The sequence below is a fragment of the Enterococcus sp. RIT-PI-f genome (assembly GCF_001297065.1).
In the GTDB taxonomy this organism is placed as follows: domain Bacteria; phylum Bacillota; class Bacilli; order Lactobacillales; family Enterococcaceae; genus Enterococcus_D.
The window spans coordinates 173,015-230,685 of sequence record NZ_LHOX01000018.1 but is presented as its reverse complement, the minus strand read 5'-3'; the positions used below and the strand labels follow the sequence as shown (position 1 = coordinate 230,685).

Annotated in this window: 46 protein-coding genes, 2 pseudogenes and 1 riboswitch (2 of these 49 running past the window's edge); of the genes and pseudogenes, 10 read left to right on the top strand and 38 right to left on the bottom strand. The window is 42.8% G+C overall.

Going from position 1 to position 57,671, the window contains the following annotated elements:
* Both AEQ18_RS12225 and AEQ18_RS12220 read right to left on the bottom strand, forming a co-directional pair.
* On the bottom strand, positions 1 to 798 hold the 5' portion of the coding sequence (locus AEQ18_RS12225) for an NAD kinase (RefSeq protein ID WP_054116614.1). It extends 9 nt beyond the left edge of the window; 798 of the gene's 807 nt are visible here — the first part of the coding sequence; it begins with the start codon at positions 796 to 798; the stop codon falls past the left edge of the window.
* On the bottom strand, positions 795 to 1,463 hold the full coding sequence (locus tag AEQ18_RS12220; protein ID WP_054116613.1) for a GTP pyrophosphokinase: 669 nt from the start codon (positions 1,461 to 1,463) through the stop codon (positions 795 to 797). Before AEQ18_RS12220 ends, AEQ18_RS12225 begins: the two co-directional genes overlap by 4 nt.
* 200 nt (positions 1,464 to 1,663) lie before the next feature.
* On the opposite strand from AEQ18_RS12220, the gene AEQ18_RS12215 reads away from it, so the two are divergent.
* Both AEQ18_RS12215 and AEQ18_RS12210 read left to right on the top strand, forming a co-directional pair.
* Positions 1,664 to 2,245, top strand: a complete 582-nt coding sequence (locus AEQ18_RS12215) for a CYTH domain-containing protein (protein WP_054116612.1) — start codon at positions 1,664 to 1,666, stop codon at positions 2,243 to 2,245.
* Positions 2,246 to 2,340: 95 nt separating this feature from the next.
* Complete coding sequence (locus AEQ18_RS12210) at positions 2,341 to 2,997, top strand: DsbA family protein (RefSeq protein ID WP_054116611.1); 657 nt, start codon at positions 2,341 to 2,343, stop codon at positions 2,995 to 2,997.
* A 61-nt stretch (positions 2,998 to 3,058) separates the two neighbouring features.
* Here the strand turns inward: AEQ18_RS12210 and pepF are convergent, their stop codons facing one another.
* The 5 genes from pepF to AEQ18_RS12185 form a co-directional block, all read right to left on the bottom strand.
* On the bottom strand, positions 3,059 to 4,876 hold the full coding sequence (gene pepF / locus AEQ18_RS12205; protein ID WP_054116610.1) for an oligoendopeptidase F: 1,818 nt from the start codon (positions 4,874 to 4,876) through the stop codon (positions 3,059 to 3,061).
* 60 nt (positions 4,877 to 4,936) lie between these two features.
* Positions 4,937 to 5,935: a competence protein CoiA gene (locus tag AEQ18_RS12200; protein ID WP_054116609.1), complete on the bottom strand. Its 999-nt coding sequence runs from the start codon at positions 5,933 to 5,935 to the stop codon at positions 4,937 to 4,939.
* Positions 5,936 to 6,015: 80 nt separating this feature from the next.
* Positions 6,016 to 6,666: an adaptor protein MecA gene (locus AEQ18_RS12195; RefSeq protein ID WP_054116608.1), complete on the bottom strand. Its 651-nt coding sequence runs from the start codon at positions 6,664 to 6,666 to the stop codon at positions 6,016 to 6,018.
* Between the two features lie 149 nt (positions 6,667 to 6,815).
* Positions 6,816 to 7,214: a transcriptional regulator SpxA gene (gene spxA, locus AEQ18_RS12190; protein ID WP_054116607.1), complete on the bottom strand. Its 399-nt coding sequence runs from the start codon at positions 7,212 to 7,214 to the stop codon at positions 6,816 to 6,818.
* A 699-nt stretch (positions 7,215 to 7,913) separates the two neighbouring features.
* Entirely contained in the window at positions 7,914 to 9,632 is a 1,719-nt protein-coding gene (locus AEQ18_RS12185; protein ID WP_054116606.1) for an ABC transporter ATP-binding protein, read from the bottom strand.
* 244 nt (positions 9,633 to 9,876) lie between these two features.
* Between AEQ18_RS12185 and AEQ18_RS12180 the strand changes: the two genes are divergently transcribed.
* On the top strand, positions 9,877 to 10,611 hold the full coding sequence (locus tag AEQ18_RS12180; RefSeq protein WP_054116841.1) for an HAD family hydrolase: 735 nt from the start codon (positions 9,877 to 9,879) through the stop codon (positions 10,609 to 10,611).
* A 38-nt stretch (positions 10,612 to 10,649) separates the two neighbouring features.
* Here AEQ18_RS12180 and AEQ18_RS12175 read toward each other — a convergent pair whose 3' ends face one another.
* From AEQ18_RS12175 to AEQ18_RS12165, 4 genes and pseudogenes are all read right to left on the bottom strand, one after another.
* Complete coding sequence (locus tag AEQ18_RS12175; protein WP_054116605.1) at positions 10,650 to 13,820, bottom strand: DEAD/DEAH box helicase; 3,171 nt, start codon at positions 13,818 to 13,820, stop codon at positions 10,650 to 10,652.
* 15 nt (positions 13,821 to 13,835) lie between these two features.
* Positions 13,836 to 14,612, bottom strand: a pseudogene (locus tag AEQ18_RS16100) (SbcC/MukB-like Walker B domain-containing protein); the annotation flags it as partial.
* A gap of 771 nt (positions 14,613 to 15,383) precedes the next feature.
* A pseudogene (locus tag AEQ18_RS16095) lies at positions 15,384 to 16,958 on the bottom strand (AAA family ATPase); the annotation flags it as partial.
* Positions 16,955 to 18,082: an exonuclease SbcCD subunit D gene (locus tag AEQ18_RS12165; RefSeq protein ID WP_054116603.1), complete on the bottom strand. Its 1,128-nt coding sequence runs from the start codon at positions 18,080 to 18,082 to the stop codon at positions 16,955 to 16,957. The gene AEQ18_RS12165 and the pseudogene AEQ18_RS16095, both read right to left, overlap by 4 nt.
* Positions 18,083 to 18,342: 260 nt before the next feature.
* Between AEQ18_RS12165 and anmK the strand changes: the two genes are divergently transcribed.
* Positions 18,343 to 19,503: an anhydro-N-acetylmuramic acid kinase AnmK gene (gene anmK, locus AEQ18_RS12160; protein ID WP_054116602.1), complete on the top strand. Its 1,161-nt coding sequence runs from the start codon at positions 18,343 to 18,345 to the stop codon at positions 19,501 to 19,503.
* 27 nt (positions 19,504 to 19,530) lie between these two features.
* A complete protein-coding gene (locus AEQ18_RS12155) occupies positions 19,531 to 20,832 on the top strand; it encodes a PTS sugar transporter subunit IIC (protein ID WP_054116601.1) in 1,302 nt (433 codons plus the stop codon).
* 73 nt (positions 20,833 to 20,905) lie between these two features.
* Here AEQ18_RS12155 and AEQ18_RS12150 read toward each other — a convergent pair whose 3' ends face one another.
* Positions 20,906 to 21,541 (bottom strand): lysophospholipid acyltransferase family protein, encoded by a 636-nt coding sequence (locus tag AEQ18_RS12150; RefSeq protein ID WP_054116840.1) that lies wholly within the window; start codon positions 21,539 to 21,541, stop codon positions 20,906 to 20,908.
* A gap of 236 nt (positions 21,542 to 21,777) precedes the next feature.
* On the opposite strand from AEQ18_RS12150, the gene AEQ18_RS12145 reads away from it, so the two are divergent.
* From AEQ18_RS12145 to AEQ18_RS12135, 3 genes are read left to right on the top strand one after another with little or no spacing between them, the layout of a single operon-like run.
* Positions 21,778 to 22,512: a tRNA1(Val) (adenine(37)-N6)-methyltransferase gene (locus tag AEQ18_RS12145; protein ID WP_054116600.1), complete on the top strand. Its 735-nt coding sequence runs from the start codon at positions 21,778 to 21,780 to the stop codon at positions 22,510 to 22,512.
* Complete coding sequence (locus tag AEQ18_RS12140; protein ID WP_054116599.1) at positions 22,502 to 22,795, top strand: GIY-YIG nuclease family protein; 294 nt, start codon at positions 22,502 to 22,504, stop codon at positions 22,793 to 22,795. The genes AEQ18_RS12145 and AEQ18_RS12140 overlap by 11 nt, the downstream gene beginning before the upstream one ends.
* A gap of 25 nt (positions 22,796 to 22,820) precedes the next feature.
* Positions 22,821 to 25,016, top strand: a complete 2,196-nt coding sequence (locus tag AEQ18_RS12135) for a serine hydrolase (RefSeq protein WP_054116598.1) — start codon at positions 22,821 to 22,823, stop codon at positions 25,014 to 25,016.
* A 43-nt stretch (positions 25,017 to 25,059) separates the two neighbouring features.
* Here the strand turns inward: AEQ18_RS12135 and AEQ18_RS12130 are convergent, their stop codons facing one another.
* Complete coding sequence (locus AEQ18_RS12130) at positions 25,060 to 25,749, bottom strand: hypothetical protein (RefSeq protein ID WP_054116597.1); 690 nt, start codon at positions 25,747 to 25,749, stop codon at positions 25,060 to 25,062.
* Positions 25,750 to 25,884: 135 nt separating this feature from the next.
* A riboswitch (Fluoride riboswitch) is annotated at positions 25,885 to 25,957 on the top strand.
* A gap of 81 nt (positions 25,958 to 26,038) precedes the next feature.
* On the opposite strand from AEQ18_RS12130, the gene AEQ18_RS12125 reads away from it, so the two are divergent.
* Positions 26,039 to 27,262 (top strand): chloride channel protein, encoded by a 1,224-nt coding sequence (locus AEQ18_RS12125; RefSeq protein WP_054116596.1) that lies wholly within the window; start codon positions 26,039 to 26,041, stop codon positions 27,260 to 27,262.
* A 64-nt stretch (positions 27,263 to 27,326) separates the two neighbouring features.
* On the opposite strand, the gene efp is transcribed toward AEQ18_RS12125, so the two are convergent.
* The 17 genes from efp to parE form a co-directional block, all read right to left on the bottom strand.
* Positions 27,327 to 27,887, bottom strand: coding sequence for an elongation factor P (efp, locus tag AEQ18_RS12120; RefSeq protein ID WP_054116595.1), 561 nt, complete (start codon positions 27,885 to 27,887; stop codon positions 27,327 to 27,329).
* Positions 27,888 to 27,960: 73 nt separating this feature from the next.
* Entirely contained in the window at positions 27,961 to 28,920 is a 960-nt protein-coding gene (locus tag AEQ18_RS12115) for a cation diffusion facilitator family transporter (RefSeq protein ID WP_054116594.1), read from the bottom strand.
* Positions 28,921 to 28,998: 78 nt separating this feature from the next.
* On the bottom strand, positions 28,999 to 29,565 hold the full coding sequence (locus tag AEQ18_RS12110) for a DUF2179 domain-containing protein (protein WP_054116593.1): 567 nt from the start codon (positions 29,563 to 29,565) through the stop codon (positions 28,999 to 29,001).
* Positions 29,566 to 29,705: 140 nt separating this feature from the next.
* On the bottom strand, positions 29,706 to 30,458 hold the full coding sequence (locus AEQ18_RS12105; RefSeq protein ID WP_054116592.1) for a hypothetical protein: 753 nt from the start codon (positions 30,456 to 30,458) through the stop codon (positions 29,706 to 29,708).
* A gap of 80 nt (positions 30,459 to 30,538) precedes the next feature.
* Complete coding sequence (locus tag AEQ18_RS12100; protein WP_054116591.1) at positions 30,539 to 32,974, bottom strand: glycogen/starch/alpha-glucan phosphorylase; 2,436 nt, start codon at positions 32,972 to 32,974, stop codon at positions 30,539 to 30,541.
* Between the two features lie 115 nt (positions 32,975 to 33,089).
* Positions 33,090 to 34,523, bottom strand: a complete 1,434-nt coding sequence (gene glgA, locus AEQ18_RS12095) for a glycogen synthase GlgA (RefSeq protein ID WP_054116590.1) — start codon at positions 34,521 to 34,523, stop codon at positions 33,090 to 33,092.
* A complete protein-coding gene (gene glgD, locus AEQ18_RS12090) occupies positions 34,520 to 35,671 on the bottom strand; it encodes a glucose-1-phosphate adenylyltransferase subunit GlgD (RefSeq protein ID WP_054116589.1) in 1,152 nt (383 codons plus the stop codon). Before glgD ends, glgA begins: the two co-directional genes overlap by 4 nt.
* Positions 35,661 to 36,803 (bottom strand): glucose-1-phosphate adenylyltransferase, encoded by a 1,143-nt coding sequence (locus tag AEQ18_RS12085; protein WP_054116839.1) that lies wholly within the window; start codon positions 36,801 to 36,803, stop codon positions 35,661 to 35,663. The genes glgD and AEQ18_RS12085 overlap by 11 nt, the downstream gene beginning before the upstream one ends.
* Before the next feature lie 13 nt (positions 36,804 to 36,816).
* The gene (gene glgB / locus AEQ18_RS12080) at positions 36,817 to 38,751 is read right to left on the bottom strand and encodes a 1,4-alpha-glucan branching protein GlgB (protein WP_054116588.1); all 1,935 of its coding nucleotides are present in this window, start codon (positions 38,749 to 38,751) and stop codon (positions 36,817 to 36,819) included.
* 179 nt (positions 38,752 to 38,930) lie between these two features.
* The gene (locus AEQ18_RS12075) at positions 38,931 to 39,338 is read right to left on the bottom strand and encodes a hypothetical protein (protein ID WP_152911920.1); all 408 of its coding nucleotides are present in this window, start codon (positions 39,336 to 39,338) and stop codon (positions 38,931 to 38,933) included.
* Positions 39,339 to 39,413: 75 nt separating this feature from the next.
* The gene (locus AEQ18_RS12070) at positions 39,414 to 39,857 is read right to left on the bottom strand and encodes a hypothetical protein (RefSeq protein ID WP_054116587.1); all 444 of its coding nucleotides are present in this window, start codon (positions 39,855 to 39,857) and stop codon (positions 39,414 to 39,416) included.
* A gap of 204 nt (positions 39,858 to 40,061) precedes the next feature.
* Positions 40,062 to 40,871: a DUF1803 domain-containing protein gene (locus AEQ18_RS12065; protein WP_054116586.1), complete on the bottom strand. Its 810-nt coding sequence runs from the start codon at positions 40,869 to 40,871 to the stop codon at positions 40,062 to 40,064.
* Between the two features lie 84 nt (positions 40,872 to 40,955).
* Positions 40,956 to 41,885 (bottom strand): manganese-dependent inorganic pyrophosphatase, encoded by a 930-nt coding sequence (locus AEQ18_RS12060; RefSeq protein ID WP_054116585.1) that lies wholly within the window; start codon positions 41,883 to 41,885, stop codon positions 40,956 to 40,958.
* 154 nt (positions 41,886 to 42,039) lie between these two features.
* Positions 42,040 to 42,795: a pyruvate formate-lyase-activating protein gene (gene pflA, locus AEQ18_RS12055; RefSeq protein ID WP_054116584.1), complete on the bottom strand. Its 756-nt coding sequence runs from the start codon at positions 42,793 to 42,795 to the stop codon at positions 42,040 to 42,042.
* Between the two features lie 96 nt (positions 42,796 to 42,891).
* On the bottom strand, positions 42,892 to 45,120 hold the full coding sequence (pflB, locus tag AEQ18_RS12050; protein ID WP_054116583.1) for a formate C-acetyltransferase: 2,229 nt from the start codon (positions 45,118 to 45,120) through the stop codon (positions 42,892 to 42,894).
* Positions 45,121 to 45,388: 268 nt separating this feature from the next.
* Entirely contained in the window at positions 45,389 to 47,851 is a 2,463-nt protein-coding gene (gene parC, locus AEQ18_RS12045; protein WP_054116582.1) for a DNA topoisomerase IV subunit A, read from the bottom strand.
* Between the two features lie 11 nt (positions 47,852 to 47,862).
* Complete coding sequence (parE, locus tag AEQ18_RS12040) at positions 47,863 to 49,890, bottom strand: DNA topoisomerase IV subunit B (protein WP_054116581.1); 2,028 nt, start codon at positions 49,888 to 49,890, stop codon at positions 47,863 to 47,865.
* Positions 49,891 to 50,140: 250 nt separating this feature from the next.
* Here parE and plsY point away from each other — a divergent pair, with 250 nt between their 5' ends.
* On the top strand, positions 50,141 to 50,767 hold the full coding sequence (gene plsY, locus AEQ18_RS12035; RefSeq protein WP_054116580.1) for a glycerol-3-phosphate 1-O-acyltransferase PlsY: 627 nt from the start codon (positions 50,141 to 50,143) through the stop codon (positions 50,765 to 50,767).
* Between the two features lie 45 nt (positions 50,768 to 50,812).
* On the opposite strand, the gene AEQ18_RS12030 is transcribed toward plsY, so the two are convergent.
* The 8 genes from AEQ18_RS12030 to trmFO all read right to left on the bottom strand — a co-directional run.
* Positions 50,813 to 51,688, bottom strand: a complete 876-nt coding sequence (locus AEQ18_RS12030; protein WP_054116579.1) for an aldose 1-epimerase family protein — start codon at positions 51,686 to 51,688, stop codon at positions 50,813 to 50,815.
* An 11-nt stretch (positions 51,689 to 51,699) separates the two neighbouring features.
* A complete protein-coding gene (gene codY, locus AEQ18_RS12025) occupies positions 51,700 to 52,491 on the bottom strand; it encodes a GTP-sensing pleiotropic transcriptional regulator CodY (RefSeq protein ID WP_054116578.1) in 792 nt (263 codons plus the stop codon).
* A 13-nt stretch (positions 52,492 to 52,504) separates the two neighbouring features.
* Positions 52,505 to 53,902 (bottom strand): ATP-dependent protease ATPase subunit HslU, encoded by a 1,398-nt coding sequence (gene hslU, locus AEQ18_RS12020; RefSeq protein WP_054116577.1) that lies wholly within the window; start codon positions 53,900 to 53,902, stop codon positions 52,505 to 52,507.
* 13 nt (positions 53,903 to 53,915) lie between these two features.
* Complete coding sequence (gene hslV, locus AEQ18_RS12015; RefSeq protein WP_054116576.1) at positions 53,916 to 54,458, bottom strand: HslVU peptidase proteolytic subunit; 543 nt, start codon at positions 54,456 to 54,458, stop codon at positions 53,916 to 53,918.
* Positions 54,459 to 54,479: 21 nt separating this feature from the next.
* Complete coding sequence (gene xerC / locus AEQ18_RS12010; RefSeq protein WP_054116575.1) at positions 54,480 to 55,379, bottom strand: tyrosine recombinase XerC; 900 nt, start codon at positions 55,377 to 55,379, stop codon at positions 54,480 to 54,482.
* A gap of 216 nt (positions 55,380 to 55,595) precedes the next feature.
* Complete coding sequence (locus tag AEQ18_RS12005; protein ID WP_054116574.1) at positions 55,596 to 57,029, bottom strand: flotillin family protein; 1,434 nt, start codon at positions 57,027 to 57,029, stop codon at positions 55,596 to 55,598.
* Between the two features lie 13 nt (positions 57,030 to 57,042).
* Positions 57,043 to 57,444: an NfeD family protein gene (locus AEQ18_RS12000; RefSeq protein ID WP_054116837.1), complete on the bottom strand. Its 402-nt coding sequence runs from the start codon at positions 57,442 to 57,444 to the stop codon at positions 57,043 to 57,045.
* Between the two features lie 135 nt (positions 57,445 to 57,579).
* Positions 57,580 to 57,671, bottom strand: partial view of an FADH(2)-oxidizing methylenetetrahydrofolate--tRNA-(uracil(54)-C(5))-methyltransferase TrmFO gene (gene trmFO, locus AEQ18_RS11995; RefSeq protein ID WP_054116573.1) — the 3' portion only. The gene runs 1,213 nt beyond the window's last position; only the last 92 of its 1,305 coding nucleotides appear in the window; its start codon lies off the right edge, out of view — the gene reads right to left on this strand; the stop codon is at positions 57,580 to 57,582.

The following is a 57,671-nucleotide window of genomic DNA, read 5'->3' as shown; positions in this document are numbered from 1 at the left end:
TCCAATAAAGGAATCTTTCACTCGATTCCAAAAATGCATATGCCGATAAGACGCGAAATGAATCCGTTCATCGGCAATTCGGTAATAGATCGCATCGATTTCTTCTTGTTCGATCGTAAATTGATCGATCGTCACCAAATAATCGGTACTTTGTTGCAATTGGACTTTGACCCATTCGTGATGACCGACCACGATCGGTGAACCCAATGTCCTGAAGACACGATTGTTCAAAGAAGCAATCTCAGCCAATTGAAACGCATTGATACTCGGGTGCAGCACTGCCCCGCCGACGCTTTTGTTGTAAGCGGTGGAACCAGTTGGTGTCGAGATCGACAGGCCATCGCCGCGGAATTTTTCAAACAAATCTTCTTTGATCGATATATCTGCGACCATCGTGCGGTTGCCTCGTTTGATCGTTGACTCATTCAACGCCAAAAAATGTTTGTCTGATTTGCCATTGGCGTAAGTGATCCGTACGTCTAACAAAGGATAACTGACCGTCTTTTGCCGATCGTTGCATAAAGATGCCACCATTTCTGCTAGTTCATAATCCCGCCAATCGGTATAAAACCCCAAATGACCGGTATGGACACCTAGAAACTGGACTTGATCCAACTTATGATTGAATAAGTGAAAGGCTGAAAGCAGTGTGCCATCGCCCCCCACTGAGATCACAAGTTCTGGATTGTCTTGGTCGATCGTATTTTCAGAAAGCTCTAGCAGCTCCACCAAACGTTTGGTGACACGCAACGATTTTTCTTCTTGATTGTTGATGATTGCTACTCGGATACCCTTCATTTCTGATCCTCCTCGAGGGATTGCGGTTGGTCCCGTTTCGAACGCTGGCCTTTCCCATGGGAAAATAGTCGTTGCGCTTCCTGGATCTCTTCTCGAATATTGGACATCTCTTCATCTAACTGATAGGCGGCTTCCGCTGATCTGCGCAACCGTTCACTGATTTCAACAGGAAATTCACCTTGGTATTTGTAATTTAATGAATGTTCGATCGTTGCCCAAAAATTCATTGCCAAGGTACGGATTTGAATCTCCGCGAGAATAATTTTCTCGCCATCGATCAATTGGACGGGATACTCGATCACTAGATGATAGGAACGATAGCCGCTGGCTTTTTTGTTGGTGATATAATCCCGCTCGATGATCACTTTCATGTCTTTGCGGGTGCGCAGCAAATCAACCACTTGATGGATATCTTCCACAAACTGGCACATGATCCGCAAACCAGCAATATCCGACATTTCGTCCTCAAGACGCGCTAAATCAATTCCCCGTAATTTGCTTTTGGTCAATATACTATCGATTGGCTTGACCCGTCCGGTCACGAATTCAATCGGTACATGTTTGCTTTGCTCGCGATACTGCTTACGTATCCCTCTTAATTTCACTTTTAATTCAGAAACCGCTTGTTCATACGGTGCCAAAAAATCTTCCCAATCTCGAATCATATTCATACCTCGATTCTTTTCATCACATACTCTCTTATTCTACCATACCTTACAGCCAAATCTGAACCACATAGGCAGCAACAGCAAGAATTTTTTTTGCACATCCGCTTGAAGATTGCTTCATATTAAAAAGGCGTTTTGTTTGACACAGTTTTATCCGAATTGTAAAATTGGATAGCTGATGAAAGCGAGTGGCCTGAATGACAGAACAAATCGAAATTGAATATAAAACATTACTTTCAAAAAACCAATATACGCAATTGATTGCCCATTATCAGTTAACAGCGCAAGCCTTTAAGACGCAGGTCAATCACTATTTTGATACACCTGACCAGCAACTACGCAGTTTAGGATTTGGACTTCGTGTGCGGACGACCGCCGTTTATGATGAACTGACCCTTAAAACCCCGGTTGAAAATGGCTTGTTGGAAACAACGGACCAGTTGACCAAAGCAGAGACCGCTGAGATTTTGCACTCAGGGAACATCTTACGCACCGGTGCTGTTGTCAAACGTTTGTTGGCTGCATCGATTGAGCCAATGGCTATTGTTCCCCTTGCGACCCTAACCACTAAACGGGCTGAATTTTCGATTCCTGAAGGTTTGCTTGCCATCGATCACAGCTGGTATGGAGAAAAGGAAGATTTCGAACTTGAGTTAGAAGTTTCTGATCCAATCGAAGGGAAACGAGCCTTTCTGACCCTTTTAGATACCTTCAACATCCATTATCAACCAGCCAAAAATAAAATCGAACGGGCAATGTCAGAAAAATCACATATTTAAGAAGGTTTACTTACTTTTTTCGCTAACATTTGTTATATTTATTAAAATGTACGATTGTTTAACATAAAAAGAATCTTATTTGGGGAGAGATTCAAATGATTGAAATATTTTTATTTGTCAACCCCATTGGTCCGATTTGCTATCAAGTTGAAAAGGAACTATTGGAGAATTTGACAAAGTACCGCAAAAAAATCCATTTGCAAATATTGCCATTGGTCAATTTAACATCTGTCGGTGTATCTATGGAATACTTGTCCATGGATAAAACTGATTTGCTTTTGCGCAACGATCAAACAAAACTGATTTATACAGCTTCGCTTGATTATAAAGCCGCTCAATTACAAGGCAAAAAAATCGCTAGAGATTTCTTGTTGAAATTGCAGCAGCACGTCGGCGTGGATAAGAAAGACTATAGCGAGCAATTGGTGCAAGAATTATTTTCAGAAACCCGAGGTGATCTGTCTATGTTCTTAGAAGATCGCCAATCTGAATTGGTCAAAAAGAATTTTTTGACTGATCAGACAGTGGCAAAAGACATGGGGATCACCATCACCCCTTCTGCTGTCGTATATAACTTCGCATGCGAACGTGAATATGGCGTACTTTTAGAAGGGGCAAAGGCCTTAGCCAGTCTGCCGGCACTGTGTGAAACGTCCGATGATCAATTCGCGTTCCTTGAACGAAAAAATGCGCTAAAAAAGCCAACCCTCTCTACATTACAAGGCGTTGACCATAAACTAATCTTATTATGATCGATTCAATCAAAGAAACCGCCCGATCGGGCGGTTTCTTTTTGATTGAACTGCAATGGATTTACGCTTCTAGCTCACTGACCAGCGCTTCAAGTTCATCCAAACGCTGCGCAAAAACTTTCATTGCATCTTTGATATAATCTGCCTGTGTCATATCGACACCAGCTTTCTTCATCACTTCGATCGGATAATCAGAACGACCGGCTTTCAAATAATTCAAGTAATTGGTCAATGCATCCGGTTCCCCTGCCAAGATTTTCTTCGCCAAAGCAGATGCAGCTGAGAACCCTGTTGCATATTGATAGACATAGTAGTTGTAATAAAAATGCGGGATCCGTGACCATTCTAAACGAATCTCTGGATCTTCAGCCACTGCAGGGCCGTAATATTTGGCGTTTAATTGGGCATAATTTTCACTTAGATACTCGCTCGTCAATGGTGTACCCTTGGCGTCTTCTACGTGCATAAAGTGTTCAAACTCTGCAAACTGTGTTTGGCGGAAAATCGTTCCTTTAAAGCCGTCCAAGTAATGATTCAAGACATACGCTTTGACTCTAGGATCGCTTTCCGTTTGCAACATATATTCAGTCAAAATATTTTCGTTCGTAGTCGAAGCGATCTCGGCCAAGAAGATCGAATAATCGCCATAGGCATAAGGCTGATTGCTGCGGGTAAAGTAACTATGCACACTGTGCCCCATTTCATGGACTAAGGTGAACAATTGATCCAAACGATCATTCCAGTTCATCAAAATATACGGCAATGTATCATATGCACCAGATGAATACGCACCGCTGCGTTTTCCTTTGTTTTCAACGACATCGATCCACCGGTTGTCAAAAGCTTCTTCTACAACTGCTAAGTATTCTTCACCCAAAGGCTGCAACGCTTCTTTGGCTTTGGCAACCGCTTCATCATAGCTGTATCGAATGGGTGCTTCTCCAAGGATCGGCGTATAGACATCGTACATATGCATGGTATCCACTGCCAACAAACGTTTTCTCAAAGCCATATAGCGATGCAGCAATGGCAAATGCTCATTGACCACATTTACTAAGGTATCGTAGACACTTTCAGGGATATGGTTGGCACTTAATGCCGCTTGTCGGGCGGAGTCAAAATGACGGGCTTTCGCTTTGAAATTGTGGCTTTTGATGTTGGTACTCAATGTCTGTGCAAAGGTGTTGCGGAATTGCTCATACACGCCATATAAGCCTTTAAAAGCTGCTTCTCGTACAGAACGGTCCGTACTTTCCAACAATTCGCCATACACGCCATGTGAAAGTTGGACTTTCTCTCCGTTTTCATCATCAACGATTGGGAAAGTCAAATCAGCATTGTTCAATACAGAGAAAATGTTGCCAGGTGCACCGAATATTTCTCCTGCGCCGGCAAGCAATGCCTCTTGTTCCGCTGGCAGGACATGAGGTCGCTCATTGATGGTTTTTTCGATCATGTGGCGATAGACCGCTAATTTCGGTTCCTGATCGAAGTAACCCCATATGGTCTCATCTGACATCGTCAACAACTCAGGATCAAACCAGGCAATCGCTTCGCTGACTTGTGCCAACAAGCTGCTTGCTTTTGCATACAAGCCTTGGTACGTGGTATTCGCTGTATCTTGGTCGTTTTTCAAATGGCTGTAGACGTACAATTTCTCTAATTTGCGCGATAAATCTAAGACATATTCCAACGCTTTCAAAAAAGCCTCAGGTCCTTCAGTAAGCGTACCTTGGTAGTTCTTGGCGGCTTGGGCCTCTGCGGTGATGTCTTGATAAGCGGCTTCAAAAGCTGCATCATCGGCATAGATTTTGGTCAAATCCCACGTTTTCTCTTCCGGGATCGTTTCACGAGCAGGTAATTGTTTTGGTTCTGACATATCGTTCACTCCTTTGATATTCTCTAGAAATATCTTACCATATTTTGAGTGGGAACCAAATCATTCGTTTTGAAAATGAAATCTAGCCTCTAATTGTTGACATTCCTCAAAAAAGGCGCATAAGATCGTTGACTGATCGATGAGGGGATAAGGCCATGACCAGTCGATCATCCGTAATTTGTACAGCCACTGTGCAAAAGATTGCTGCGGATCGAGGTCAAAGCAAACCCGCATCACCAGCACCCAATGTTCAAATAAAAAACCAAAGCGACTGTCTTGGTAACACCAAAAAGGCAATTGGGCAATGTGCCTGTTAAGGGAATACACCAATGCCTGAACCTGCATGATTCGGGGTGTTTTTTTGATCAGTTGCTGCAAGAGCCAAAATTGATAGGCATTGGGCTGCCAAAGTCTTCTGACAGTATGCGGCTTTGTTTGCGCAGTATTGATTGGTCTTAACGTTCCTTTATCAAAGGAACAGCTTTCAGAAAACCACGTACATTGATAGCCCACGCCATATTGATAATGCCAATCGATCGCCGTATAATGGATCAAACACTGACGCCCCACATCGATTCCCCATAGATTAAACCCTTGATCATCATACATGCAACTTGCTTTAGCAATTGTGTGCCAAATTTTCTTTGGCTGCAGTCGTAACCCTAAGATCCACCATGGCTGATAGCCAGCTTTCAGATAACCGGCAGTGCGGACAGAAAAATCCGTCAATGAAATTGGCGAACATTGGACCTCGATCACCAGTTGCTGATACTTTAGATCTGGCCGTTGCGTCAATTCTGGCAAAAAACATTCGATTTTGACTGGCAAAGGATCAAACCAATCATATAAGTACGCTTTGGCCGCTAAATGTTCTTCTGTTTCTCCCTCACTGAAGGTGCTACATTCGGCATTCTTGCGGTGGGCAAAATGGGCTCGCCGTTTTGGACCGCGCTTCCATGTCACTTGTTCTTGACAACCAGGACAATGAAACTTGTTGTCTTTCATTTCAACGGTATCCGCACTGCGCAATTGCTTCTCCTGATCATAGGCATACAGCATCTCTTCACCACCTCAAAGATAAGTACGCAAAAAAACCGTCTACATCAAAAAGATGTGACGGTCATTTCATGATACAGCAATTATTCAGTTTTGAAGTAGTACCGTGTCAAAGCCAACGCATCATTTTCCATGATCAATTGACCATATTCAGAAAGCACTTCAGGAGTGACACTTGTCCGTTGGGCAAACTCCATAAGATAAGACAGTGCATTCTCTACTTCGATATCTGTGACTTCAGGATCTGTAAAACGCAATTCAATGAAGTATTGGGTGCCCATTTGATAGAGATTTGACGCAACACCGTCTAAGTAGACTTCTGAAGCCAATTGGATCATATCTTCGAAATGGGCGAGTTCAAAAACAAACCGAGTCCCGATCTCTTCAACTTGATCCGCTTCTTGCAATTGAGCCGCCACATGTTTCTTCAACATATCGGTAATATCTTCATTTTCATTGTCTGCCATTTCGTCAAAGCCTTCCATTGCTTCTGGCGGAAGGTTCTTGCTGATAAACAGTTCTAATCCATCACCTTTTGGCAAAACTTGGAATGTGACTGCTTCACTTCCTTTAAATTCTTCATCGATATCGACTTCTTCTAAAATACTATAAAAGAAGTTTTCAATTTCATTATGGTTGCCTAGAAGGTCAAGAAAAGTGATACCTCTCGCAGCTAAGTCTTCACTTTTGATCAATACACGTATGGTGTTCTCATTGATATGTTCCATTTCCATATTAGCTACACCTCACTTTTGCTAATTCTTATAGGTTCATTGTAGCGAAACCAGTCAAAAAGTAAAGCGAAAACGAATATTCGCTTAAGAAAAGCGTAAATCTCTACAAAAAAACCCGTTCGGCTTAAGAACGGGTCAACGATATTGTTTTATAAGCCTGCCATTAACTGTGCATGACGAAGTTCCAATTGACGAACATCTCTAGGCAAGAATCGGCGAATTTCATCTTCATTGAAACCTACTTGCAGTCGTTTCTCATCGATCATGATCGGACGACGCAATAATCCTGGATTCTCTTGGACAAGTGTCAATAAATCTTTCAGGGGCAGGTCATCTAGATCCATGTTCAATTTTTGAAAAACTTTGGATCTGGTAGAAATAATTTCTTCTGTACCGTCTTCTGTCATCTGTAAGATTGCTTTCAATTCAGAAATATTCAATGGTTCTGAAAAAATATTTCTTTCAACAAAAGGAATCTCATGCTCTTGTAACCACGCACGAGCTTTGCGACAAGACGTGCAACTTGGGGAAGTGTATAGTGTCAACAACGTGCATCTCTCCTTTTTAAATAAGTGGATCGCAAGTCCTGTTCCCTTGCTTGATTCTAATTATACAGAAGAACCTAGAAAAAATCTAGTCTATATCTCATATTTTTTAATAAAACTCGAAAGTTATATTAAAAGAGAAACCTTAAAAACAAAAGGTTTCTCTGGAAATCGAATCCTTTAAATGAGAGAATTCAAATTTATTTTTAATATTACTGCTTTTATACAACAGTGTATCATTGGTGTATCAGATGGATGACACTTTGTTAAATAATCACGCATAAATATAGATACGTTTTTTAATTTTTTGCAAATGATTTACAACTGTAATTTCTTTATCAGCGATATAACGCACTTATTTCAAGCTTTTATTTTTAAGGTAAAAATCACAAAAAATCGTCCTTAAATAACAAAATACGCAGGCATAAAAAATTTTTGTTATTTTTAAAACGCTGGTCTTTCTCCTTCCAATGTAACAGAGGGAGTTTTTTTGTGCAACCCGCTTTCTCATCAAATCGCCCCTTGCACATACCTTTCCTCTGCTTTCTACACACCATTCACTATATTAAATAACAGCATTAAAAGAGAAGAAAATAAAAAAAAACAGCTTATCTCAACGGATAAGCTGCAAGTTGGTGGCTTAAAATGGGTGATTTACCTATAAAAACAGATAATCCCTTTTTTGATTCGGCCTTGCCAGTTTTATTTTTTGGCGAATTGGGCATCATGCAAGCGGCGATAATGGCCATTCAATGCCATCAGATCATCATGACTGCCCTCTTCTAAAATACCTTGGTCACTGACAACAATGATCCTTGTGGCATGCTTGATCGTCGCTAAACGATGGGCGATGATCAAGGTCGTTCTGCCATCAGCTAACGCATTCAATGATTCTTGGATCACTTGCTCAGTTTCAGTATCTAAAGCTGAAGTCGCTTCATCCAAGATGAGGATCGGCGGATTCTTCAAGAACATTCTGGCAATCGCTACCCGTTGTTTTTGGCCACCAGAAAGTTTGACCCCTCTTTCGCCAATCACCGTATCCAATCCGTCACTCATTTGATCGATCACTTGCTCTAAATGTGCCAACTTTGCTGCTTGAAGGATTTCAGCCTCTGATGCCTGCAATTTTCCATAAGCAATATTTTCGCGAATGGTACCTGGAAAGAGAAAGACATCTTGTTGTACGGTACCGATCTGCCCTCTTAAAGAAGCCAACGTCATATCTTGAATATTGATGCCGTCAATCGTGATCTCACCTTCTGACACCTCGTAAAATCTCGGTAACAAGTTGCACAATGTAGTCTTCCCTGAGCCGCTCTGCCCCACAAAAGCGACAGTTTCACCAGACTTGATCTCAAGGTCAATGTGATTCAAGACTTTCGTGGCATCTGCATACGCAAATGATACATTTTGATACGAGATATCGCCCTTCAAGTTTTTGACAATGACGGCATCTGGTTTGTCCTGGATAGCTGGTTGTTTATCCAGTTCTTCTGTCAAGCGTCGAAAGCCCGCGATCCCTTTTGGATAACTTTCAATCATCGTATTGACTTTTTCGATAGGTCTGACAAAGACATTGGATAGCAAGATAAAGCCGACAAACTGCCCATTGGTCAATTCTCCTTGAATGACATAATATGCCCCGAAAATCAGCGCAAACAAATTGATCAAACGAATCAAGAAGTAATTATAAGCAGAACTGATCGCCATGATTTTATAAAAAGTGATTTTCGAGCGGCGATACAATTGACTCAAGCCGTCAAACCGCTTGTGTTCGAATGTTTCATTGGCAAATGACTGTGTCACCCGAATGCCACTGACGGAAGCTTCGACACCGGCGTTGAATTCACCCAAATTATCATAGATCTCTGTGTTGACTTTGGTCATTTTTTTGTTGAAAAAAACCAGTGCGACAGTGATCAGTGGAATCAACGCAAATGTCGCGATAGCCAACTGAACATGCATATTCAACATCAAAATAAATGAACCGATCAGGGTCATGATCGTGATAAATACATCTTCTGGTCCGTGATGTGCCACTTCCGATATTTCAAATAAATCAGTAGTCAGCCGACTGATCAATTTCCCAGTCTTCTGATTGTCGTAATATTCGAAAGGCTGCGTTTGCAAATGACGAAACAATTCTTGCCGCATGTCCGTTTCAATATTGACCCCCAGTTTGTGTCCATAAAAGACCACTACATATTGCAAAACGGTATTGATGATATAAAAAAAGAGTAAACCTAAACAAGCCAACATAATCAAACGGAAATTGTTTTGCGGCATAATTTGGTCGATCACACGATTGACTGCTACTGGAAACACCAATTCCAGCAATCCGGCAAAAACAGCACAAGTAAAATCTAAGATAAACAGTGACCGATAGGGTCGATAATAACTAAAAAACCTTTTTAACACTTTTACCCCTCCTCCAATTCTTTCATTATAAAGAACAATCCATGAAAAGGCAAAATGAGAATCGTCTGAAAATGAGTAAAATTCACCATTATTATGAAAGGTTATTACTCCGCCGTTTGTCTAAAATAGTAAAATAAACCTTTATTTAACAGTCTTTTACATCTTTTTTTCTTCAAAAAAATCATCTATGATATAAACGAAAAACAAATGAAAGTTTTCATTAATTTTGAAAGGCGTGTCTTTTTTGATTTCTAGTATACTTTTTGATGTCGACGATACTCTTTACGACCAGCAACAACCATTTCGCCAAGCGATCATGACTTATTTTCCAGAAGTCCCTTATCCACAGCTCACTTCACTTTATCTGCAATTTCGGTTGCATAGCGATGAACAATTTGGCAAGGTATTGTCCAAAGAATGGTCATTGGATCATTTTCGCCATTACCGCCTCAGCACGTCATTGACTGATATCGGCTGCCAACCTATCTCATTGGCAGAAAGCCAACAGTTTCAAGCCCTCTATGAACAACAGCTTGACCAGATCACCTTACACCCTGCTGTCAAAGATACATTGGATTTTCTCGCTTCGCTGCCAGTCAAAATCGGTATCATCACAAATGGGCCGACCACGCACCAACAAAAGAAATTAGATCAATTGCAGCTGACCAATTGGATCAAACCAGAACACATGATGATCTCGCAAACTACTGGGTTTCAAAAACCTGAGTTGGACATTTTCCGCCTAGCAGAATGTTCCTTTGGCTTGGATCCAGACCAGACTTTATATGTCGGTGATAACTTTGACAATGACGTGATTGGCGCCAAACGTGCCGGTTGGCAAGCCTTATGGTTGAATCATCGGAATCGCACAGCGCCAGTTGGACGTGCATCGCTGCCAGATAAAACCATCGATTGTTTTGATGATTTATCAGAAGCAATCAGCACGCTCTTAGCCATACCAGAAATGCAATATGCCTAAAAAAGCAGGATGCCAGATGGCATCCTGCGTTTACATGTTTATCCATAGGTTTCTTCGCCAATACTTAAGATCAGACGAATATCTTCTTCAGTCATTTGCTGCAACTGTGTTTCATTGCCTTGGATCACTTTTTGGAATAGTTCACGTTTTTCTTGCTGCAAAGCGTCCATTCGTTCTTCGATGGTGCCTTCAGCAATCATCCGCCACACTTCTACCACCCGTTGCTGGCCGATACGATGGGCCCGACCGGCTGCTTGTTCTTCTACGGCTGGGTTCCACCAAAGGTCATACAAGATCACGGTATCAGCACCCGTCAAGTTCAATCCGGTACCTCCTGCTTTCAAGGAAATCAAGAAGACATCTTTCTCTCCGCTGTTAAAAGCATCCACCATCGCCAAACGTTCTTGCGGCGGTGTGCTGCCTCGTAGATAAAATGTGTTGAATCCTTCTTGCGCCAGCTCCGTTTCAATCAACGATAGCATACTCGTAAACTGAGAAAACAGCAACACTCGGCGGCCGTTTTCTTTGGCTGCGGCCAAGAGGTCTTTGACTTGTTCCAACTTGCCAGAAGATCCTTGATAATCCTCTACGAATAATCTCGGATCACAACAAATTTGGCGCAAGCGTGTCAACCCGGCTAAGATACTGATTCGATTCTTTCTAAAGGAAGCTGAATCCATTTGGGCAATTTCTTCACGCATTTGGCGCAGATACGCCAGATAGATTTTCTTTTGTTCTTCTGTTAAGACACTATAATAGTTGGTTTCCAGTTTTTCCGGCAGGTCATGCAACACCGATTTTTTATCTCGACGCAGAATAAAGGGTTTGATCATTTTGGCGATCTCTTGGGTATCTAAAGCTTTGAACCCTTGTTTGCTAGGAAAAAATCCTGGCATGATCATTTGGAACAATGACCACAATTCTTCTAAATTGTTTTCGATTGGGGTACCACTTAATGCAAAGCGTTGCGGTACTTGTAATGAACGCAATGCTTGCGCCGTTTTTGTGGCACTGTTTTTGACCATTTGTGCTTCATCTAGGATCAAACAGGTCAAATTCAATTCTTGATAGCTATCGATATCTTGCCGCAAACTGGCATAGGAGGTGATCCGGATATCCGCTGTTTGCTGCAATTGCACTTCCCGTTCTTCTTTGCTACCGCTGATGACACAGGCAGTCAAGCTTGGGGCAAATCGCGTTAATTCTTGCTGCCAGTTATACGTCAAGCTGGCAGGTGCAACGATCAAGGCCGACAGCTGTTGCTTTTCTTCTTTTTCAGATAATAAGTAACTGATGGTTTGCACTGTTTTCCCTAAGCCCATTTCATCTGCCAAAATCCCGCCAAAATGATAATGGCTCAACATTTTCAACCATCGGAAACCTGTTTCTTGATAATGTCGCAACTCCGCATTCAGTGCTTGAGGTAGTGAGACATGAAAACCTTCTGGGTGAATCAAGTCTTCTGTCATTTGTTTGAAGCCTTCACTAAAGTCAGCCTGTGCCGTAAATTGTTCTTGCAGCATCAGCCCTTGATTCAACGGCACTTGGATGGCACCGTTCTTGACTGACATGGCCATCCGCAATTGCTGCAACGCGGCACTGGCTTCTTGGAAGGCTTCAGATTCCAACGAAAGGACTTGCCCATTCTCAGTAGTATAAAATTTAGCTGATTGCAATAAGCTGCGCAAGACCGCATCGATCTCAGTTTCTGCGATCCCACTGATATCAAACTTGATATCCAGCCATGAGCCATTTTCTTCGATGGCGATCTGTGGACGATGGTGCTGGGCATCAAGATAAAGTTCCCGTAATTTCTTACCGATTCGGACCGTGCCTAATTGGCGCAAGATTGGCACTTCTTTGGTAAAAAAGGCATATAGATGTTCCCCTAACGGCAACTCTTTTTGACGATTTTTGCTGCTCGCTTGATAGCCTAATGTGTCCAGAACTTGTTCGATACGTGCCTCTTGCTTAAAGTCCCGCAGAATCTCTGGATGATCTGCTGGTGTGTGCTGATATTTGGGATCACTTGAAAAGACCACGTCACCATAAGTGAAATCAACTTGCAGATCGATTTGTCCTTTGATTTTACGCAATGAAAAAACGACTTGCAGTGCAGCTTCTTCGATTTCATTTCCCACAGCATCCCCTATCACAACTGTGCCGATTTTCCGCAAATGCGGCAAAACTTTCATGAATAGCGTGGCCAGTTCATCTTTGGGATAGTCAATGATTGGTTCTTCGAAACGCTTGAATAGCTGTTGCATGGTAAGATAAATCTCTTTTTGTTCTGACGTCAATTCAAAAAACTGACCCTCGATCAAGCCCCAATTATAATGATTCAACAAGTAATCAAAATCAGTCAGCATACGCAGGACAAATCGGTCTTCCACTTTTTGGACATCAAATTGTAGTGGATTGCCTGTTGCAAATACGGCTTCTTTGAGTTTGTGGTCGCCGATGGTGATCCGTCCAAAAACAGTATTCATCTGTGCCAATAACTCTTTGCCGTATTCGACAGGCAGCAGCAAATACTTTTTGTCCAACTTGCCATTGACCTGGATCCCTGCTTGACCAATCAATTGCTGTGTCTGGGCTATCCCTGCCAAGCGCTGTAACAGCGCTTGATTTGGCGCATCAAACGCATCGTCGGTCAACAAAAAGTCAAACTGTTTGTTAGCGGTATAACTTTTTTTCTCTTGATACATTTGCAAAAACTTGTAAATGTTTTTGACTACATAATTTCTAGTTGTCCCGCGATAACCGATTTTTAAAGAAATACCCAATAAATCTAGTTCTTGATGATAAGGATTGGTGGGAATCGTATCCACATGATACTCGATTTGAAGCGGGACAGTTTCATTGGCCGCAGCGGTTAATCTGGCAAACCCATTCGAGAACATTTCTGATGGGGAAAACTGTTTTTGGGCCGCAGGTTTTTCTGTGATCATACGGGTTTTCCCTTGCTTGCGCAAATACAATTCGACTGCGACGGTATGTTTGCAATAATGGTGTTCATCCCAGTAAGGACATTGACAATAATCCACTTCTTTGGCAGTGGCATCTAATGTCACTAGGTATAATTCAGCCCCTAAGACTTCTGCATGCCACACATTTTTTTCTGGATCCGGCGTGACAGATAGTACGCGGTCTTCATTTAAATAGGTGCGTCCTCGTTCGATGACTTTTTCTGGTATACTCCACTTCATTGTATCCCTCCTTCCTTATTCTTTGATACGAATCTGACTTTGACCACCGCCATTGGTTTCTACAAAAACTTGTTGCGTGATCCTTGTTCTGAGTTCACGTACGTGACTGATGATACCAATCATTCGCCCTTCACTTTCAATCATTTCTAAAGCCTCCATTGCCATTTCTAAAGATTCCTCGTCCAGGGAACCAAACCCTTCATCAATAAATAGGGCTTCGATCTCGATACCGCCAGCTTTTGCCTGAATGACGTCCGCTAACGAGATGGCTAACGCCAATGCAGCAATAAAGCTTTCGCCGCCTGAAAGGGTATGTGCCCGCCGAACTTGTCCGGCATTGTCGTCATAGATGTCGATTTCCAATCCTGTTGAACTGCGATAACTCCCTACCTTGTCAGCCAATTCAAATTGATAGCGCCCTCTGGTCAAACGCGCAAGCCGCGCATTGGCAACGATGAGTATTTCTTCCAGATAACGTTGCAGCACGTATCGTTCCAGACTGGTTTTTTTGCTATTTTCTCCATTGATCGTTTCTGCCAATTGCTGCAATTGACTCAACTGATCCATTGCCTGCACATTTTGTGCATAAATCATGTGCAATTCTTGATAAATCAACTGGTTGTTGCGCCTTTTTTCTTGTTTTTGGATGATTTTCTCCTGCATCTGCTCTCGGGTGGCTTCTAGTTGTTGAAATTGCTCAGACAAGGCCTCGCTATCAACCGGTTCAGCATCCGCTAAGCGCTGTTCAAGGGTCGCCAACCGTTGCTGGGTGGCGTAGAGATCTTGTTGATACTGCTTGAGCTCTATTGAAAGTGCCTCTTTTTCAGAAAGACCTGAAAGCAACGCTTCGAACTGTACTTCTGTGTATCCGGCTTCCTGAAGAAATCCATCGATATCCTTATTGGCTTGTTGCCATTCTTGCCGTTTCTCTTGAGAAAATGTCTGCAAATTGTCCACTTTCTCAGACAAAATGACTGTACTTTTCTCCAACTCAGCCCCTTGTGCGGCATCGCTGTCTATTTCGTTGGTTTGCTGCTGAATCAATTTCTTTATTTCGAGGCGCTGGGTTTCAATCTCTTGGATCGAATAACCAGACAATTGTTCCATTAGCGCAGCCATCCGTCCTTCAGCCAATTGCTGCTTTGTGGTGACTGCTGCTTCCGCTTCGATCAACACCTGCTTTTCGTTGCTGATCATTTTTTGTTGCTGGGCGAGTGTTTGTAATTGCTGCTGCGCTTTTTGGACAGCTGCCGTCTGCTGATCAAGTACGATCATCCGTTGTTTGAGATAGTCAGCCGCTGTTGCTTCAGTAATCTTGGCCTGCCCATCCTCCAGCACCTGTAATGCAGCAAAGAGTGCCTGCCATGCCTTTTCTTTGGCTTGTTGTCTTTCTTCGATCAATGTGTGTGTCTCAGCGAGTTGCCGCTGACACTGCTGCAACAATGTATGATTGGCCGACAACTGTTCTTTGGCGGTCGTCAATTCCTTCTGTGTTCGCAGGAGTCTTTGTTCGCTTTCCATGATGTCTTCGATAGTATAAGACGCATGGGCCTGCAAATTTGGGTGATCCGTGGCCCCGCAGACTGGGCATGGTTCATCTGGTTCCAGCAAAAGCTGCAAGCGCGCAATCTGCATTTTGGCATTTTGACTGGTCTCGGTCTTCAATGTCACCGTCAGCGCCGCTGCCTGCTTGTCTAAATGGGTTTGCTTGTTGATCAACGCTTGTTCTTGCACCGTGCGTTGTTGATGATCCGCAGTGGCTTTTGCATATTGTTCTTTGATCTCTAGCCATTTTTCCAGCAGATTTTTGCATTCCAACAGCTGGATCTTGACAGTTTGATGATTGCCTGCGGCCTCGATCTCGGCAGTCCATTGCGCTTGTTGGGCGGCAAACTGACTTTCTTCCCGTTCAAATGCTTGCCGCTTGGTTTGTTGCCGCTGGGCTTCTTGCCGCAAGTCAGACAACGCTTGTTGTTGCTTGTGGGCTTGTTGGGCAATTGGCAGCAAGCTGTCGAACATTCGTTGCTTCATTGTTGCTTGTTCAAGGGCTTCTTTTCGTTGTTCGATGATTGGTCGTTGCGCCTGCCAATCCTGTTGTTGCAATTGGATCGAGCGCAATTGGTCTTGCGCTGCTGCTGCTTGGTTTTGCGCATGGCGATAGGCTGCATCTTTTTCCATCCGCCGCTGCCAGATTGGCTGCTTCTCTGCTGCCCAGCTAAGTGCTTCCAGTTGGTGTTTCTTTTGATTGATCATCGGGGCAGATGCTTCTAAAGCGGTTTGCTGTTCTAACAGAACTTGTTGCTCTTGTCTGAGGTTTTCACGCTCTTTGGCTTGATAAAAAAGCGTTTGTGTCTTCTGATAGGCTTGATCGATTTCTGATTTTTGCGTTTGCATGGTGGCAATAGCGGCTGTTTGCTGCTCCAGATCTGCAGTCCATGCTTCGAGTGCTTCTGCAGTTGAGAAAACTGGCTGCTCCTGTTGCCAATCAAACCGACTGAGTAATTGTTCAGCGAGTTGCTGCTGTTGTTCCAGCGTCTTGTTTTGTGCTTTTTGCTGCTCTTTCAGCCATTCATTAAATCCTTGATAGAGCTGCGTTCCAAAAAGATTTCGCAACACCTTTTCCTTATCATTGCTGGTCGCGATCAAAAAGTTGCGAAATTCACCTTGCGGCAGCATCATGATTTGGAAAAATTGTTTGGCATCTAGTTGCAGCAATTCTTTGATGAACTGATCCACTTCGTTTCGCTTGCTGAGTTGCTTCAATTCTTTGCCCGCAGCATCAAAAATCGTCAGTTGGACTTTTGCCGCTTGGTTGGTGACACCATCTCCGCGTTTTTTTGACAAAATCTGTTCGGGCCGACGGAGAATCTCATAGAATAAGGATTGATGCGCGAAAGTAAAGGAAACACTTGTTTCCTCGCTGGGTGAGGCAAACATTGACCGCATTTCTTTGCCGGCCCGCAAATTGCCTGAGGTCTCGCCAAAGAGCGCAAAGGTCATCCCATCGAAGATCGTGGTTTTGCCAGCACCTGTCTTGCCGCTGATCAAAAAAAGCCCAGTGGTGGCGACTTGGTCAAAATCTAACGTTTCTTCGATAAAGGGACCAAAATTTTTCATGATCAATTTCTTTGGTTTCAATGGTCCACCCTCTTTTCTGTAGTCAATACTTCTGACAACCCTTGTTCGATCCACTGTTGTTGGCTTTCCATCAATGAATCACCGGTCATTTCATGAAAGAAGGTATTGATCAAAGTTTGAGGATCATTTGTTTCTATCTGTATACGTTCTTTTTTCTCTTTGACCGGCCCTTCCAGCCGTTCAACGGCTAAAATCGTAGGATAGATTTTCCGCAGCTGGTTCATCATATTGGGGATGATCGTACGATCTGTCAATGTAAAGTGCCAAAAAGCCTGACGATCTAATGGCATGTAAAAAGCCGGATCTGTCAATTCAGCAAACGTGGCTTCGATTGAATAGATATCTCTTGCAGGGTGCAAGGGCATAAATTCACAGGTATCGGCATGCGTGTCGATGATATAGACCCCTTTTTGCTCTTGCCATTCTGAAAGAGAATATTTCAGCGGTGAGCCGCTATATTTGATCCTAGGATGGTTCAGGGCATGCTTACTGTGTAAGTGACCCAGTAACACCCGATCAAATCGGTCAAAGGCATCTAATGGCACACTATCCAAGCCGCCTACTTGGATTTTCGTCTCAGAATCGGTTTGACTTGAGCCCGCTGCAAAGAAATGGGTCACCAATATCTGTTTTTTGGAAGGGTCAGCATGGGCCTTCATTTCATCGATGACCCGGACAACGCCCTGGGCAATCGTCGTGATCGGTTCATCAAAAAATAAGCGGGCTTCGATTGGCTCAAAATACGGCAGCAAAAAGAATTGGCTATCTGCAATCGTCACCGGCTTCAAGCTGTCCTCGATCGAGGTGGCCATATGAAATTGTGTACCTGTAAACCATTGTTTGCCAGTTTCCAAACGAATGGGACTATCGTGGTTGCCAGAGATCACAAGCAGTGGCAACTGGTGAGTCAAATTGATGGTTGCAATTTTTTCGTTCAATAATTTGACTGCTTCCACCGCTGGTACCGACCGATCATACAGATCGCCAGCAATCACGACAGCTTCTACCTCTTGTGCAAGGGCGATATCGATGATTTGATCAATGATCTTGCTTTGGTCCTCAATCAAATCGTACCCATGTAATTTTTTACCGATATGCCAATCGGCTGTATGTAATATTCGCATGCAATCACACCTTTTTAAAAATATCCTTCCCACCATTATACCACTTTGTGCCCTTCTTATATATGAGACATGCTGAAAATTCTTGATTTCCCTTCTCATTCATTTTCTGCTTTCACGTCATTCTTCTTACATCACGATGATGAAATTATTTTTCAAAACAAAATTATTAACTTGAAATATAATTACACATCTATTACAATAAGTGTGAAATCGAATTCATTACATGATTTCAACATCTATTTAAAGAAAGGAGAATCCTTATGCGTGGAATCGGATTGATGTCTGGTACGAGTCTGGATGGTATTGATGCGGCTCTTGTCGAGATAAATGGTAGCGGTTTAACGACTGCTGTTTCCTTGATCGATTTTGTGACAGTCCCTATCGACTCTGGGTTAAAAGAGCAGATCCAGTTGGCTTGTGACCCAATAAAATCGAATGTGCCATTGATTTGTCAACTAAATGTCCAATTGGGGCATGCCTTCTTAGATGCTTGCCGCAGACTTTGTGCACAAGCCAATGTTTCTCTAGATACCATTGATTATGTGGCGAGTCATGGGCAAACGATTTGGCATGCGCCCTCAGATGATCCATTGACCAACAGTACCTTGCAGATTGGCGAACCCTCGATTATTGCTTACGGACTCAAAACGACTGTCGTGGCAGATTTTAGAGTCATGGATATGGCTGCAGGCGGTCAAGGAGCGCCGTTGGTGCCATTTACCGAATACGTATTGTATCAATCCAATACAAAACATCGCCTGTTGCAAAATATTGGCGGGATCGGCAATGTGACTGTTTTACCCAAAGGCGGTACGATCCATGATTTACGGGCATTCGATACTGGTCCGGGCAATATGATCATTGATCAAATGATGCTCGATCTGTTTGATCAGCCCTTTGATCCATTTGGCCAGACTGCTGCAAAGGGAAAGATTATTCCTAAGCTCCAACAAGCATTGAGAAATCATCCATTTTTGACCCTTTCCCCGCCCAAAAGTACTGGTCGAGAAGAATTTGGTCAACAATTCACACGAGCACTATTGGCACAATATGCGGGTGAAACCGCGGAAGATCTGATTGCGACCGTCACTGATTTTACTGCTTTCACCATTGCGGATAGTTACCAAAAATTTGTCTTTCCCACTCTTGGTTCGACAGATATCGAGGTAATCCTATCCGGCGGCGGTGCCCATAACCAGACCTTATGCCACATGATCGGTCATTATTTGCCTGATGGTGTGCCCTTGCTGAACCAGGACGCTATCGGCGGTTCCAATGATGGCAAAGAAGCCGTGGCCTTTGCTATTTTAGGCCACGAAACATTGCAAGGTCATATCAATAACGCACCAGCTGCTACCGGTGCTGCACAGGGTGTGATTTTAGGCAAGATCATTCCCAATCCTTGGACACAACAATCATAGATAAAGAATAATTAGGAGGTAGACTATATGTTAGACAAATTTACCCAGTTTATTGAACAACATTTGGCTGGGCCGATGGAATTTCTTGGCAATCAGCGTCATTTGCGGGCCGTCCGAGATGGGATCGTATCAACATTGCCATTGATTATCGTCAGCTCATTTTTCATGATATTGGCTTTCCCGCCATTGCCGCAAGATTGGGGGATCTATCAATTTCTTTCCAGTAATGCCACAACGATTTTATTGCCTTATCGCATGACGATGTACATTATGAGTTTGTACGCTGCCTTCGGGATAGGGTATAGTTTGTCCCGTTCTTACAAACTTGATGGTTTATCAGGCGGTATTTTAGCCACAACTGCCTTTTTGTTGACATTTACACCAGTGAATATTCCTGCAGAAGCATTAGATGCAGCTGGAACTGTTGGCTTTGTGCTGCCAATGGCGAACTTAGGCAGTGCTGGTATGTTCGTTGCGATCATTACATCGATTTTGGCGGTTGAGATTTATCGTATCACCGATCGTTCAAAGTTCAAAATCACGATGCCCGCGCAAGTGCCGCCAGCTGTGGCGCGTTCTTTTGAAGCATTGACGCCAACGTTGGTGATTATTTTGGGGATGGGTGCGATCACCTATTACATTGGATTTGATTGGCATACGATCGTAGCAAAAGTCGTGGATCCATTGGTGAGCGCAGCTGATAGTCTGCCTAGTGTGCTATTGATCACTTTCTTGACAACCTTTTTCTGGTCCTTTGGTATCCATGGTGCCTCGATCGTTGGTTCTTTGGCAAGACCCCTTTGGTTGCAGCTTTTGGAAGGAAATACGACAGCGATGGCCTCTGGGGATCTCATTCCTAATATTGCGGCTGAACCTTTTTACCAATGGTTTATATGGATCGGCGGTGCTGGTTCCACGATTGGCTTGGCTATTTTGCTGGCTTTCCGCACAAAATCAGAATTTGGGTCTAAGCTTGGGAAAACCGCTTTATTGCCAGCCATTTTCAACATCAATGAACCCTTGATTTTTGGTACGCCGATTGTCTTGAACCCGATTTTGATTCCACCATTCATCATCGCACCTTTAGTGAACGGGGTCATTGCTTGGATAGCAACGTCAATTGGGTTAGTCAATAAAGTAACTGTCAATGCCCCTTGGACACTGCCTGGACCGATTGGCGCCTTCTTAGCTACCGGCGGCGATTGGCGGGCGATCGTCTTGAATGTCTTGCTGATCGTGTTGTCAGTACTGATTTATTATCCGTTTGTGAAAATCTACGACAAAAATGAGCTGGAAAAAGAACAATTGCCTGCAGAAGAAATAGGTTAACCAAATCGACTTTGCGTCAGGCAGCAAAACAGTACGTAAAAAAAGACCATTCCGCGGAATGGTCTTTTTGTGATTAATCTTCTCTTTTGGCTTCATCGATTTCATAGACAAATGTTGGATCGATGGCTTGATCCAATTGATCAAAGGCAAGTTGGATCCGCCGTTCAACTTCGGCTAATCCTTCTTTATCCATCTTCTTGATATCACTGACATCGATTGGTTCGCCGAACCGGACAGTCACACGCTTACGTTTGAATAAATCTTTCAATGTCAACGGTCCTTGATATACAGAAGGCACGATCCGGACTTTGGCCATTTTGGCAATCAAAGACATTCCGCCTTTTAATGCGGTCGCATGTCGCGTACCACTGGGAAACATGATCAAGCTTAGATCGGTATCTTTCAGTATTTTGACTGGCGTTTTGACTGCACTTGGTCCTGGTTTATCTCTTTTGACTGGAAAGGCATTGGCATGGGTCAAGATAAACCGTAATATTGGGTTCTTGAACAATTCTTCTTTGGCCATAAAGCTGAACTTTTTGGGACTGGCTGCTACCGCCAGATACAATGGATCCCACCAGGTGCGGTGTGGTGCAACTAAGATATAATTTTCATCTTGAGGCAATACTTCTTTATTTTGATAGCGGGCGTTGCCATTGATCAGGAACAATACGACCCGAACGACACCACGCATAAATCTAAAAAACATATTCATTGTCCTTTCTTTCTTCCTATTATCAGTATCCTAAAAAAAAGCCCAAATGACAAGTATTTTTTCCTTTATTCTGGAACGGCTCCCGCTTGATGGCTGGCGTCGCAAGAAAGACCTGGCTTCTAGTATCCATTATCTGAATTTGCTATAATAGGAATGAAAGTTGGCTCTGCTGCAGGGTGCATTGCAGGCGGGCCTTTCTTTGGAATCAAGTGTAGAACAGGAGTCTTGTGATGTTACAACCCAACGAACGAATTGATCAACTATATGCGGATGATATTCAAATCATTCAAAGCCGCGATGTGTTTTCTTTTTCTTTAGATGCAGTCTTGCTGGCAAATTTCCCTACCATTCCTAAACGCGGCTTGATCGTTGATTTGTGTGCAGGCAATGGCGCAGTCGGTTTATTTTTGAGCCGCAGAACAAAAGCCCACATCATTCAAATCGAATTACAAGCCCGTTTAGCAGATATGGCACAACGGAGTATTGCCTTAAATCATCTCGAGGATCAAATCACGGTTTATCCGATCGATCTAAAACAAATGTTTACAAAAATCAAACCAGATTCTGTTGATCTGCTGGTATGCAATCCACCTTATTTTAAAAATCTGCCAACCGCTGTCAAGAATCCGAATCCCTATTTAGCGATTGCCAGACACGAGATCACCACGGACCTGGAGGAAGTTGTTATGATGGCAAGCAAAGCCTTAAAAATGAACGGTCGTTTTGCGCTCGTGCATCGCCCTGATCGCTTTTTGGACATTCTTGATTGTATGCGACGCCACCGGATCGCGCCTAAACGGGTCCGATTCGTTTATCCAAAGGCTGGCAAAGAAGCCAATATCTTATTGATCGAAGGGATTAAAGATGGCAAGGCTGATGGCTTCAAAATCGATCCGCCTTTACTCACGTACGATGAGAATGGCCAGTATTTAACAGAAGTGCGGGGCATGCTTTATGGCAGCTGATCATCATTACTTCTATGTTTTGTCCTGTCGTGACCAGACTTTCTATGGCGGTTACACCACCGACTTGATGCGGCGAGAAAAGGAACACAATCAAGGCATCGGTGCCAAATACACTCGACCTGCCAGCCGACGTCCATTACAAATGATCCACGCAGAAGCATTCTCTAGCAGAAGCGAAGCCACTAAAGCCGAAGCAGCCTTCAAAAAATTACGCAGAAAAGACAAGGAACAGTATCTCACCCAACATCAAGCACAAAATGTTTTTCTGCACGTGTCATCCTAGCTAGACCAAAAAGGGGTTGATAAAAATGAAACAAGTTTGTTTAAGTTTTTGGTTGACTGGTCTTTTGCTGCTGAGCACTGGAATCACCACCGTTCAGGCGGTGCAGCAAGAAAACACCATGAATGATCGTACAAAAGACTCCATCTCTTCGTCCTTTGCTGAAATGGAGTCAACGCGTGTTAGCAGTGCTTCGACTGAAACCAGTAGTTCCAGTCAAAGCAGCGAGGGCAGTTCAGAAACACGCACGTCCGCGCCTAGTGAAGAAGCAGCCACAAGCGAGGTTGTTGAGCGCTTAGAACCGTCTACTTCTACAAAAGGCACCGTCCACTCAGACTATGATGGATTGCCGTATGCAACAGTCGTCGTCAAAGAGGGCGTTTTATACGATGCAGCAGAGCATGTGATCGGCACAGATTTATCTGCTTTATACCAACAGACTTACAAAGTTCAGACCACCGGTGAAATCGATGATCAAACCGTCTATGGATTATGGTCCAATCAGGGAACATTCATTGGTTATCTTCCCGAAGGTGCGATTACTTTCTCCGAGCAGCCATTAGGAGCCGCCTTGGCAACAGAGCAATTTGGGCACCTTTCAGCAAATAGCGTTCTCTATCAAGATCTGGCTTTATCTCAACAAGTGGATGTATCGGCATACCAAGAAAAAACGCTGCACGCTGGAACTTGGTATCACCACTTCGATGGCACAAGTTATCTAGCTGTATCCAATCAAAAACAACAGATCATCGGCTATGTACAAGAAAATCAATTTCTACACGCCAAAGGTCCCCAGGGCAATTATCAGCCTGTTGGCCGCTATATCACGATCACCCAAGATGACCTCATCCTCTTCCAAAATTTTAATTGGACTAAAAAAAGTACGACCAAAACATTGCTTGGCAAAACGTATTTGGCCAAAGGCAAATATACGCATTTCAACGGTACGATCTACCTCTCGTTGTATGATAGCAAAAACAACTGGATTGGTTACTTGCCTCAATCAGGGACCAAACAAGTGGACGCACCGCAAGGAAATTACCAAACTTACCAGAAATATGTGACCATTACTAGTAAGAATTATGATCTCTGGCAAAACTTTTCGTGGAAGTCTAAAAATAAATCCAAAAATTTAATCGGTCAGACTTTATACGCCAAAGGGCGATATCAGCATTTTAACGGAAGTACCTATCTGTCCCTTTATGATAATCATGATCGTTGGCTAGGATATTTGAATCAATCTGCCGTTTCTGTTGCCCCCGGCAAACAAGGCAACTATCAATCGTACGGTCAAACGATCACTATCACCAAAAATTATGACCTTTGGCAAAATTTTGCTTGGCAGAAAAAAGAGAGCGGACAACACTACTATAATCAGTTGCTGACAGCCCGCGGCAAATATCAGCACTTCAATGGTAGCACGTATCTTTCTTTGTACACCGCTAAAGGGAAATGGGTCGGCTATATCAATCAAAACGGCGTCAAACATGCTAATTCGCAAAAAGAGAAACTGAAAAAAGTCCAGAACCTGCTAAACGCATCTACGAATGATAAAATGAGTGTTTACGTGATGAGCTTAGTCGATGGAGAAACAGCCAGCCGCAATAGTACAATGAACGTACATCCCGCCTCCACTGGAAAGCTGCCGGCTTTATACTATACACAAAAGATGATCCTAGAGAAAAAATTAGACGCCAACAAAAAATACACCTACACAGATGCGATCAATCGAATGCCCTATTCGTATATGCGGGGCGGTGCAGGTATTTTACAAGGCAAAAAATTCGGCCAGCAGTTTAGTTTGAAGCAAATCCAAACCATGACAGCAAAATATTCCGACAATCAAGGGGCCAATTTCTTAGGCTATTATGGTGCCAATCAATATGATAGCAAAATGAAAAATGAAATCAGCCGAATCATCGGCAGGACTTGGACAGGGCCATTCAAGATCAACGCGAAAGAAAATGCCCTACTGATGCAAGCCATCTATAATCAAGGGGGCCAATTGATCAATGATTTGTCAAATACCGTATATGACAATCAGCGTATCCCTAAGTACCTGCCAGTCAAAGTCGCACATAAAATAGGTGATTTGACTAGCGTCGCCCATGATATCGCGATTGTCTATACAGATCAGCCCTATGTGCTATCTATAATGACCCGCAATACTTCTTACGAAACCATCTCAAAGCTGTCAAAACAAATATATGAGCTCATGAAGTGAATGCGCAAAAAAGCAGAGAAAACGGCCTTGTTTTCTCTGCTTTTTATGATTTATCTGTTGGTAAAGCCCAGGCTGACTGGCTTTTGCCAAATTCTTGCGGTATCACCGAATCAATTGATTCAAAGGTCAGTGCTGCCTGACTTTCCGGAATCTCGATCGTTTCAAGATAATTATTGGTTTCTGTTAAAAACCCGATTTTTTCATACGAAGAATCTGTCAAATGATATTGAATTCCCTTTAATGCTGCGGTGTCCTCTGCAACAAATGTCGGCGCCATCCGTGCATAATAGACTTGCTCTCCAACTTTGAAATAGACAGAATCATGGGCTGATCCCAAATAAGTGATCGACTGCGTGACTGGCTCTGATTGATAGATGCCAAATGAATCGATAGTTTCTTTGACTTGGATTCGTTGATAGACTGCCATAGTATCACGATCATAATATTTATAACCGACAAAGCGCTTTTCACGATCTCGGATACTGGGCGTGACCTGTCCATTCAGTTCTTTGAAGTCATGAAATACATGATCCCCTACCAAAAAGCCAATGCCGCACACCAGGATTAAGCCAATGAAAACAGCAATTGCTTTGGGATGGCGGTTTTCCTGATACAATAAGAAAATCATCAAGCCTAAAATGGCCACTAAGCCAATGACCAGCAACACCGGAACGACCGTATAGTAAAAGTATTCACTTTGCTGCCACAACTCCGCACTGATCATACCATTCATTTTGCGTTTCCTTCTTTCTATCCACTTAATAAATTAATTTTACCATATGTAAACAAAAAACATAACCTCGAATCTCACGCATACATCTCCTGTGTTCATCCATTGACATTCCTGCGCTTTTGATAGATAATAAACAGCGAAAAAGGAAATGAATGTCTTCCTCAGTCTTAACTGAAACCGCAAACTTGCTAATGACTTCTACCACTTATTTGAGTGTGTAGAAGTCATTATTTTTATGTAGAGACCGTGAAGGGCAACCAGAAAACGTGCATGGAGGGTTTGATGTGTCATGGAAAAACAATGGATAAACTATCGAGAATTTTTGCTTTTAAGTTTGATCAGTATATGTATAGGCGTGGTTGTGGGCTTGCTAGACGCCGGATTTGGAGAGGTTTTGCTGCTGTTGACTTCCTTCAGGATGGCTCACTTTTTATATTTGGTTCCTTTTTTGCCTTTTGCAGGATTGTTGTTTGTTTATTTTTTTCAAAAATATGGCCGAAAAAGTACGCAAGGCATGAACCTGGTTTTTCTGGTCGGACAGCAACAAGCGTCGACTATTCCATTAAGAATGATTCCCTTCGTAATGATTGGTACTTGGATCACGCACTTATTTGGCGGCAGTGTCGGACGTGAAGGTGTAGCTGTTCAATTAGGTGCGACGATCGCCAATCGTTTTGGTGCCTGGCTCAAGCTGGAAAAGTACAGCCAAACATGGATCATCATCGGGATGGCTGCCGGCTTTGCTGGTTTATTCGAAACGCCGCTAGCTGCGACCTTTTTTGCCTTAGAAGTTTTGGTGGTGGGCAAACTGTTCCACCATGCCCTCCTGCCGGCATTGCTGGCCGCTTTTACAGCGAGTGGTGTATCGCAGTGGGCAGGCTTAGAAAAGTTCAGCGTGCCTCTTTCAGGTACTTTTGATTTCACCTTTGCTGCCTTTGTCAAATTACTGTTTTTAGGGTTGATTTTTGGCTTAGCTGGTGCGGCCTTTGCTTTCTTGTTGACCCATTTGAAAAAATGGATCCAATCAAAAATGCCCAATGCATTACGCCGCATTTTCTTCGGTAGTGTTCTTTTGGCAGTCTGTTTGGTGCTCTTTTATCAGGGTAGGTATGCTGGACTGGGAACCAATTTGATCGCGGCGGCTTTTGCTGACCAGCAGATCTATAGTTATGATTGGCTGTTGAAAATGATGTTGACCGTTTTTACGATCAGTATTGGTTTTCTAGGTGGAGAAGTGACGCCGCTATTTGCCATTGGTACAACGCTTGGTGTGGTTGTGGCGCCCCTTGTTGGATTGCCTGTAGAACTTGTTGCGGCACTTGGCTATGCCAGTGTCTTTGGCAGTGCCACCAATACTGTACTTGCGCCGATTTTTATTGGCGGTGAAGTATTTGGTTTTCAAGCGGTGCCTTATTTTGCGGTCGTTTGTTCCGTGGCTTATTTCTCTAGCGGCTCGAATAGTATTTACGGATTGCAGAAAAATCAGGATCTTCGGTATCTACGGCCGCTTTGATCGACAACAAAAAAAAAGCGATGGAAAACAGCTACTGTTTTTTCATCGCTTCCTTGATTAATGATTATTTTGCACGTTTGATATACGTACCTTCTGCCGTGTTGATTTCAAGCAATTCGCCTTCTTCAACGAAGTCAGGTACATTGACAACCAAACCTGTTTCCATCGTTGCTGGTTTCCCAGAACCTGTAACAGTTGCGCCTTTGATCGATGGTTGTGTTTCAACAACTTTCAAGATAACAGTTGTTGGTAATTGTACACCGATGACTTCAGTACCGAAGAATTGGATTTTTACTTCCATGTTTTCCAGGATGTATTTCATTTCTTCTTCTACGACTTCAACAGGGATCTCATATTGTTCATATGTTTCTAGATCCATAAAGAAAGCAGTATCATCCATTGTGTACAAATATTGAACAGCATTTGTATCGATATGGGCTTTTTCAAATTTTTCTTCTGGGCGGAATGTGGTGTCGTAGGTTGAACCTGAGCGTACATCTCGCAGTTTCATCCGCATCACTGTATTGCCCTTGCCTGGTTTGTGGTGACTTGCATCTAATACTTTGATTAATTTGCCGTCTTGGACAAATGTCATCCCTGCTTTTAAATCACTTGCATTGATCATAAATTGATTTCTCCTTCACTCTGTGATAATCCTTGTCTATTGTATCAAATAAAAGGGCAGTATTCTAGCTAAATCATTCTTTTGGACGAACAAGTTGGCGGCGTTTCTCCATATAATGCGGATCATACTCATCGGTTTCAATATAAATATACACTTTTTTGTCCGCCATTTGATGGCGTATCTCCGCTTCGATTTCATTGATGATCTCATAACCGATCTCTTCTTGCTTGGCTGATATATCGACTTTGGCAGCAATCAAGATTTCTGCTGGTCCCAAATGAACGGTTTTGACATCGATCAAGCGATCAACATCAGGTCGCTCAAACGCTTTTTTGATGACAGCCAGATCACGTTTGGTCACACTTTCCCCAATCAATAAACTATAAAACTCCCGCGCCAAAAAGATAGCGGCAACCATCAGCAGCAACCCAATCAACAAGCCGCTAAAGGCATCAAAAAAGGCATTACCGGTGACCATAGTCAACAAGGTACCTACCAAAGCAATCATCAATCCCAAGATCGCGCAAAAATCTTCAGTAAAAATGATCAAGATTTCGCTATGACGGCTTTCTTTTAAAAAGCGATAGATGGGTTGCTTCTCAACATTCAATTCACGGATCTCTTTGATCGCAATCCATAGGGAACTGCCTTCAACGGCCATCCCAAACAACAAAATGGCGATAACCAGCCAAGTATTGCCAACTTCATGGGCAGGATGCAGCAATTTTTCCACTGCTTCCATGACACCTAATGCGCCCCCGCCAAAGAAGAGCATCATGGCAACGATTGTACTAAAAAAATATTTGGCTCTGCCTTCACCAAACTGATGCAGCTCGCTTTGTCCTTTCGTTGATCGTTTGTCCCCGATCAACAAAAAAATCTGATTGCTGCAATCCACCACACTATGGATGCTCTCATTCAACATGGCTGCACTGCCGCTCAAGGCATAGCCGACAAATTTACTGATAGCCACCAAAATGTTCGACACTAGGGCAGCGAAGACTGCCATCATTCCATTGGCTTGTTTTTCCATATCTCACGCATCCTCTCACAAATAAAAAACCTTTCTTATTATACTGCTGTGACATGTATTTGAACATCTTTTCTTTGTTTACTGTTGATTTTTTTGATGGATTTTTTGTTCCCGACGACTGATTTTTTTTGTCCAAAAACCGCCGGAAATATATTTGGGCTCATAACTGATGATAAAGGCTCGTTCTTCTACTGACTTGATCGTTTGATATAATTTTTTTTCACTTTTTCTTTGTGATAAAATCTCCAATATCAAACGCGGCCCTTCCAATCCTTCTCCATAACTTTGCGTGACGCCATATCCCTCTTGTCTAAGGATTTTAGGCAAACTTTTTTCTTCATCGGTATTGCTTGGCAGAATCACCGTCACCATGGTGTACCCTAAAGCCAGTTTGTCTTCGATCTTGATGCCGATACTGACACCTGCTGCATAGCCCAATGCATAAAACAACAGATTCAAAGGATTGTCTAAGCGGTCAAGGACCAGCGACAAGCCCAAAATATAAATGATGATCTCGATCATACTCACCAACGGTGCAATCACGCGGTAGCCTTTCATCGTTAGTAAAAAACGTAGTGTATTTAATGTGACATAGGCAAGATTGATAAAGAAAATCATTGCCAACATTTGCAGATCAATTTGCATGGAAATCCCTCCTATAGTAAGCATATCAAATGCACGACAAAAGTTGAAATGATTGAGCAGAAATCGGAGGTTTTTCCATTGAGGGAGCAGTAGAAAAAAAAGACCCATCTCACAAGATGTGAGGCGGATCTATTTTGTGATCAGGGACGAAAATACCCATTTTTTTCGTCATCCATTTTGTCGTCTTCGATCATGCCTTGCAGCGTGCGATCAAGCAAGCCTTTTTTTTCACCGGTTTTCTTGCTCACAGCGCGATATTGGCTGCGGGTCATCCCCACACCCTGTGGACGATTGAACTTCTTAACAGTTGGATCATTGGCTTCTTTGACTTGATACGCTGCCGGTTCTTGGTCAAACAATAAATAACTTTCTTGCGGCTTTGCCATCGAATCCAACAAATCATTTTGAGACACTTCAGGCTTTGGCTCATCCGGGATGATCGAGGCCGGGATATATTTCGGGACGAAATAAGAACGGCCGCTATACTCCTTTTTCGGTGTCGTCATAGGTTCAGCCTTGGCTTCTTTACTGGTCACTTGATAAGAAGAGCGCTTGGTTTGACTGCCAAAAAAATTGGTTTTCCCTGTTGGCTGCTGCTCTTTGACTGGCCGTTTTTCATACCGAGGCAAGTTGGCCCGATGTTGTGCAAGTTCTTCTTTTTGCTGGACATTATGCCCGCGGTTGCGTTGGCTCGAAGGCACTTTGCGCTCGATCATTTCTTTTTCAGGCTTTGGCCGACTTGGTGTATCTTTGATCTCGGTCAATATCCAATCATTTTCTTGACTAAAAGCAGGTTTGTGCTCTGATTCTAATTTAACGCCTTCTGCATCATCATAGGCTGGAAAGCGAAAATGCTTGCGCTTGACATCTAAATAATTCGCCACTCTACTCATCCTCTTACACGTGATTTTTTATCATCATACCACAAATGGTCATGAATTTCATTAACGATCATCGGCACCTGCACAAAGAATCAATTCGTTTCGGTCAAGCTCGCATCATGGGCATCCTTTACATGGGCAAACAATGGTTCGATCTGCCAGATATCATCTGCGTATTGTTGGACTGTTTTATCTGCGGTAAATTTGCCGGCATTCGCGATATTCAACAAGCTGATCTTCTGCCATCTACGGGTATCTCGATAGGCAATATCCATGCGATTTTGGGCATCGCAATACGCCGCAAAATCTCGTAGCACGAAGTATTCATCATTATATTTGAGCAATGAATCAAAAATTTCTTTGCCTTCCCATTCAATATTCGGGATCGTTCCGTCTATAAAGGCATTCATAATCCGCTGCAGTCGATGATCATTCTCGAAATAGCTATAGGCAGAGTAATTTTTTTCTGCATAATACCGGTAGACTTCTTCTTCCGTCAATCCGAATATGGCAATATTTTCATCACCGATCGCATCACGAATCTCAATATTGGCCCCATCAAGCGTGGCAATCGTTACCGCACCGTTCAGCATCAGTTTCATATTGCTGGTACCAGAAGCTTCTTTTGAAGCCAATGAGATTTGCTCGCTGACATCTGCAGCCGGAATGATGCGTTCAGCTAAAGATACGTTGTAATTTTCCAGAAAAACAATCTTGAGCTTATCTTTGATCGCCGGATCATGATTGATCATTGTTGCCGTTTCATTGATGGCTTTAATGATCGATTTGGCATAGTGATAACTAGGTGCTGCTTTTGCACCGAAAATAAAGACTCTTGGATGAAATGGTGCATCGGGATTTTCTTTGACTTCAAAATACAATTTCAAAATATGCATCAAATTGAGCAATTGTCGTTTATAGGCATGCAGACGTTTGATTTGGACATCAAAGATGGCATTGGGATCAACTTGGATGCCGCAATGATCGGCGATATAATCTGCTAAAGCGATTTTGTTGGTTCTTTTTGCATCAGCCAGTGCTTGTAAGACTGATGGATCGTCTTGATAATTTTTTAACAGTTGTAAATCTTCTGGTTGATGATGCCAACTTTCACCAATTGTTTCATCTAAGACTTTGGTCAAGGGACGATTGGCCAACTGCAGCCATCTTCGCTGCGCGATCCCATTGGTTTTGTTATTGAAACGTGCTGGATAAATGATGTAAAAATCATGCAGAACCACTGATTTTAGTAAATCGGAATGCAATTTGGCTACCCCGTTGACACTGTGGCTGCCAATAATTGATAGATTGGCCATATGCACTTGGCCATTACTGATGATGCGGGTTCTATTCAATAAATCACATGGATGGATCTTTTCCAGTCCCTCAATAAACCGGCGATCGATTTCTTCGATGATTTGATACATCCGGGGCAGCACTTCGTTGATCATTTCCACCGGCCATTTCTCAAGAGCTTCTGCCATAATAGTATGATTGGTATAACTCATCACTTTGATCGTGGTTGCCCATGCTTGTTCCCACGCCAATCCTTCCTCATCGATCAGCAAACGCATCAATTCAGGAATACATAAAGCGGGATGCGTGTCGTTGATATGGATCGCGATTTTCTCACTCATTTGTTCCATTGGCAGATGCAGTTTTTTATAGTAGCGCAAGATGCTTTGAATACCAGCAGAAACAAAAAAATATTCTTGCATCAGTCGCGTCCGCCTCCCTGTTTCGTTTGAGTCATCGGGATACAACACAGCCGTCAGATTTTCAAGTGCTTGCCTGGATTCTAGCGTTGCGTACTTGGCCTCTTCTTCTGCAGGAACTTCAACGCTCCATAAACGCAGGGTATTGAGATGTTGGTTTTGATAGCCAACCATCGCTGTGTCATAGGGTACAGCCCGCCAAGTAAATCCACCTTCATAGACTGGTTTCAAGACACCGGCCTCATTTTCTTTCAGATACACATGACCGCCAAAATGGATAGGCACAGCTTTGCTTTCTTTGCGCACTTCCCAAACGTTGCCGGAACGCAACCAATCATCTGGCAACTCGACTTGGTGGCCATCAATAAATTTTTGTTTGAATAAGCCGTATTTATAGCGAATGCCATTGCCATTTCCCGGCAGCCCTAGCGAAGCCAATGAATCCATGAAACAAGAAGCCAGTCTGCCGAGACCTCCGTTGCCTAATGCCATGTCTTTTTCTGTTTCTGCGACTTCATCTAATGACGTACCGATATCCTTCAGTACATCTTCTGCAATCGTCAATAAGTCTAAACTAAGCAAATTGCTTTTCAGCATTTTCCCTGGCAAAAATTCAATGGAAAAATAATAGGTTTGCTTTTGCTGTTCTCCTAACATATGTTTTCTCGTTTGGCGCCAGCCATCTGCATACGCCTGCTTCACTACATGGGCCAAAGCTTGAAAGAGTTCTTGTGCAGAAGCTTCTTCGATTGACGTAGCATACAGTTCATTGATACTCGTTTCCAGCAGTGCCCGCAACTGTTCTTTTGTCATGGGGTTCAACTCCTTATGGTGTTTGGATTTTAAAAAAAGACAGAAGCCTGCCGCTGCCGCCGTCCAGCTTTAGTCAAGCTGCAACAGACGAAGGCGCGCTTCTGTCAATCATGATTTATGCTCGTATTTGATTGTATACATCGATATAGGCATCTGAACTTTGGTCCCAGCTAAAGTCTTTCGCCATCGCTTGTTGGACCAATTGCTGCCAGACTGTCTGGTTTTCTTGATACAGTTGTACGGCTTGCTTCAGCGCCTGCATCAAATTGAATGGGGTAAAATCTTGGAAGCCAAATCCCGTACCAGCAGATGTGATTGGATTATAAGGGATCACTGTATCCTTTAAGCCCCCGATCTCATGGACCACTGGTAAAGTACCATAACGCATCGCCATCATCTGTGAGAGACCGCATGGTTCAAAAGCAGAAGGCATCAAGAAAATATCAGCCGCCGCATACATTTTTTGCGCCAATGCCAAATCAAACGTGATGGCAGCGGCACATTTATCCGGATAACGTTGTGCAAAATGGCGGAAGCCATTTTCAAAATCTGGTTCTCCAGTACCTAATAAGACAAACTGAACATCAAATTGCAATAAGTTGTCCATTTCAGCTAAGACCAAATCAAAGCCTTTTTGCGTCGTTAGGCGGCTCACCACAGAAATCAACGGAACATCCTTGCGTTCCGGCAAACCAAAAGCTTTTTGCAAGTCTTGTTTGTTTTTTTCTTTGCCTGACAAATCAGACTTGCTAAAGGTAAATGGTAGATAGGGATCATTTTCTGGATCATTGGTTTGGTAGTCGATCCCGTTGACAATGCCACTGAGTTTGCCTGTTTCCATTCGTAAGATTACTTCAAGCCCACAACCGAATGCGGGTGTTTTGATTTCTTCGCTGTAGGATGGACTCACAGTTGTAATGCGATCGGCATAGAGGATACCGGCTTTCATAAAATTCAAGCAGTCATTTAAGCGGACTGTCCCATCATCATAGCGCTCAGTGCCCATACCAAATAAATCAGGCAAGATATCACGACTATACCAGCCCTGGAAACCAATATTATGGATCGTCAACACGGTGCGGATATCTTGATAGGCATTGATCCAACTGAATTTTTCTTTCAGCAAGAAGGGAATCATCGCCGTATGATAATCATTGACATGCAAGACATCAGGAATAAAATCGACACGTTCCATCATCTCGATGACAGCCAACTGGAAGAACGCAAAACGTTCGCCATCATCATAAAAATCGTAGATCCGCTCACGACCAAAATAATAGAGATTATCGATAAAATAATAGGTCACTTCGTCAAGCTGCAATTTTTTGATACCGCAGTATTGTTTGCGCCATCCGACAGCAACTTCAAATGAAAAGCAGTCTTCCAGCTGCGCTTGATACTTGTCAGGCATCAATGTATAAAAAGGCAAGACAACAACCGTTTCGACCCCTTTTTTGGCTAGTTCTTTTGGCAATGCGCCGACAACGTCCCCTAACCCGCCGGTTTTGAAGAAGGGCGCACATTCCGCTGCTGCAAATAGTACCTTCATGCGGTCGCGCCTCCAATAATATCTTCGGTGATGTGGGCATTCTTTTTGATCACGATTGGGTCTTCTTTGGTGCCTTCGACTTTGACGCCTTCTGCTATGACCACATTCTTATCGAGTATCGCATAAGAAACTTTGGCTCCCGCTTTGATTTCGTTGTTACCAAAGATGATCGCGCCTTTGACCTGTGCATCTGGATGAATCGTGGTACGACGGGCAATCAACGAATTTTCCACTTTCCCTTCAACGATACAGCCAGAGGCAAAATGGCTATTGGTGACATCAGATGTTTCCGAATAATAAGTTGGCACTTCATTTTTCAATTTAGTATAGATTTTTTGATTCGAATAGAGCAGTGACGTAAACTTATGAACATCCAACATATCCATATTGGTCTGATAGTACGATGGGATATCATAAATATTGCTTAAATAGCCTGTATATTCATATAAACCAGTGTTTTCAATAGCGATCATTTCTCGTAAAAATTGACCTAAGTTCGGTGTAGCGCCCACTTGCTGCCCTTCTTTCAATGCCTCGATCAAACGCGCTGTTTTGATGATAAAAATATCGGTACACAAGTTGACTATTGAATCAACTGTGCCTTTTTTGGCTTGGATGGCTTCTTCAAGATGGCCTTGACTATTGACATTGAACAAGAGGTCACTGTCAGATACATTGCTGCCATTGATTCGTTTATAGACAACTGTCATGTCATTTTTTTGGACTTGATGAATTTTTAATAAAGCTCTTAAGTCGATATTGCATAGGATTTTACTCCCCATAAAGACCGTGTTTTCAGATTTAGATTTCTCTAAATAATCGATCACACTGTAATAATAATTTTCTCCTTGGGCTTGCTGTTTTAAAGAGTCTTGGAACAAGTGGATAAAGAAGCGATTTTGCACGCCGTCTAAATTCCACTCTTTCCCACCGCCAATATGATCGAAAACAGATTGTGTTTCCCCTTCATTGAAAATCATATAGACTTGTTTGATACTGGCGTTTTCAATGCTAGATAGATTGAAGTCGATCAAGCGATATTTGCAATCAAATAGTAAGGTGGATAACGGTCTGTTTTCTGTCAAAGGCATCAATTCTTGGTAGCGATTCAAATTGCCTAAAATAGCACACATTTTATTAGTTTTCATCAATCGTCACTCCTATGACTTCAGAATAGCCGACAACAGCAATTTCTTCACTGCCATCGATTTCAGCGTCGTCTCCGATCACTGCATTTTCGCCCACGATCACGCGGTTGAGTTTTACATTCTTACCAATCACTGCCCCAGGCATCACCACACTGTCTTTGATGGTGGAACCTTCTTTGACTTGCACATTTTCGGATAAAATACTGTGGTCGATCTCTCCAGCCACATAACAACCGTCCATCACCAATGAATCTCTGGCAGCGCCAGTCTCAGTAACAAAATGCGGTGGTGCGATCGGGTTTTTAGAGAAGACTTGCCAGCCTTTATCTCGAATGTCTAATTCCATCGCTGGATCAATAAATTCCATATTGGCTTCCCATAAAGAATCGATCGTACCAACATCTTTCCAGTAGCCAGAAAAACGATACGCAAATACGTTGTCGCCGCTTTCTAGATACGATGGGATCACGTGTTTCCCAAAGTCGACCATTTCACCATCTTTGGTGTAATTGCTCAACAACATGTTGCGCAAACGGCTCCAGTCAAAGATATAGATCCCCATTGAGGCCAAATTGCTTTTTGGTTCTGCTGGTTTTTCATCGAATTCGATGATTCGGTCATTCTTGTCGGTATTCATGATCCCGAAGCGTGAAGCATCTTTCATCGGCACTTCTAAGACGGCAACAGTTAATGAGGCGTCATTTTCTTTGTGCTGCTCTAGCATATCTTCATAATCCATTTTGTAAATGTGATCACCAGACAAAATCAACACATATTGTGGATCCATTTCATCGATATAGGCGATGTTTTGATAAATGGCATGGGCAGTTCCTTCAAACCATTTGCCGCCTTCTGAATTTGAATAGGGTTGTAGAATCGTCACGCCTGTACTGATGCCATCCAATCCCCAACTGGCGCCATTGCCAATATGGCTGTTTAGTGCCAACGGTTGATACTGCGTGACAACCCCAACATTCTTGATACCGGAATTGACACAATTGCTTAACGTGAAATCGATGATGCGGTAACGCCCGCCGAATGGAACTGCGGGTTTCGCTATATTTTTGGTCAATTTACCCAATCTTGTTCCTTGTCCTCCTGCGAGAATCATTGCTAACATTTCTGTTTTCATACATCTGGTGATTTTACTCACCTTTCCCCCCTTTGATCGTTTGCTTATTTGGTGTTGCTTTTTTTCTGGTGATTTTGATTTTTTCTGGTTTGATGATCAACGCCCCGAGTGCCGGCAAGATCGTTTTGATTTGATGGTCGTATTGTTTGAAAGGGATTGCTTCTGACACTTGGTCTGCGTTGTTGGCGATCCATGTGCCGCCGAAGCGTTCATGTTCGGTATTCAAAAGTTCATGGTAGGTTCCTGCATAAGGGACACCGATAGCAAAATCATGCCGTTCTACAGGGGTCAAGTTCAGGACCACGATCAAGAAATCTTTCTTGGTTTTTCCTTGACGCATAAACGTTAACGTTGTTTCATCCAAATTGTCTGCATCGATCACTTCTAAAGAAGTTTCTTGATCATCTAACGCCCATAACGCGCCTTCTTCTTTATACAATTGATTCAAGGTTTGTGTGAAGACTTGCATTTTACCATTAAGATCATCAGATAAGTCCTGCCATTCTAGGCCATGATCAAATTTCCATTCCAAGTATTGTCCCCACTCACTGCCCATGAACAACAATTTTTTACCGGGGTGCATCATCATGTAGGTATATAGATTCCGCAATTGGGCAAACTGTTTGTATCGATCCCCCCACATTTTGTTCATTAGGCTTCTTTTGCCATGGACGACCTCGTCATGAGAAAGGGGCAAAATATAATTTTCTTGCATACGATACATGAAGGAAAAAGAGAGTAAACTCAAATGGTCTTTTCTTAGAATCGGATCCATTTCATAAAACCGCAGCACATCATTCATCCAACCCATATTCCATTTGTAATCGAATCCTAAAGCACCAGATTCGATCAAGCCGGTGATTTGGGTCTCAGAACTGCTTTCTTCTGCGATCATCAGTACTGAGGGGTGCGCCAATTTGATGACTGCATTGAGTTTTTGCATAAAATAATAGCCTTCGAAATTACGGTTGCCGCCTTCATGGTTTGGTTCCCACGGTCCTTCATCCATATCGCGATAAATCATATTGGATACAGCATCGACCCGAATCCCATCAATGTGATAAAACTCGATCCAAAACAGAGCACTTGAGATCAAAAAACTTTGGACTTCTGGTTTGCCCAGATCAAAATTAATGGCACCCCAGCGAATATTTTTTGCTCTCTGAGGGTCCTGATATTCAAATGTGGGTGTGCCGTCATAATAAGCCAGACTATCATCATTGACACAAAAATGTCCTGGAACCCAGTCGACGAACACACCGATATTCTCCAAATGACATGCTTCGACAAAATCCTGAAAGGCTTCTGGTGTACCGAAATAAGAACTAAGGGCGAAATAGCCAGTTAATTGATAGCCCCATGAAGCGCCTAAGGGATGCTCCATTAAGGGCATAAATTGAATGTGAGTATACCCCATCTCTTTGACATAGGGGATCAATTCATCTTTCAATTCGGAGAAATGATAAGGTGTGCCATCCTCATGATGTTTCCATGAACTAGCATGGACTTCATAGATGTTTAGCGGTCGCTGAAAGCTTTTTTGTCGTTTTTTGCGTCCTTGCCATAGTCCATCACGCCATTTTTTTGCGGGTACAGTATGCAGTACCGCAGCTGTACCAGGTCTTTCTTCAAAATGGATCGCGAGCGGATCAATCTTAAAAACGATTCGGCCATCTGCTTGCTTGACTTTGAATTTATACAATTGCCCTTCATTCGCCAAAGATGTGTCGATTTCCCATACCCCTGAATCCGCGCGTTTTTGCAGCGCCAGAGAGTCATCCCACTGGTTGAAATCACCTACAAGCCACACTTGCTGTGCATTTGGCGCCCAAACTCTAAAGACATAGCCAGTTGTTGTTTGATGGACACCTAAGAAATGTTGGAGATAAAAGTTTTCACCGCTTAGGAATGTTTTTTCTGCTTCGATTGTTTGCTGTTTGGTTACCAATTTTTCACCAGTCCTCCCTTATATATGTAAAGATGATTTTATGCGTACTTTTTGTTTTGCTTATTTAACCATGCTTAATCTATTCTTAGCATAGCATAAAAGCGATTTTCCGTAATGCGATAACTAGTAGATCTCGCAAAAAAATCTTGTCCATTAAAAAAACAGCTTGAACATCGCGTTCAACCTGTTTCAGCTCTGCTTATAAACTTCTGCAATGTGAAGAGGACGGCTACGAGCAACTGAAACATGGATAGGATGACAATCACTATCCCATAATCAAACGAAAAACAATCAATGATCTTACCAAACAGTACCAGTGTGCTGCATGCTGTGAATGCAGACATCATCTGCCACATACGAAAGCGGTAAAAGCTGATGACCATTGTATAAAAACTGATGATCCCTAGGAGAAATACTTGACTGAAGCGATCAAAGACAGTGTCAGAAAAATAGATGTTGCCGATCATGACTTGTTGTGCATCAAATGTTTCTGGTACTTGATATAATGCAAAAAGTGCGCCAATGATACAGGTCAAGCCAATCATCAGATGACTGCCGGCGACCGTTACCCGCAGATTTGTATTCACCCCATTCACACCCTTTAGAAAGAGAAGTCCCCACTTCCCTGATTTCTTTTCCTTGATTTCGCTATGCTTGATGCTTTACGCTTGCCAAAGTTCCTTGACTTGGCCATCGGTATATACTTTATACATCATTTTGGTTGCTTGATGTTGGTGGTAGCTGCCAATCAAGTAATACTGTCCATCACAATCAAAATCAAGTTCACCAATGACTTTGTACGACACATGAGCAAGATCGCCAAATTTGTGGGCTAGAAAACGAATCGCCTGTGCTGGATTCAGTAAATAGTTTTTGTTGACTAACCAATCAATCACAATTGGCAATACTGTATCTGCGTTGATTGCCTCTTTTTCTTTTAATGCCAAAATCAGATCTCCATCTGAAAAACGTGTTTCGTCAATCCCCGCTTCTTTGATCGTGTGACGTGCCGCTTCAATTTCTGCCATCGAAATGAAAGTAATCATCTCTGCTTTTTCGTTGTTTTTTTCAATGACTGTATGATTTACCTCTTTTAAACCTTCCATTTGAATTACCCCTTTCAAAATTTCTAACCTTATCATAACACCTAAAAAAAGAATATCCAAATGAAACGATTGTTATATTTTAATCTTTTTTAATCTTATTTTCATTTTTGATTCAACAAAAAAAGCTGACAGGTTCAACCTAAATCAGCTTTCAAAAAAATATAATGTTATTTCACAAAATTAAATTTACTCTTTTTCTCATTTTTAATTGAAAAAAATGATATCTTGTGAAACAGATCCACCTAATCCTGAAGCGAGTTGGATTCGTTGGGCAAAGAGGGTTTGGAGAGTGGGTTCGATCCATTGTGCGCCAGCGGATTCCGTTTTGTTCTGCGGCACAAGAAAGGTTGGTGGACCATCGTCAGATACGATGTCAGCAAGTTGTAGTGAACGGAGAAAAATAGTTGGCCGCACTTTCTTTCCCTTTTGTATCCGCTCAAAAATCACACTGATTTGATCTAAATAATAAGCACCATCGACGTCCCCCAGCAATGTCATCAGCTCTTGGTGTGCTGGGATCTGCAACTGACGCTGATTGGCAGCCAAAAAAGCAGGTACGGTTTTCGGCCACTGTGTCTGCGCAATCGTCCACCATTGAAACATAGGGTGTGATAATGCAATAATACGTGCTTGTGGTATCTCCCCTTCGCATGCATAAAAGTATCTCATGTCTTCTTGCAACCGATACACTTGCTGCAACCATTCGCTATTCAAGCCATCCTTCGCCACTGGTCCTTCTGCCTTCTCTTGCAGCGTTGCTTCAGCAAATTGCTGGTCTTGCTTCGCAAAGATGGGGAAATTGAGCTGGTACCGTTTATTTTCTCGCCGCACAATATCTTTGCTGATCAAGCGATCCAACATTTTGACAAAAGTGTTCTCTGTAAAGGTTTCTTTTAGCTTCCGCAAAGTTGGGGGAACATCTTGTGCCATGAGAAATTGGCAAAGCGCAGAGAATTCAGCAGATTCATAGTCGTTATAGCTATCTTGATAGTGTTTACTGTAGAAAAATTTCACATTCTTTTCCCCTTTGAGGTATGATAAAAAACTGACAATTCCCAACAATAGAGAACTGCCAGTCTATTTAGATCTACCTATTGATTACAGGCCGAATTGTTCTGTTAATTGCGGCACGATTTGTTTCTTCCGTGACACGACGCCTGGTAAAAATGCACGATGGTTTTGCAACGTGATATGGAAGGCTGCTTCAACAGGGGCAATTGGTTCACCCACAACCAAAAGTTCAGAATTGCTGTCTAAGATATCTGTGGCAGCCAACAAGAATAAATCATAGCCTTCGCGAAGAATTGCTGCCTGCATCGCTGCTTCCAACTCTGCCTGACGGTCAAATACTTCTTGCAAGTCTACAGTGTTGACTTGCGCGATCCGCACATTTTTGTCACCCATTGGGAAACTTTTTGCATCAAGAGCTAATAATTCTTCTGCTGTTTTGGTTTTCAAGTTCGTTCCAGCTTTCAGCATATCTAAACCATACGTGTTTAAATCAACACCTGCGATAACAGCAAGTTCTTTTGCTGCAGCGATATCTTCTTCGGTACATGTTGGTGATTTAAATAATAGGGTATCTGAGATGATCGCTGACAACATGATCCCTGCGATAGGTGCTTTGATTTCTACTTGATGTTCTTTGTACATTTTAAAGATGATCGTACTCGTACAACCAACAGGCTCTGCGCGATAGTATAATGGATTGGCTGTTTCAAAATTAGCGATACGGTGATGATCGACAACAGCTAACACTGTCAGATCTTTAATATCAGACACGCTTTGTTGACTTTCGTTATGATCCACTAACATGACCTCAGCTGTTTCATTGGCTGCTGTTTGGATGACACGGGGTGCAGGTAGTTTGAATGTATCTAGTCCAAACTGGGTTTCTTCATTGGGCGTACCTAAAGCAACGGCCTCAGTATCTTTCCCTAACTCTTTTTGTAATCCAGCAAAAGCAATCGCTGCGCCAATTGCATCTGTATCCGGGTTTTGATGACCAAAAACCAATATTTTCGACATAGTAATCATCGCTCCTATTTCATTTGATATTCACTGTTTAATGATAGCAAAAATACAAAAAGAATCAATAGCTATCTGCCGTTATCTCTGTCAGGAATCAAAAAAGACACAAGCATTCTGTTGCACATCAGAATGGCTGTGTCATAGCGATCGATTAGCGTGTCAAATATCCTTTGTAATCATTCACATGCAGTAGTGCTTTGGCATTCTTTACCCGTTCCTCTGTAGGCGGTTGGATACCATCTAAAGGATATTTCAATCCCATTTCATCCCATTTGTATTTGCCCATTGTGTGATACGGCAAAATCTCGACTTTATCGACATTATTCAACGTTTTGATAAAGGTATCTAATCGAATCAAAAAGTCATCATAATCGCTCCTGAACGGAACCAATACATGACGGATCCAGACTGGCTTATTGATTTCTGATAAATAATTCGCCATATCCAAAATATTGTCATTTGATTGCGTCGTCAATTCTTTATGGGCTTTATTGTCAATGTGTTTGATGTCAAAAAGCAGCAAATCTGTCACGGTCATCAGCTCTTGAAATTTACTAAAGAAAGGTTCTTCACGGGTGAAGGGCTTGCCGCATGTATCTAGCGTAGTGCTGACCCCAGCTTCTTTCGCTTTACGGAACAGATCAATCAAAAAGTCTAATTGCAGCAACGGCTCCCCGCCACTGATCGTGATACCGCCTTTTTGCCCCCAAAATTCACGATACTTCAACGCTTCTTCTAAGACATCGTCCGTGGTACGTTCCACACCGCTGCCAATTTTCCAAGTATCTGGGTTGTGACAAAATTGACAACGCATCCGACATCCTTGCATGAATACAATAAAGCGGATCCCAGGTCCATCGACGGAGCCAAAACTTTCTGTTGAATGTACTTGTCCTGTTACAGCCATAATGCTCTTCCTTTCTATCTATCAACGAACTGAAGGTTCGATAAAATATGAAGCAGGCGCCGGAGGTTCCCCTGCCGCCGCCTGTCTCATCAACTATTACATTGCGTCATGCATGGTACGTGCGATCACATCGTCTTGTTGTTCTTTCGTCAACTTGATGAAGTTTACCGCGTATCCTGATACACGAATCGTCAATTGTGGGTATTTTTCTGGATGTGCTTGCGCATCTAACAATGTGTCACGGTTGAAGACGTTGATATTCAAATGGTGACCGCCTTTAGCTGCATAACCGTCTAACATGGTTGCTAAGTTTTCTTGTTGCGTATCGTCATCGCGGCCAAGTGCTTTTGGTACGATGGAGAATGTATTTGAAATACCATCTAATGAATACTCATATGGCAATTTGGCAACAGAAGAAAGACTCGCTAACGCGCCATGTGTATCACGCCCGTGCATAGGGTTGGCACCTGGAGCAAATGGTGCGCCTGCACGACGTCCATCCGGTGTGTTCCCTGTTTTCTTGCCGTATACAACGTTTGATGTGATAGTCAAGATAGACGTTGTATGTTTAGAATCACGGTAAGTTTTCGTACGTTTTACTTTCTTCATGAAGGCTTTCAATAAATGGATCGCAATGTCGTCTACGCGGTCGTCATTATTGCCGTATTTAGGATAGTCGCCTTCGATTTCATAATCTTCTACGATACCATTTTCGTCACGTACAGTGCGTACTTTAGCGAATTTGATTGCAGACAATGAGTCGACTGCTACGGAGAAGCCAGCGATACCAGTTGCCATCGTGCGTAAGATATCCGTATCTTGTAACGCCATTTCAATTCTTTCATAAGAATATTTATCATGCATGTAATGGATGATGTTCAGTGTATTGACATACAGGCCACAGATCCAGTCCATCATTGTGTCATATTTTTCCATGACTTCATTGTAATCTAAATACTCAGAAGTGATTGGTTGTAATTTTGGTCCAACTTGCGCTTTTGATTTTTCATCGACGCCACCGTTGATTGCGTATAACAAAGTTTTCGCAAGGTTGGCACGGGCGCCAAAGAATTGCATTTGTTTCCCGATGCGCATCGCAGATACACAACATGCGATACCATAGTCATCGCCCCAATGGCCGCGCATCACATCATCATTTTCATATTGGATCGCTGACGTTTGGATCGACATTTTGGCACAGAATGTTTTGAAGTTATGTGGCAAACGTGTTGACCATAATACCGTCAAGTTTGGTTCTGGCGCTGGGCCTAAGTTGGCTAATGTATGCAAGAAACGGAAGCTGTTTTTGGTCACCATGTGGCGGCCATCTTCACCCATCCCTGCGATCGATTCTGTGACCCAAGTTGGATCACCAGAGAACAATGCGTTGTAATCAGGCGTCCGGGCAAATTTCACCAAACGCAATTTCATCACAAAATGATCCACGATCTCTTGTGCTTCGACTTCAGTGATCACACCATTTTTCAAGTCGCGCTCTACATAGATATCTAAGAACGTTGAGGTACGGCCTAATGACATAGCGGCACCATTTTGCTCTTTGATCGCTGCTAAGTAACCAAGGTATAACCATTGGAATGCTTCTTTAGCAGTTTGGGCTGGTTGAGAAATATCGAAGCCGTAGATCGTGCCTAGTTCTTTCAATTCAGTCAGCGCCCGTAATTGTTCGCCTAGTTCTTCACGTTGGCGGATAATGTCATCTGACATTGTGCCATTGCCGCAATACAGCAGGTCTTGTTGTTTTTCTTTGATCAAGAAGTCGATTCCGTAAAGGGCAACGCGACGGTAGTCACCGATGATCCGGCCGCGGCCATATGCATCAGGCAAACCTGTGATAACGCCCGAACGGCGTGCTGCTCTGATTTCTGGTGTATAGGCATCAAATACCCCTTGGTTATGGGTTTTACGGTAATCACGGAAGATATGTGATACTTCAGCATCGATTTCATATCCGTAGGATTCAGCTGCTTGTTCTGACATGCGAATGCCGCCGAAAGGCTGCAAGCTGCGTTTGAAAGGTTTTTCCGTTTGGAAACCAACGACTGTTTCCAAGTCTTTGTTCAAATAGCCCGGACCATGAGAAGTGATCGTTGAAACCACTTTTGTATCCATGTCCAAAACGCCGCCAGCATCACGTTCTTGTTTATTCAAGTCCATGACTTGATCCCAAAGTTTCGTTGTTGCTTCTGTTGCGTCAGCTAAAAATTCATCTGTTCCGTCATAAGGTGTGTAATTTTCTTGGATAAAGTCACGTACATTGACTTCTTCTTTCCAAGTTTTTCCTTTAAATCCATTCCATTGTTCCATCTGATGGACCTCCTTAAATTTTCTGTTCACTACTGTAACAGCTTTACGTGAACAGTATAACACAAGCGCTTTCGAATGCAAGTGTTTTCAAGATTATTTTTTAACAAATTAGGATAATTTAATCTAAAATACGATACAACAGTTGATAAAACAGCTTTTATTGAATGTGAAAATATTATTAAAGTATGTTTTTCGAAAATGTGAAAGATATATTATGACAAAAAAACAGCCAATCTGTATTGGTACAGATTGGCTGTTTTAGCTTAAATTATACTACAGGATTGTCCACGATCTCGGGGCTGATCACAGCACGGACGTCGTACACCTGTCCGCCATTTTTTTCATCTGTCACAAAGGAACCATTCGATGTGCGATCATTGATCGGAATTTGTTCCGTTTCGATCTCAACCGTCTGGCCTTTCTGATTCGTGATCTGGAGCGTAGTATGCTCACCAGGCCCCATATACACGATCCGATGCGGATTTTTCTTCAATTCTCTTAATACCATCAGCCCACGCTTCGCTCTGCCTAACTGGGTGATTTCTTGGGCTAGCATACGCTTGGCACCGCCCCGCTGCGTGATGATCACCACCGGTGTATCCCCTTCAGAGTAGACCACCAAACCATTCACGATAAAATCTTCGTCTTTGAGGTTCATCGCCTTGACTCCGGCTGCTTTCGGACCAACTACAGGCACTTCTGTCAATGGATAGCGTAAGCCGAAAGCTCTTTGGCTGACTAAGAAAATATCCATCGGTTCATTTTGATCGACAAGAAAGACATTCAGTAATTCATCTGCTTCATCTTTTAACTTCATAATGGTCAAAGGCCGTGTCTTATACGTACGCCATGGCTCAAACTCGGTCATACGCGACTGTTTGATCATCCCTTTCTTGCTGATCAGAACAAAGTTCTTCATTGGATCAAGCACTTTATAGGCGAACACACCGATGATCAGTTCATCTTGCGCCAAGGTTAAGACATTTTGAGAAATGTGCTCCCCAAGGTCTTTCCATTTCAAATCAGCTAATTCATGCACCGGACGGTAAATGACGTTGCCTTTATTGGTGACCAATAATAAGTGATCTAATGTGTTCAATTGATGGCTGTATAAAAGAGCATCTCCCTCTTTCATTCCAACTTCTTCAGGTTTCGATGCCCCGTAGGAGCGCAAACTGCTGCGTTTGATATACCCATCTTTTGTCACAGTCACAACGACTTCTTCTTGTGCCACTAAAACTTGCGTTTCGATTTTGATTTCTTCGATTTCGGCTTCGATCTCTGTCATCCGGTCAGAAGGATATTTCTTTTTGATCTCTTTCAATTCTTTTTTGATCACCTTCAGCAGTTCGCTTTCTTCATCCAGGATCTTCGTTAAGCGGGCGATCGTTTCTGCCAATTCTTTGGCTTCGGCTTGCAGTTGTGTGATATCGGTATTGGTCAAACGATACAATTGCAAGTTCACGATAGCTTCGGCTTGCTCTTCGGTAAAACCATGCTGCACGATCAAATTATTCTTCGCGTCTTTCTTATCCTTGCTTCCGCGAATCGTTGCGATCACTTCATCTAGGATCGACAATGCTTTCATCAATCCATCGACGATATGCTGACGTTTTTGGGCTTTTTGCAACTCAAAGCGGCTGCGCTTTTCGATCACTTCGCGTCGGTGTTTGACATAACTTTCAAGGATCCGTTTCAGGCCCACTTGTTTGGGCCGCATCTCATCAATAGCAACCATATTAAAATTGTAATTGATTTGCAACTCAGTATTTTTGAACAAATAGTTCAAGATACCTTGGGCATTGGCTTCTTTCTTTAATTCAACAACGATCTGCAAGCCGGTACGATCGGTTTCATCTCTGACTTCTGCAATACCGTCAATCCGTTTGTTCAAGCGGATCTCATCCATCTTTTTGACTAGATTCGCCTTATTGACCTCATAGGGGATCTCGTTGATGACGATTTGCTGCTTGCCGCCTTTGATGTCTTCAATCCGTGTTTTAGATCGTAGGATCACTTTGCCACGACCAGTTTCATAGGCTTTTTTGATTTCTTCTTTCCCTTGCAAGATCCCTCCTGTAGGAAAATCGGGGCCTGGGATATAGTGCATCAATTGGTCAAGTGTGGCATTGGGGTGATCGATCAGATAAATTGTTCCATCGATGATCTCTCCTAAATTATGTGTTGGGATCTCAGTTGCGTATCCGGCGGAGATCCCAGTGGAGCCATTGACCAACAAGTTTGGATATTTTGCAGGTAAAACGGTGGGCTCTTTTTCGGTATCATCAAAGTTCCAAACCAATTCAACCGTTTCTTTTTCAATATCTTTGAGCAACTCACCGCTCAGCTCGGATAAACGGGCTTCCGTATAACGCATTGCAGCTGGCGGGTCACCATCCATACTCCCATTGTTCCCATGCATTTCAATCAACACTTGTCGAAGTTTCCAGTCTTGACTCATGCGGACCATGGCATCATAAATACTTGAATCGCCGTGAGGATGGAAATTCCCCATAATGTTCCCCACAGATTTTGCTGATTTGCGGAACCCTTTGTCATAAGTATTGCCATCTTGGTTCATCGCAAATAAGATGCGTCGCTGGACGGGTTTTAACCCATCACGAATATCCGGCAATGCCCGCTCTTGAATAATATATTTTGAGTAGCGGCCAAAGCGATCTCCCATCACTTCTTCTAACGTTAATTCTTGAATATTGTTCTTGTGTTCCAAGAGATCACCTCCTAATCCATTGTCAAGCGTCGATCTTCAGCTTGTTCGGTATCTGTTAATTTTTCGTCTACTAATTCAGGGACTGTATCTTCTTTTTTGTCTAAAATACTGCCATCTTCTTCTAAACTGAACTGTACATGGCTTTCGATCCATTTACGTCGCGGCTCCACTTTGTCACCCATTAATGTCGTCACTCGACGTTCTGCTTGGGCTGCATCATCGATTCTCACTCGGATCAAAGTGCGGGTATCAGGGTCCATCGTGGTTTCCCATAGCTGATCCGCATTCATTTCCCCAAGTCCTTTATAGCGCTGCAGCATGTATCCTTTACCGATCTTCTTCGTCAATTGACTCAATTCTTCGTCCGTCCACGCATATTCCAAGATTGATTTTTTACCGGTACCTTTAGATATTTTATACAATGGCGGCAAAGCAATATACACTTTACCTGCTTCGATCAGTGGTTTCATATAACGGTAAAAGAAGGTCAACAATAAGACTTGGATATGGGCACCATCGGTATCCGCATCGGTCATGATAATGACTTTATCATAATTGCAGTCTTCGATTGAAAATTCAGGCCCGACGCCAGCACCGATGGTATAGATCATAGTATTGATTTCTTCGTTTTTTAGAATGTCTTGCATTTTGGCTTTTTCGGTATTAATGACTTTTCCTCGTAATGGCAAAATGGCCTGGAATTTCCGATCACGGCCTTGCTTGGCTGAACCACCAGCAGAATCTCCTTCGACAAGGTACAATTCATTTCGCTTCGGATTTCTAGATTGTGCCGGTGTCAACTTGCCTGACAATAAGGATTCGCCTTTTTTGCGTTTCTTACCAGTCCGGCTTTCTTCCCGCGCTTTACGGGCTGCCTCTCGTGCTTCTCGGGCTTTGATGGCTTTTCGCACCAGCATTTGACTCATTTCACTATTTTCTTGCAAATAGTAGCCCAATTGTTCACCGATCACGGCATCTACCGCATTTCGTGCCAAAGGTGTGCCTAATTTGCCTTTCGTCTGTCCTTCAAACTGCAGTAAGTTTTCAGGCACCCGAATAGACAAAACAGCTGCTAGCCCCTCACGGAAGTCGCTGCCTTCTAAATTTTTATCTTTTTCTTTCAGCAAATTGACCTTGCGGGCGTATTCATTGAAAGCTTTGGTCATTGACGTTTTCATCCCAACTTCATGCGTCCCGCCATCTCTTGTACGCACGTTGTTGACAAAAGATAAGACATTTTCAGAATAGCCGTCATTGTATTGAAAAGCCAATTCTACTTCAATGGCTTCTTTCGTGCCGGAGAAATAAACAACTGGTGTCAAGGTATCTTTTTCTTCATTCAAATAATCTACAAACTCTTTGATTCCATCTTCATATAAAAAGACTTCTGTCAGAGGTTCTTCTCCACGCTGATCAGTCAAGGAGATCTTGACGCCTTTTAGTAAAAAAGCAGATTCTCTCAAACGTTCAGCCAATGTTTCATACGAGAACTTTGTGACTGTAAAAATCGTGTCATCTGGTTTGAAGGTGACTGTGGTTCCTGTGGGTTTACGTGTCTTTCCGACTTTTTTTAATGTCCCTACTGGATGTCCGCCATCTTTGAATGCTGCTTGGTATTCCACACCATCTCTTACGATCGTCACAGATAAGTGGCTGGAGAGTGCATTGACAACACTGGCACCTACCCCGTGCAGCCCGCCGGAGGTTTTGTATCCTCCTTGACCGAATTTCCCGCCTGCATGCAAGACAGTGAAAATAACTTGAACAGTAGGTATCCCAGATGCATGCATCCCGACTGGCATGCCGCGTCCATTGTCACGGACACTGATGCTGTTGTCTTGATGGATCGTCACATCAATTTCATTGCCGTACCCTGAAAGGGCTTCGTCGACGGCATTATCAACGATTTCATAGACGAGATGATGTAGACCACGACCATCAGTTGAGCCGATATACATCCCTGGTCTTTTTCTTACTGCCTCCAAGCCCTCTAAGACTTGAATGGAGGCGTCGTTATATTCTGTGGTTTTCTTTCCCAAAGCCACCGCTCCTTTAATCTTGTTCAGTCCCTTTTTGTTGAGAGAAAAGACCGCAAAAAAAATCTTAACATACTATTTGCTTTTTTCAAGCGAACATTTTTCTAAATCATCTTATCCTTTTTTTCCCATTTAGACAAGTTTGTCTGCGATTGAACCACAAGTGCGAAATCACTTCCCCCAGTTTTTCTTATTGTTGGATAGGCCATTTCATGCTAAAATTGCCCTAGTCCTAAAAAGAAAGTTGGTTATTATGAAAACGATTCTATTATTCGTTGTTGCTTATCTATTAGGTTCCATTCCATCAGGCGTATGGATTGGCCAATTGTTTTTCAAAAAAGATATTCGCCAGTTTGGCAGCGGCAATACTGGCACCACCAATACATTTCGTGTCTTAGGTAAAAAAGCCGGGATCACCGTATTGGCTATGGATATTTTGAAAGGAACCCTTGCTACTTGCTTACCCGTGATTTTTCATATTGAAGGAATCAATCCCCTTTGGTTTGGTGTTTGTGCAATTATAGGTCATACCTTTCCGATTTTTGCCAAATTCAAGGGCGGCAAAGCGGTCGCTACGAGTGCCGGTATGCTCTTGGGCTTCAACCCGATTTTCTTTTTGTATTCGTCATTGATTTTTGTGATCTGTCTTTATGTAACGAGTATGGTCAGCTTGACCAGTATGATCGCTGCGTGCTTGATCACGCTATCCACAATTGTGGTGCCTTTCGTCGCACCTGTCATCTTACCTGAACAAAACTGGTTATTGACTTTCATCGCCGCGGGGGTAACGATCTTCATCTTTATCCGTCATCGTGAGAATATCACACGCATCAAAAATGGTACGGAAAGCCGCGTGCCTTTTGGTTTAAACAAACAATAGCAGAAGCTGAGAAAAAGCCTAATGCGCTTTTCTCAGCTTCTTTTTTTATTTGACTGTGATCGAATATTTCGTGGCAAAATCAGTAGCCGGAGGCAAAGATTGAATTCCTGCCTTCTCCTTCAACTCACCGGTACTTGCTAAGGTATCTGCGATTCCACACCATGGTTCGATGCATAAAAATGGTGATTCTACCGGATACGTCGACCAAAAACCAACATAAGGCATTTGATTATAGCTTACTGTCACGCTATGGGGTGATTTTTCGCTGCGGATCGAAAAAGACTGCAGCCCTTTTGTTTCAAAAATAAGGGCATCTTGTTCAAACATCTCATGTGTCAGGCTGAGATCCGTATTGGTCTGACCTAACGTGCGTTGTTCATAGTCGATGTAGTTGCCCTTAAGCGGCAATTTGACCCGCGATTTTCGCGGAGAAAACGTCAAATAGTAATCCTCAAAGGTCAACCCTTTTGCTAACGGAACATTGAAGGCAGGATGACCGCCTATCGAAAAGAACATATCTTTTTGACCGGTATTTTTGACATTGTATTTGACTACTAGGCCATCTCCACCTAGTTCGTAACTTACTTGCAATTGGAAATCAAAAGGATAGACAGCTCGTGTCGCTGCTGAACTTTCTAACTGGAACAGGACGAAATCATCACGCTGATCAATCACTTCAAAAGCCATATCACGAGCAAAACCATGACGAGGCAAGTGATAGGTTTCCCCCTCATAGACGTACGTATCGTCTTTTAACGCGCCAACGATCGGAAATAAAATCGGTGCATGCTTGCCCCAATGATCCGGGTCCGCTTGCCAAATGTATTCTAATGCGATCGTGGTATCAAATAAGCTTTGCAGCTCTGCGCCTTTTTCTGCAATCGTTGCTTGCAGATGACCGGACGTGATGGTAACTGTCATCATCTCATCTCCTAATATTGATGTTTCGTCAATTCTTCTTTGAAACGACTGTTAAGCACTTTTAGATACGTCCCTTTCATGCCTAAAGAACGTGACTCAATAATACCTGCTGATTCTAATTTGCGCAAGGCATTGACGATCACTGAACGGGTAATACCAATACGGTCAGCGATACTAGATGCTGTCAAGCGACCTTCATCCCCTTCTAGGGCTTCAAAAATGGCTTGTACGGCTTTCAATTCACTATAAGACAATGTGTTGATCGCCATTTGAACAGCTGTTGTACTACGTACATCCGCCTCAATACTGCGAGATTTTTGATAAAGGAACTGCATACCAACGACTGTTGCACTATATTCAGACAAAACCAAATCATTGTCGTCAAAGGATTTATCGATCCTTGAAAGAATGATGGTTCCTAAGCGTTCACCGGCCCCATAGATGGGAACGACAGTGGTCAACCCATTCGGATACAGATCCCGTACTTCAATAGGGAATGCCGTCATATCGTCGCCAATTGGAATATTGGCTTCAGTTGACGTCAAATGATCCACCAACTCAGTGTAATTTTTGGGAAACTGTTTTTCCATAAACATTTTTTTGATGCGCTCATTGTTGACATCATGATTTTCAACAAAACCTAAGACGCTGCCGTCACTACTGATAATGTACGCATTGCTGTCGAGAATATTTCCTAGAATGACAGCCATTTTATCGTATGGCAAATCTGAAGCTAAATTAAAGGTATTTTTTTGTTGTAATAATTCGTTGATCTGTCTTGTCTTTTCTAATAATGTTTTCATTGGTTTGCTCCCTTTATAAAATATAGCGACTTAAGTCTTGGTCTTCTGCAATCGAGGCTAGTTTGTCTTCCACATAGGCTTCAGTGATGGTGATCTCACCCATTTGCATCTCTGAGGCTTCAAACAACAAATCTTCTAATAGTTTTTCTAAAATCGTATGCAAGCGTCGTGCCCCGATATTGTCTGTGTCACGATTGACTTGAAACGCGATTTCGGCAATCTTCTGGATCGCTTCTAAAGTAAAGGTGACTTTGACATTCTCAGTTGCCAACAATGCCACATACTGTTTCACCAGCGCATTGTTCGGCTCTGTCAAAATTTTGACGAAATCTTCCTTGGTCAAATCATCTAGTTCGACACGAATCGGAAAGCGTCCTTGCAGTTCGGGAATCAAATCACTTGGTTTTGACAAATGAAAAGCACCCGAGGCAATAAACAGAATATGATCGGTTTGCAAGGCCCCATATTTGGTATTGACTTGCGATCCTTCCACGATAGGTAAAATATCCCGTTGCACGCCTTCTCTGGATACTTCCCCAGATTGCTGTGATTTAGAGGTTACCTTGTCGATTTCATCCAGGAAAATAATACCGCTGGACTCAGCCAAACGTAGAGCTTCACTGTGGATATCCGCATCATTGACCAACTTAGATGATTCTTCTTGGATCAGCAATTCACGGGCTTCTTTGACTGTAACCGTCCGTTCGATTTTCTTTTGCGGTTTCAATGCACCAAGGGTTTCATTCAAATCGATCCCCATTTGCTCCAAGCCATTGTTCATAGCAGGTGCTTGATTCTTCGGTTCATCGACTTCGATGGTCACTTCACGATTGTCCAGCAGTCCTTTTTCCAACTGCTCAAAAATCGCTTGCCGATTGCTGCGGATCTCATCCGTCAATTCCTCTTTTGGTTCTTCTGGTTGTTGCGCACCATTGAACATGTTCATCATTTGTTCATATGGATTGCCTTGTTTTTTTTGTTCCTTTTTGATCCCAGGTACCAACACTTTGACCAAACGGCGGTTGGCTTTCTTTTCCGCTTGGATGCGGACATTCTTGTACTGGTCTTTTTTGACGATTTGAATCGCATTTTCAACTAGATCCCGTACCATCGATTCGACATCTCTTCCGACATACCCTACTTCTGTAAATTTGGTTGCTTCCAATTTCACAAAAGGTGCGTCGACGATTCGCGCCAAGCGACGCGCGATTTCCGTCTTGCCGACACCAGTTGGGCCAATCATCAAAATATTTTTTGGTGTCACATCTTGCTGCATTTTTTCGTCTAACTGCAACCGACGATAGCGATTGCGCAAAGCAACAGCCACAGATTTTTTGGCAGCGGTTTGACCTACGATATATTCATCTAACTCTTTCACGATCTCGCGTGGTGATTTATTCTGATTTGTCATCTTTCCACCTCATTTAAAACTCTTCAACAATAATGTTGTGATTGGTAAATACACAGATATCCGCAGCGATATTCAATGCGCCTTCAGCGATTTCTTTTGCTGACAAGTCCCCACCATACCGTTTCATGGCACGGGCAGCTGCTAAGGCATAATTTCCCCCTGACCCAATGGCCAAGATGCCTTCATCAGGGGTGATCACTTCCCCTGTTCCTGATACCAGAAGCATTTCCTTGTCATTCATGACGATCAGCATCGCCTCTAATTTTTGCATAGATTGCTGCGTACGCCATTCTTGGGCTAATTCAACGGCAGCTCGTTGCAAGTTCCCATTGTACTCATTTAATTTACCTTCAAATTTTTCTTCCAATGTAAAAGCATCTGCCACACTGCCGGCAAAGCCAACGATCACGTCGCCATTGTATATGCGACGGACTTTTTTTGCAGTGCCTTTCATGATTACTTGTTCGCCCATTGTTACTTGGCCATCTCCGGCCATGGCAAATTTGCCATCTTTTTCAACGCCGCAGATCGTGGTTGAATGAAATTCTGCTGTCATCTTGTCTTCCTCCTGTATCTGTTACGCCCGTGGATGAAACTGGCGATAATTTTTTTGCAAACTGTCTTTGGTGACATGTGCGTAGATTTGCGTTGTTGACAAATTGGCATGTCCCAGAAGTTCTTGAACTGTCCGCATGTCAGCGCCATGATTCAATAAATGCGTCGCAAACGTATGACGCAGCATATGCGGATGGATCTGACTGTCTAAACTGCTTTTTTGGATCACTTGATTCAAGACATATTCAATGCCTGTCGGTGTGATCCCATCGCCTAGGCGATTGATAAAAACGAATGGATGATCTTTGTGAAATTTGTCTGTCAAATACTGACGGCCGTCAGAAAGGTAGCGTTTGACGGCTTTTTGGGCATAACTGCCAAAAGGAACATAGCGATCCTTGTTGCCCTTTCCATGAATCAGCAACACGCCGCTTTCCCAATCGATATCTGGTATCGTTAAATTGCTGCACTCGCTGACCCGCAAGCCTGATCCATACAACACTTCCAGCAACGCCAGATTGCGTTGTTGGAGCGGCTCATCACCGGTCACACTCTCAAATAGCGCAGCCATCTCCTGTTCATAAAAAAAACGCGGTAATTTCGCATTCTTTTTTTTCATATGGACATACGCAAAAGGATTTTCTTTCACGACTTCATGTTTCGTCAGATAGTGATAAAACGACCGCAAGCTCGCCATTTTGCGGCTGATCGAATTACGGCTATAACCTTGTTCGTTGAGGTAACTCAAGTAGACCCTCACATCGCGATAATCGATCGTTAAGAATGCACTGTTGCCGGAATCTGCCAAAAACTGAAAAAAATTCTCCATGTCTTCTTGATAGGCTTTCTTCGTCTTCTCAGAATACCCTCTTTCGAAAATAAGATAACGAAAAAATTCATCTTGAAGTTGTTCTTCTTGCAAAACAATCCCTCATTCCGTGATTCAAAATAACTCTATCACAGCCAAAACAAAAAGACAAACGAATTGTCAGAATTTAACCAATATTTCAAAGTTCAGACATAATTGTGAAAATTTCTTAAGAATCTTCCAACAATTTTCAATGTTTTTCAACTTTTTCTCAACAAAAAAAGACTGCAAAAAGTGTCAGCAAGACACGTTTTTGCAGCCTCTGTCAGATTATTCGTTGATCGGTTCCGCTGTTTTGGCTTGAGGATGCGCAGAGAGGGCACCAACCAATTCTTTGTTGCCTTGTTTGGTTGACATCGTATCGTTGATCAAACCTACCAAATCTAAGCCAGTGGTTTCTTTGATCGTATCGAAGGTGCGGGCAAGACCGGCTTCTCCCATGCCATGAAGGCCATCATTGCCGCCAAAACTAACGACTTTATCAATATTGCTCAATGGTGCATTGACTTCTTTGGCGATTTCTGGCAAGACTTTGATGAATTCCATCAAAATACCTGCTTCGTTCAGCTTGGTCAATGCGACAGCCATCTTCTCGCGGCTTTCCGCTTCTGCTTGACCGACCTTGGCGATCCGGTCGGCATCTGCAGAACCTAATTTCTCGATACGTTCCGCTTCCGCTTGCGCAGCCAATTTGACTTTTTCCGCTTCTGCTTGGGCATGAGCGATTTCTTTGGCTTTATCAGCCAATGCATTTTGTTCTACCACATATTTGTCGGCTTCGGCTTTTTTCCGAACGGTGGCGTTTAATTCTTTCTCTGTTAATTCGGCTTGTTTCTCTTGGATCTCGATATTTTTTTCTTGTTCGATCAGTTGGACTTTCATCTTTTCACCGACAGCGATTTGTTCAGCCTTCGCATCAGCAACTTCGCGTTCTTGTTTGTATTGCGCTTGTTTTAAGGCCATTTCTTTCGTGGCTTCGGCAATCTCGGTTTGACGGCGAATCTCTTCATGCTGTGCCAACTGTTCATTTTCAGCTTGCTTGATCCGTGTTTCCCGCAAAGCATTTGATTCAGCAACTTCAGCATTTTTCTTCACGACTGCGATTTGTGGACGACCTAACGCATCCAAATACCCATTGGTATCCGACACATCTTTGATGGTAAAGGACACGATCTCCAATCCCATCTTTTTCAAGTCTGTTGAGGCCACCTCTTGGACTTGTTCCGCAAAATCATCGCGATTTTTATAAATGGCTTCTACAGTCATCGTACCCAAAATCGCGCGTAAATGTCCTTCTAACACTTCTTGGGCTTCATCTTCCAACTCTGCAGTCGATTTGCCTAAGTATTGTTCTGCTGCTGTTTTGATTGATTCTGTACTGTTGCCTACTTTGACTAAAACTGTAGCACTGGCTTTGATCGGTACACCTTGCTCCGTATACACTTCTGGTGTGCCAATTTCCAATTTATGGGTCAGCAAGCTTAATTTATGGGCTTTTTGGACGATTGGGATCACAAATGTCCCGCTGTTTTTCAAGATTTTGATTCCTTCTTTGCCCAAGAAAGACCCTGTAACGATCAATGCTTCATCGGGTTTGCCGATGCGATAACGAACCATTAAAAACGCTATCAGTAATACCAAGAAAATAATACCCCAGAAAATAGGATTACTTAAAAAATGTAACGCTGAACCTGAATCTACCATTCGAACACACTTCCTATTCTATAAAATGTTTGCTTTCAACCACCAACGCGATTCCTTTTTGATCAACCTCAACAATGATGACTTTTGTGCCAACGGGTAACAGCATATTATTGCTGCGGTCTTCCTCTCGATAGAGCCGAGCCGGATAGACCGAACGGGCTGTTTGGCTGCCGATTTCCATCACTTCACCCATAGACGGTCCTGCGATTTTTTCGGTCAATTCCCCAATCAAAAAGTCCGACTGACTGATGACGTTGCTGTTGTTTTTGTCTGTTATGCGATTATAAAACCACATCAACGGTGCCAGTATGATGCTGAATAGCAGAAAAACAACCAATAATCCGCCAATGATCAAAATCAGCCAACCCAAAAATTGAATGACTGTCGGAAATTGTGCGAGATATGTTTGAATCATCGAGAACCATTTTTCGGCCACTTTGCTCCCCGCCTTTCATTGTTACAAACTATCATAAGTCAACAAAAGAAAAGTTTCAAGACAAATTAAAAAAAAATCCTCTTACTAATTTAAAGTAAGAGAACTGTTGATTGCTCACAATAATTCGGTTTTGGCTGTTTCTAAAGCAGTCAATGCACGATTGGCCAACGCTTCATAGCGAGATTTCTTATCCCGGATCCGCTCTG

Coding starts and splice junctions, on each gene's coding strand:
- AEQ18_RS12115 (WP_054116594.1), bottom strand. CDS start 28,920: ATGGAAAAACAAGCCAATGGAATGATGGCAGTCTTCGCTGCCCTAGTG.
- AEQ18_RS12085 (WP_054116839.1), bottom strand. CDS start 36,803: ATGAAAACAGAAATGTTAGCAATGATTCTCGCAGGAGGACAAGGAACA.
- AEQ18_RS12145 (WP_054116600.1), top strand. CDS start 21,778: ATGTTACAACCCAACGAACGAATTGATCAACTATATGCGGATGATATT.
- pflA (WP_054116584.1), bottom strand. CDS start 42,795: ATGGCTGTAACAGGACAAGTACATTCAACAGAAAGTTTTGGCTCCGTC.
- AEQ18_RS12100 (WP_054116591.1), bottom strand. CDS start 32,974: ATGACAAAAGAACAGTTGCGGGCACTGCTGGAAACGAGTATCAATGAA.
- efp (WP_054116595.1), bottom strand. CDS start 27,887: ATGATCAATGCAAGTGATTTAAAAGCAGGGATGACATTTGTCCAAGAC.
- AEQ18_RS12140 (WP_054116599.1), top strand. CDS start 22,502: ATGGCAGCTGATCATCATTACTTCTATGTTTTGTCCTGTCGTGACCAG.
- AEQ18_RS12220 (WP_054116613.1), bottom strand. CDS start 1,463: ATGATTCGAGATTGGGAAGATTTTTTGGCACCGTATGAACAAGCGGTT.
- AEQ18_RS12155 (WP_054116601.1), top strand. CDS start 19,531: ATGTTAGACAAATTTACCCAGTTTATTGAACAACATTTGGCTGGGCCG.
- AEQ18_RS12135 (WP_054116598.1), top strand. CDS start 22,821: ATGAAACAAGTTTGTTTAAGTTTTTGGTTGACTGGTCTTTTGCTGCTG.
- AEQ18_RS12200 (WP_054116609.1), bottom strand. CDS start 5,935: ATGCTGTATGCCTATGATCAGGAGAAGCAATTGCGCAGTGCGGATACC.
- AEQ18_RS12105 (WP_054116592.1), bottom strand. CDS start 30,458: ATGAGTAGAGTGGCGAATTATTTAGATGTCAAGCGCAAGCATTTTCGC.
- AEQ18_RS12110 (WP_054116593.1), bottom strand. CDS start 29,565: ATGCAAATTGATCTGCAAATGTTGGCAATGATTTTCTTTATCAATCTT.
- AEQ18_RS12175 (WP_054116605.1), bottom strand. CDS start 13,820: ATGAAGTGGAGTATACCAGAAAAAGTCATCGAACGAGGACGCACCTAT.
- AEQ18_RS12150 (WP_054116840.1), bottom strand. CDS start 21,541: ATGTTTTTTAGATTTATGCGTGGTGTCGTTCGGGTCGTATTGTTCCTG.
- AEQ18_RS12125 (WP_054116596.1), top strand. CDS start 26,039: ATGGAAAAACAATGGATAAACTATCGAGAATTTTTGCTTTTAAGTTTG.
- AEQ18_RS12005 (WP_054116574.1), bottom strand. CDS start 57,029: ATGGTAGATTCAGGTTCAGCGTTACATTTTTTAAGTAATCCTATTTTC.
- AEQ18_RS12215 (WP_054116612.1), top strand. CDS start 1,664: ATGACAGAACAAATCGAAATTGAATATAAAACATTACTTTCAAAAAAC.
- hslU (WP_054116577.1), bottom strand. CDS start 53,902: ATGACAAATCAGAATAAATCACCACGCGAGATCGTGAAAGAGTTAGAT.
- pepF (WP_054116610.1), bottom strand. CDS start 4,876: ATGTCAGAACCAAAACAATTACCTGCTCGTGAAACGATCCCGGAAGAG.
- glgD (WP_054116589.1), bottom strand. CDS start 35,671: ATGAAAACTAATAAAATGTGTGCTATTTTAGGCAATTTGAATCGCTAC.
- AEQ18_RS12130 (WP_054116597.1), bottom strand. CDS start 25,749: ATGAATGGTATGATCAGTGCGGAGTTGTGGCAGCAAAGTGAATACTTT.
- AEQ18_RS12165 (WP_054116603.1), bottom strand. CDS start 18,082: ATGCGAATATTACATACAGCCGATTGGCATATCGGTAAAAAATTACAT.
- AEQ18_RS12210 (WP_054116611.1), top strand. CDS start 2,341: ATGATTGAAATATTTTTATTTGTCAACCCCATTGGTCCGATTTGCTAT.
- AEQ18_RS12030 (WP_054116579.1), bottom strand. CDS start 51,688: ATGACAGTTACCATCACGTCCGGTCATCTGCAAGCAACGATTGCAGAA.
- AEQ18_RS12000 (WP_054116837.1), bottom strand. CDS start 57,444: ATGATTCAAACATATCTCGCACAATTTCCGACAGTCATTCAATTTTTG.
- AEQ18_RS12195 (WP_054116608.1), bottom strand. CDS start 6,666: ATGGAAATGGAACATATCAATGAGAACACCATACGTGTATTGATCAAA.
- pflB (WP_054116583.1), bottom strand. CDS start 45,120: ATGGAACAATGGAATGGATTTAAAGGAAAAACTTGGAAAGAAGAAGTC.
- anmK (WP_054116602.1), top strand. CDS start 18,343: ATGCGTGGAATCGGATTGATGTCTGGTACGAGTCTGGATGGTATTGAT.
- hslV (WP_054116576.1), bottom strand. CDS start 54,458: ATGACAGCAGAATTTCATTCAACCACGATCTGCGGCGTTGAAAAAGAT.
- plsY (WP_054116580.1), top strand. CDS start 50,141: ATGAAAACGATTCTATTATTCGTTGTTGCTTATCTATTAGGTTCCATT.
- AEQ18_RS12060 (WP_054116585.1), bottom strand. CDS start 41,885: ATGTCGAAAATATTGGTTTTTGGTCATCAAAACCCGGATACAGATGCA.
- codY (WP_054116578.1), bottom strand. CDS start 52,491: ATGAAAACATTATTAGAAAAGACAAGACAGATCAACGAATTATTACAA.
- AEQ18_RS12070 (WP_054116587.1), bottom strand. CDS start 39,857: ATGGAAGGTTTAAAAGAGGTAAATCATACAGTCATTGAAAAAAACAAC.
- glgA (WP_054116590.1), bottom strand. CDS start 34,523: ATGAAGGTACTATTTGCAGCAGCGGAATGTGCGCCCTTCTTCAAAACC.